The organism is Actinoplanes sp. NPDC089786, from assembly GCF_040684855.1.
Taxonomy (GTDB): domain Bacteria; phylum Actinomycetota; class Actinomycetes; order Mycobacteriales; family Micromonosporaceae; genus Actinoplanes.
The window spans coordinates 1,206,615-1,263,022 of sequence record NZ_JBFBGU010000001.1; the positions used below are offsets into that span (position 1 = coordinate 1,206,615).

Genomic DNA, 56,408 nt, shown 5'->3' on the forward strand with positions numbered 1-56,408 from the left:
AACTGCGGTTTTCGCCTTACCCTGAGCCTGTGACCGGATCAACGGTACGGCCGCCGGCGTACCAGCTCCTGGCCGACGAGCTCCGCAACGAGATCACCTCGGGCCGGCTGCAGCCCGGCGAACGGCTCCCGCCCGAGCCGGAGTTGTGCGTGCGCACCGGGGTGAGCCGCAGCACCGTCCGTGAGGCTCTGCGCCTCCTGGCCAGCCAGCACCTGATCGTGACGACCCGCGGGGTGACCGGCGGCAGCTTCGTCGCCCACCCGGACACCACACAGATCGCCGAGGCGCTGACCACCGGGTTGACGCTGCTCAACAACTCGGCCGAGATCGGCCTGGCCGACCTGCTGGAGCTGCGCCGGGCGCTCGAGGTGCCGGCCGCCGGACTGGCCGCGGCCCGCCGCACCGACCAGCACCTGTGCGAGATCCGCGCGGCGCTGTTCGACCCGGACCTGGACGAGCCGGGCGTGATGCTCCGGGCGCACGGCGACTTCCACGGCGCCGTCGCCAAGGCCACCGCGAACCCGCTCTTCGAACTGGTCACACGGCCGCTCTACCAGGTGTCCTTCGGGACCGAGCTGATCGAGACGGCGCCGCTGGGCTATTGGCAGCGGATCGACGCCGACCACCGGGAACTGCTGGCGATGATCGAGGCGCGCGACCCGGCCGGGGCCACCGAAGCGGCCCGGCGCCACCTTGACTTCCTCGCGTCGCTCTAGGCCTAGTTCTCGGTGCGTCGGGTCAGCAGCCGGATTGTCGCGGTCTGACCGTTGGTCTCGGCCTCGGCCGAGGTGGTGAGCGCGGTCAGCACCTTCCAGGCGAAAGACGACTCGGACGGCAGCCGCGCCCCGCGCACCGTGCTCACCGCCACCTCGACGGTCAGCGCGTCGTCGGTCACCGCGAACCGGCATTCCAGCTCGGCGCCGCGGGTGGCGATCGCCAGCAGCATGGCACAGGCCTCGTCGACCGCGATGCGCAGGTCTTCGATCTCGTCGAGCGCGAAATGGAGCCGCGCGGCCAGACCGGCCGTCGCCGTGCGGAGCACGCCGAGGTAGCCCCCGTCGGCGGGCACCGTGAGCAGCACAACATCGTCGCCGATGGTCGGCTCCTGATGGGCCTGAGTCGCTTGAGTCACCGTTGCCATCCTCCCGATGGACGAGACTCTAGCCGCTGATCGTCCGATGCGGGGAGGCCCACAAAGGTGGGCGCGCCCCCACACGGAGGCGCGCCCACCTTCAGGACCTATGTCCGTCTTGTGACTCAGGCCTGCTTGGTCTCCCAGAAGATCTTGGAGATCTCCTCGATCTTGCCCAGCAGCTGGTCGGCCACGGCCGGGTCGAGCGAGCCCTTCACGCCGGAGGCGCCGGCCAGCTTGGTGGCCTCGTTGAAGAGCTGGTTGAGGTTCGGGTACTTCTCGAAGTGCGGCGCCTTGAAGTAGTCGGTCCAGAGCACCCACAGGTGGTGCTTGACCAGCTCGGCCCGCTGCTCCTTGATGAAGATCGCCCGGGTCCGGAACTCCGGGTCGGTGTTGGCCTGGTACTTCTCGGCGATCGCCTTGACCGACTCGGCCTCGATCCGGGCCTGGGCCGGGTCGTAGACCCCGCACGGCAGGTCACAGTGGGCGCTGACCACGGTGCTAGGCATGAGGAAACGCGGAAGTCGCATCAGGACCCCTCCATTGGAATTTGCGATGATCCGTGGACGACAGTACCCCTTACCGAACGCGCGTAACGCAACGGAAGACTGATGCCGTGAGGTTGCAACTGCCACTGTTCGCGGCACTGGTCCGCGGCCCGTCCATGACGCCGGCGCTGCGCGACGGAGACGCGATTCTGGTCCGTCGCGGCGGACGCATAAACGCAGGTGATGTGGTCGTGGCCCGATTCCGTTCCGGTCCCGGCCTGCTCGTCGTCAAACGGGCCGCGCACGAGCAGGACGGTGGCTGGTGGGTAAGGGGCGACAACGAGTTCGTGACCGACGACTCCCGCGCGTTCGGAGTGGCGGATGTCATCGGGAGGGTTTTGTGGCGTTACTGGCCGCGACCGGGACGGCTCCAGTAAGGTCCTTTGAATCCGGGTGACCCCCGCATCGCATGCCGCCGCCGCGCAGACTCGCGCCGCCGACCGGCTGCCTTCTTCCACAGATGCCTTTCCGGGAGTCACCGTGTCCTACTTCAGTTTTGAACTCGATCCTGCCCTGGCCGCCGATCCCGTCTTCGACCTGCACCAACGCGGCAAGATGGCGATCACGGCGACCGTCCCGCTGGAGAGCCGCGACGATCTGTCGCTGGCCTACACGCCGGGCGTGGCCCGGGTCTGCGAGGCGATCGCCGCCGACCCCGGCCTGGCCGCCGACTACACCTGGACCAGCAACGCCGTCGCGGTCGTCACCGACGGCTCGGCCGTGCTGGGCCTCGGCAACATCGGCCCGCGGGCCGCGATGCCCGTGATGGAGGGCAAGGCGGTGCTGTTCAAGCAGTTCGGCGGCGTCGACGCGGTGCCGATCTGCCTGGACACCCAGGACACCGACGAGCTGATCGCCATCGTCAAGGCGCTGGCCCCGTCGTTCGGCGGCATCAACCTCGAGGACATCAGCGCGCCCCGCTGCTTCGAGATCGAGCGCCGGCTCGACGCGGCGCTGGACATCCCGGTCTTCCACGACGACCAGCACGGCACCGCGGTCGTGGTGCTGGCCGCGCTGCGCAACGCCACCAAGCTGCTCGGGCGGCGGTTCGCCGACCTGCGGGTGGTCATCAGCGGCGCGGGCGCGGCCGGGGTGGCCATCGCCAAGGTGCTGGTGGCGGCCGGGGTGGCGGGGGCGAACATGATCGTCTGTGACTCGCGCGGCATCGTGCACGCGGAGCGTGCCGACCTGAACCCGGCCAAGGCCGAGCTCGCCGCCTTGACCAACTTCTCCGGGCGCACCGGCGGCGTTACCGAGGCCCTGATCGGCGCCGATGTGCTGGTCGGCGTCTCCGGCGGCACGATCGGCGAGGACGCGCTGGCCGGCATGGCCCCGGGCGGGATCATCTTCGGCCTGGCCAACCCGACGCCCGAGGTGATGCCGCACGTCGCCCACCGGTACGCCGCGATCGTCGCCACCGGGCGCAGCGACTTCCCCAACCAGATCAACAACGTGCTCGCCTTCCCGGGCATCTTCCGGGGCGCGCTCGACGCCCGGGCGACCACGGTCACCGAGGGCATGAAGGTGGCCGCGGCCGAGGCGATCGCCGAGGTGGTCGCCGACGACCTGCGGCCCGAGGCGATCGTGCCGTCGCCGCTCGACCCGCGGGTGGCGCCGGCCGTGGCCGCCGCGGTGGCCGCGGCCGCCGAGCGCGAGGGGGTGGCCCGGCGGTTGTCCACAGGCTCCACAGCCGTCGCCGCCCAACCGGTCTAAGTTCGAAGGCATGCGAGCTGCGTACGCCACGAAGGCGAACCCTGAGGACCCGCTGTCCGCGCTGACCGTCGGCGACCTGCCGGAGGCCACGCCACCAGAGGGCTGGGTGACCGTCGACGTGCGAGCCAGCTCGCTCAACCACCACGACCTCTGGTCGCTGCGCGGGGTCGGCCTGCCCGCCGACCGGCTGCCGATGGTGCTGGGCTGCGACGCCGTGGGTGTCGACCCGGCGGGCGACGAGGTGGTCGTCTACGCCGTCGTTCCCGACCGGGCCGACCCCCGGGGCATCTCGCTGCTCTCCGAACACTTCCCGGGCACGCTGGCCGAGCGGGTGTCGGTGCCGGCCGAGAACCTGATCCGCAAACCGGCGGGCATGTCGGCGCTCGAGGCGGCCTGCCTGCCGACCGCCTGGCTCACCGCGTGGAACATGCTGACCACGCGGGGCCGGGCCGCCGAGGCCGAGGCGGTGCTGGTGCAGGGCGCCGGCGGCGGGGTGGCGACGGCCGCGGTGGTGCTCGCGGTGGCGATGGGCAAGCGGGTCTACGCGACCAGCCGCGAGGAATGGAAGCGCGAGCGGGTGACGGCGCTCGGGGCCACGGCCGTCGAGCCTGGGGCGCGGCTGCCCGAGCGGGTCGACCTGGTGATCGAGTCGGTCGGCGCGCCGACGTTCGACCACTCGATGAAGAGCTCCAAGCCCGGGGCGCGCATCGTGGTGTGCGGGGCGACCGGCGGCCACCAGGCCACGATCGACCTGCGCCGGGTCTTCGCCATGCGGCTCGAGATCCTGGGCGCGACGATGGGCTCGGCCGACGAGATGCGGTCGCTGCTGGCGTTCCTCGACGAGCAGGGGGTGCGCCCGGTGATCGACGCGACCTACGGCTTCTCCGAGGCGGCGGCGGCCTTCGAACACCTGCACTCGGGCAAGATCTTCGGCAAGGTGGTGCTCGACCACTCCCGCTAGCTAGAGCTTGTCGGTCAGCGTGGCCAGGCCGCCCTTGGTGGCGTCCCGCTTGAGGCGGCCACGGGCGGTCGCGTCGCCGTAGAGGGTATAGCGCAGGAAGTCGGTCGTCGTGGCGATCACCGGGGCGAAGTCCTTGGTGAGGGCCACGTGGCCGCCCTCGGTGACGGTGAGCAGCGCTTTCGGCCAGCGCACGGCGTCGTAGGCGGCCTTGCCGTCGGCGTAGGGCACGGTCTTGTCGAGCTTGCCGTGCACGAAGAGCATCGGGGCGGCCCTGCCCTGGAACGGCACCGGCAACACCTGGCGGCCGGAGAGCACGACGCCCGCGACCAGCCGGGCGTCGCGGGTGCCGCTGAACAGGCCGACGGTCGTGATGCCGCCGGCCGAGTGGCCCGCGGCGGCGATCCGGGCCGGGTCGATCAGGTCGCCGTGCTCCTTGCCGTAGGCCAGCATCCGGGTGATCACCTCGGAGACGTCGGCCGGCTGGTTGATCACGTCCAGCGGGTCGTAGTCGCGGGCCCGGTACCTGGTGTGCGGGAAGGCCGGCGCGGCCACCACGAAGCCGGCCTTGGCCCAGGCTCTGAGGATGGTGGCGTAGGCCTCCGGCTCGGAGGTGAGGCCGTGGCTGAAGACGATCAGAGGGAACGGCTTCTCGCCCGAGGTCGGATACCAGACCGTGGTGGGGAGCGGGCGGTCCTTACCGCGCTGGAGGTCGAGTTCCCTCGTGGTGATCGGCAGCGTCTCGGCCGGCGCCCGGCGCGGTGATTCTGATTTGTCGGGTAGGGCGGGCGCCGAGGATGGCGCGACGGGGGCTGACGTGGCCCGAGTTGGTGGGTCGGTGGGCCCGTCGGTGGGCTGGTCGCCCGGTGAACAAGCCGCGGTCAGCGCGAGCAGGACGATCAAGATCAGGTGGGTACGCCTCGGCACGCGGCAATTGTGCCTGGTCGCCGGAGGTGGATGCCGTAGTCGGGCGCGCCCGGGGAACAAGGGCGGCCGGCGGTCAGGCGGGGCGTGTCAGGCGGCGGGGCGGGAGCGGATGACGGCCAAGCGGCGTTCGACGCGGTCGACGGCGGCGCGGAGCAGTGGGGCCCGGCGGGTGTGGGCCTCGGCGTTGGGTGAGTCGGGACCGTGCCGGTCGAGCATGTCGGCCAGGCGCTGGTCGAAGCTCATGGTGCGGCCGTTGGGGCCGACGGTCTGGTCGGCGTAGGTCAGGGCGTCGCTCACCACCGACGTCTCGCGCGGGAACCGGCCCAGCTCCTCGGCGAGGCCCCGCACCTCGGCGACGCAGAACGCGCCGGAGTGGTGCCCGACCAGCCCGGCGATCCGGTCCGACCAGCCGGTGGAGCGGAGGTGGCGGGCGCCGTCGAGCGGGTGGAAGCCGGAATCGAGCAGCTCAGGGGCGTACCCGATGTCGTGCAACCAGGCCGCGGCCTCGAGCACCTCGCTCTCGGCGGGGCCGACCGTGGCGCCGATCTGCTCGGCCCGGCGGGCCACGCCGATCGTGTGCCGCCAGCGCTCCGGGAGGCCGGTGAGCAGGATCTGGGCGACATCGCGCGCCTTAAGGACCAGCCGGGCCGGCCCGGGGATGGTGCTCATGGCATGGATCATCTCCCGGTGAGTGTCAATGGGGAAGGACTGTTCAGGGTCCTGCGAAGGAACGCCGTCACGGTCCGGTCCATCGCGGCGTACCCGGGTTTGTCCGGGCGCATGAAGGCGGCGTGGGTGGCGCCGGGCAGCACGACGAAGCGTTTCGGCCACGGCGCCTCGGCGTACGCGGCCCGGCCGTCCGCGATCGGGATGACCTTGTCGTTGTCGGCGTGCAGGAAGAGCAGCCGCGCGGGCGGGCCGCCGAACCGGCCGGGCGCCATCCAGCCCGCGATCACCACGCCGGCCACCAGGCGCCGGTCGTGGCCCGGGCGGAACAGCCCGGTCGTGGTGAAGCCGCCCGCCGAGTGGCCGACCGCGGCGATCCGGGACGTGTTGATGTGCCCGTACAGCGGGTCGCTCCGGGTGCCGGCCAGCGCGATCACCTTCCGGAGCAGGTAGGCCGCGTCCGCGGGCTGGTTGACCATGTCGGTGCGGACGTACGGGTCGGCCTTCCGGTTCGTGTACGGGTACGCCGGCGCCGCCACCACGAAGCCCGCCGCGGCCCAGCTGGCCACCGCGGGGGTGTTGCCCTCCGGCGACCCGTGCAGCCCGTGGCTGAACAGCACCAGCGGGAAACGGCCCGGCCGTGGGCGGGCGTCGCGACGAACGGTGATCCAGGCGGGCGCCGGGGCCGGGTCGGGGTTGTCGGCGGTGGTCACGGCCGGGAAGAACAGCACTGTTCGCAGCGGCCGATCCCGACTGCGGGCCCAGGTCACCTCCCGGGTGCCGACCGGGTAGCGGGCCGGCGCGAGCGAGGCCGTGGCCGCCGGCGGAGGCGAGGGGGTGGCCGAGGGCGCCGGCGGCGTGCCGGTGGGGGGCGGTGAGTCGCACGACGCCAGCCCCAGAACTGCGCAGAGTGCCACGGCGATCACAGCCCGTCCCATGAGTAAACGGTAGGCCGACACGCCCACGAACGAGGGAAAATGTCCATCTGACCGGTATCACCTGGGACTTCGTGACGCGGGATGCGCAGCTTCGCTAGGGTGTCGCGCATGTCTGACGAGACCGTTGATCCCAGTGGTAACACCGAGGCGTTCCGCGCCTTCTCCAACACCCCGCCCGAGCCGGAGCCGGCCGCGAGCAAACTCCCGCTGATCATCGGCGGCATCGTGGCCGCCGTCATCGTGGTCGGCCTGGTCGTCTGGCTCGCCCTCTAGGGCGTGGTCGGGCTCGCCCTCGCCTCTGTGGCAGCGCTCCACAGAGGATCTTTTCCCGAGTTGTTTCTTGATCTGTAACGTGACCGGTGCCACATTGATGCGGCACCTCTGCGGTTCGGCGGGGGTCGATCCAACGTTCCCGCCCTGCCGCAGAGAAGGACCGGTCGTCAGATGCTCGTGCGTAACCTGTTATCCCAGGTCAAGGGCGTGATCGGGGTCGTCGACGCCACCGCCGGGGCCGAGGACCTGCGCCGGCACCTGATGGTCCCCGACGACCTGCCGTTCTCGGCCGACGTCGCCGATGCCACCCCGGACAGCCTGCTGGTCTGCATGCTCGGCCCGCAGGGCGGCACGCACACCGCGCCCGAGGACCTGGCCCGGACGCTGCGGGCGGTTCCGGCCGGTGTCACGGTGCTGATCCTCGCCGGGTGGCCGCCCGACGCGTTCCCCGACAACGTGGCGCTGGCGACGTTGGCCGACGGCCACTGCCAGCTCACCGACGCCGTGACGCTGACCTCGACCGGCCGCTACGGCATGCACGTCGCCCTGCTCGCCGAGCGGGTCGAGACCGTGCGGCCGCGCCGGGCGCAGCTGTCCGCGGTCCCCGACGCCGAGCCGCCGACCCTGCCGGACGGGTCGCTGGCGACCCGGCTGTGGCTGGTCAACCAGCCGGTGCTGGCCGAGCGGACCACCGGCCCGCTGCGCCGGCAGGTCCGTGCGCTCACCGACCGGGTCACCCAGCTGTCGGCCGAGCTGACCGACGCGCAGAAGGACACCGGCGAGGCGCGGGCCGAGCTGAAGGCACGGGGCAAGGAGCTGGCCCGGGCCGAGAAGCGCATCACCGCGCTGGAGCGCTCGGCGTCGTTCCGGCTGGGCAAGACGCTGGTGGACGGCGCCCGGCACCCGGGCAAGGGCGTGCTGGCCGTGCCGATGACCGTGGCGAGCATCTGGCGGGACCGCCGGGCCCGGGTCAGCGTCGTCGCCGCGCCACGACCGGAGCCGGCCACGCCGCCGGTCGAGGCCACCCACCGGGCGGTGCCCATCCCGGTGCCCGGTTCGCCGGGACGGGTCGTCACGATGACCGCGCCGAGCGCGTTGATGGTGCCGCGCTACCTCGACCAGGACGGGCTGGCCGGGTACGAGCCGACGTCGATCCCGTGCTTCCTGGCGGCGATCGAGACCGCCGGGCCGGGCGCGGTGCTCGACATCGGCGCGAACGTCGGGCTCTACGCCGCCCTGGCCGCGGCCGTCTCCGACCGGGACGTGGTGGCCTTCGAGCCGTTCCCGACGCTGGCCGAGGTGGCCGAGCGGCTCACCGCCGACAACGACCTGAAGATCCAGGTCGAGCGGATCGCCCTGAGCGACCACATCGGCACGGCCGCCTTCTACCTGTCGGACTCGTCGGACAGCTCCAACTCGCTGGCGGCCGGCTTCCGCGACTCGACCCGGCAGATCGACGTCGCGGTCGAGACGCTGGACGCGTACGTGCGGCGGACCGGCATCGTCCCGGCCGTACTCAAGATCGACACCGAGAGCACGGAACCGGACGTGCTGCTCGGCGCGGCCGAGACGCTGCGCGAGCACCGGCCCTGGGTGCTCTGCGAGGTGCTGCACCGCCGCGGCGAGGACCGGCTGATGGAGGCGATGGCCCCGCACGGCTACCGCTGGTACCACATCACCGATCGGCTGCCGTACGCCGAAGCGCAGGTCATCGCCGGCGACCGCACCTATCAGGACCTGATGTGGCTGTTCGCGCCGGAGGAGCCGGACGACTCGTTCTGGGCCCGCGTCGCGGCCCAGCGCACCGCGGTCGAGAAGACCCGGGGTTAGCCGAGCGCCGTCCGGGTCTGGGTGGCGATCTCGCGTTCCTCGTCGGTGGGCACCACGCAGATCGCGGTCGGCGACGCGTCGGTCGAGATGATCGGGTCGCCGACCGCGTTGCGGGTCTCGTCCAGGGTCAGGCCCAGGGCGGTCAGGCCGGCGACGGCGGCGGCGCGCACGGCGGGGCTGTTCTCGCCGACGCCGCCGGTGAAGGTGACCGCGTCCACCCGGCCGAGCACGGCCGCGTAGGCGCCGACGTATTCGCGGATGCGCCGGGCGTAGACGTCGAAGGCCAGGGTCGCCTGCTCGTCACCGTCGGCGCGGCGGCGCAGGATCGTCCGGACGTCGTTGTCGCCGGTCAGGCCGAGCAGACCGGCGCCGCGGGTCAGCGAGCGTTCGATCTCGTCCAGCGGCATCCCGGCCACCCGGTGCAGGTGGAAGACCACCGTGGGGTCGAGGTCCCCGCTGCGCGTACCCATCACCAGGCCGCCCTGCGGCGACATGCCCATCGACGTGGCGACGCTGCGGCCGGCCTCGACCGCACAGGCGGAGGCGCCGTTACCGAGGTGGAGCGTGATCACGTTGACCTGGTCGGGGCGCTTGCTCAGCAGGGCGGCGGTCTGCCGGGACACGTAGGCGTGCGACGTGCCGTGGAACCCGTACCGCCGGATCTGCCACCGCGAGGCCAGCTCGGCGTCGATCGCCCAGGTCACGCCCTCGGGCGGGATCGTCGCGTGGAAGGCGGTGTCGAAGACCGCGACCTGCGGTACGCCGGGCAGCAGCTTGCGGGCCACCGCGATCCCGGCCAGCGCCGGCGGGTTGTGCAGCGGCGCCAGCGGCACCAACCGCTCGATGGCCGCGACCACCTCGTCGTCCAGCCGCGTTGCCGCGGAGAAGTCGGGCCCGCCGTGCACGACCCGGTGCCCGACCGCGTCGAGACCGTCCAGGTCGAGGTCGGACATGATCGACCGCAGCGCCGACTCGTGGTCGGGCGCGTCACCGTCGGCCTCGCCGATCCGTTCGACCAGCCCCTTGGCGACCGTGCCGAGGTCGTGGGAGAACAGCCGATATTTCACCGACGACGAGCCGGTGTTCAGCACGAGAATCATGAGGCCGCCTGGATCGCGGTGATCGCCACCGTGTTGATGATGTCCTTGACGGTCGCGCCGCGGGAGAGGTCGTTCACCGGGCGGCGCAGGCCCTGCATGACCGGGCCGACCGCGACCGCGTTGGCCGACCGCTGCACGGCCTTGTAGGTGTTGTTGCCGGTGTTCAGGTCGGGGAAGACGAACACCGTCGCCTGGCCGGCGACCGTGCTGCCGGGCAGCTTGGTCGCCGCCACCGCCGGGTCGATCGCCGCGTCGTACTGGATCGGGCCCTCCACCGGCAGGTCGGGCCGGCGTTCCCGGACCAGCTTGGTGGCCGCCGCCACCTTCTCGACGTCGGCGCCCGCGCCCGAGCTGCCGGTCGAGTAGGACAGCATCGCGACCCGGGGCTCGATGCCGAACGCGGCCGCGGTCTGCGCCGACGACAACGCGATGTCGGCGAGCTGGGCGGCATCCGGGTCGGGGTTGACCGCGCAGTCGCCGTAGACCAGCACCCGGTCGGCCAGCAGCATGAAGAACACACTGGAGGCCACCGTCACGTCGGGCACGGTCTTGATGATCTCGAAGGCGGGCCGGATCGTCGCCGCGGTCGTGTGGTTGGCCCCGGACACCATCCCGTCGGCCAGCCCGGCGGCGACCATCATCGTGCCGAAGTAGTTGACGTCGCGGACCACGTCATAGGCCAGGTCGAGGGTCACGGCCCGGTGTTTGCGCAGCTCGGCGTAGCGCGAGGCGAAGTCGTCGCGCCACTGCGAGGTCTCCGGGTCGACCAGCCGGGCCGCGCCGATCTCCACGCCCAGCTCGCGGGCCCGCCGGGTGATCTCGTCCGGGTGGCCGAGCAGGGTCAGGTCGGCCACCCCTCGGCGCAGCAGGCTCTCGGTGGCGCGCAGGATCCGTTCCTCGGCGCCCTCCGGCAGCACCAGGTGGCGCCGGTCGGCGCGGGCGCGGTCGATCAGGTCGTTCTCGAACATCAGCGGCGTCACCCGGGACGACCGTGCCACCTCGAGCACCTCGGCCAGCGCGGTCGTGTCCACATGCTGCTCGAAGGCGCCCAGCGCGGCGTCGATCTTGCGCGGGGTGGTCGCGGTCAGCCGCGCCTCGATCCGGGCGGCGGCGGCAATGGTGTGGTAGCTGTCGGTCGGCACGACCAGCATGGCCAGCCCGGTGTTCAGCCGCTCGATCACCCGGACCGCGCGCGGGTCGGGGTGTTCGCCGATGGTCAGCACCAGGCCGGCCAGGGTGACGTTGCCGGCCGCGTGCGCCGCGCTGACCGCCACCAGCACATCGGCCCGGTCGCCCGGGGTGATCACCAGCGCGCCGTCGACCAGGTGGTCGAGCACGGCCGGCACGTGCGCGCCACCGACCACGTAGTCGAGCACGTCCCGGTCGAGCGCCGCGTCGCCGCCGCTGACCACGGTCGCGTCGAGGGCGGCGGCCACCTCGGCCACGGTCGGGGCGGCCACGGCCGGCACCTCGGGGATGGCCCAGGCCGGCACGTCGAGTCCGGCCGGCGCTTCGACGCCGACGGGCACACGGTTGGCGATCAGCGCGATCACCGTCGCGTTCAGATCGGTGATCGAGTGGTACGCGCTCCGCGCGGCCGCCGCCAGCGCCTCGGTGCTCCGGTGCTCGCCGCTGATCACCGGGATCACCACGCTGCCGAACTCGGTGGCCAGCCGCGCGTTGAAGGCCAGCTCGCGGGGGAGTTCGTCGCGCCCGTCGTCGTGGTGCCCGTCGGCGAAGTCGCTGCCGATCACCACCACCGAGGCGCAGCGCCGCTCGACCTCGCGGTAACGCTCGACGATCCGGCTGATCAGCTCTTCCCGCTTGCCGTCGGCGACCAGCGCGGCCGCCTCGGCGTAGGTCACGCCGTAGGCCTCCGCGTAGGGCGCGACCAGGGGGTAGCGCGTGGTCAGCAGGGTGAGGAGCGGATCCTCGCGATCCGGCACGAGGGGCCGGAACACCCCGATCCGGGCCACCTGCCGGGACAACAGCTCGACGAGTCCGAGCGCGACCGTGCCCTTGCCGACCCCGGGCCCCAGCCCGGCCACGTACACGCTGCTCGCCACGCCCCCAACCTAGTCGGTGTCCCGGAGGTAGGCGTGGTGAGCAGCGCCGTTGCACCCGGCGCCGGTCTTCTCCCGCCAGCCGTAGTGCAGCTCGCCGGCGAGACGGGTCGGCGTCTCACCGCACAGCGGGTCACGGGAGGCGACGCCGAGCTTGCCGCGGAGCGGGTCGAGCAGCGTTCCCGGCCGGAGCAGCAGCAGGTCGCCGACCAGCCGGGGGGCGCCGGGATAGGGCAGGGTGGTCCGGGCCGAGCCGTCGGGGCGTTGCAGGAACCAGCCGGCCGGGTCGTGACCGAGGCAGTACGCCGCCACGCAGTCCAGCTTGTCCGCGCCGGCCGGCCGGATCACCTGCCGTTCCTCGCCGGTGACGAGGTTGCGGAACCGGGTCCGATCGGCGCTGTGGGCCCACACCGTCCCGTCGATCTGCATCCGGTCGTACACCCGCAGGATCGTCGAGGAGGAGGAGGTCGCGCCGGTGAACCGGATGACGAAGTCCTGGTCCGACATGTATACGGCGTCCGCGGTGGCGTACACGCCGGTGATTCCCGGTGGGCCGGTGGTGTCGCCGGCGAGCTGTTGGAACAGTCCACCGGCCACCGGCGAGGTCATCAGCTCGGCGTTGTCCTTCTCCCGCTGGACCCAGGCGATCGTGGTCGAGGAGATGGAGGCCGCGGTGACGGAGGCGCGGCCGCGGAGCGAGTCGACCAGCAACCGGTACGTCCTGTCGGCCACCGCATAGCTCCAGAACGCCGTCGAGGCGTCGTCGGTCCCGGGCAACGGCCGGCCGAACACCAGCAGGTGCCCCTGGTCGATCCGGCCGACGACGGTGGCCGCACGACCCGGCGCCGGATCCGGCGGGTTGCCGGTCACGGTCGCGCCCGGCCAGGTCTCGGTGATCAGCGGCGGCCTCGCGGGCAGTGCCGGGAGGAGGAAATCGGTGGTCGGCAGCGCCCGCTCGACCGGTGGCCGCAGTACCACCCACCCGCCGACGGCCAGCACCAGCACGGCCGCGAAGGCCGCGGTGATCGTCTGCGTGCGCCGCTGCCGCCGGTGTCCGGCTTCGACCCGCTCCAGCAGATCGGCCGGGGGTACGGGTGCCCGCTGGGCGATGTCGCGCATCGCCTCGTGCAGATCGGTGTTCGTCATGAGGTCACCTCTTCCAGGGCCGCGATGCCGGTCTCGCGAAGCTTGGCCAGGGCCCGGGAGGCCTGGCTGCGCACGGTCCCGTGGCTGATGCCGAGCACCGCCCCGATCTCCAGGTCGGTGAGGTGCTCGTAGTAGCGCAGGACGAGGACCGCGCGCTGCCGTGACGGCAGGGTGGCGAGCGCGGCCCAGATCTGCCGGGCCTGGCCCGACGCCTCGGCCCGATCGAGCCCGCCGTCGCTGAACGGGAGGTCGGGCAGGACCGCGCTAGGCGTCTCCCGCCGCCTGCGCCAGCGGGCTATCTGCAACCGAGCCATGGTCGTGCGCACGTACCCCGTGGGGTCGTCCTTGCGCACCACCCGCGACCACTTCGCCCGCAGTTTGATCAGCGCTTCCTGCACCAGATCGTCCGCGTCGTGGTGGTTGCCGCTCAGCAGGTAGCCGTACCGGTACAGCGCCGGCCCCCGATTGCGGACGAAGTCCGCGAAGAGCCTCTCGTCCCCCATGGGCCCGCCCTCCCTCCGATCCAGGACGCCGAATCGGCCGGAGGTGTTGCACGGTCAGTCGGCGAGAAGCGCCCGGAGGTAACCATCGGGCCGGGCCAGGAATGATCGCCAGTGCGTGACCAGCTCCAGTTCCTCCCACGCCACACGCCGGATCCCATGCGCGCCGAGCTCCAGAATGGTCGCTCCCGGCAGCGCCGTCAGCACCGGCGAGTGCGTGGCCACCACCACCTGCGCGCCGCTCATCCGCAACACGTCGAGATGCGCCACCAGCCGCAGCGTCGAGGTGAACGACAGCGGCGCCTCGGGCTCGTCCATCAGATAGAAGCCGTACCCCCGGAACTTCCGTTCCAACAGCTCCAGAAACCCTTCGCCATGACTTCGGTCATGCAGATCGGCGTCGACCGGCGAAGGCAGATTCTCCAGGTACGTGTACAGCCCGTGCATGGTTTCGGCCCGAAGAAAGTACGAGTTCACGCGGCGCCCAGGCGTCCGGATCACGCGTAGTGAGGCGCCCAGTGGGGACTCGGAGCTTCGGGTGCTGTGCATGGCCCCTTTGGAGCCGCCCTCAACGTTCAGCCCATGCGCCTGAGCCAGCGCCTCGACCAGCGTCGACTTCCCCGACCCGTTCTCACCGACCAGAAACGTCACGCCGGCCGGAATGTTCAGCCCGCTCTCCAGGATCGCCGCGACAGCCGGGATCTTGGCCCACCAGGCGTCACGATCAACCTCGGCCCCGGCCTCCAGCTCAACCCGCCGAACAGGCCGATCAGTCCTCATCATCCTCTTCGCCGCGAGCCAGGAACGTGGCGAACCGCTCGATGGCCGTCTCGAACTCCGGATTGATGTCGACGAAGCTCTGCAGCTGAGAGGCGACCCACTCGAGGGTGACGCTCTCCTCGCCGCGCCTCTCGACCAGCTCTTCGATCCCGCGATCGGTGAAGTACATGGCCCGAATCCTAGGCACCGAGAAAAAGCACAACGGGCTCTGGGGCGGGGATGGCCCACGGAGGGACCAAGCCTGACCGCCCGGAGTGGGTCATCCCCGCCCCAGAGCCCTACAGTGCAACCAACTACGGCCTGGGCAGAGCCGCTTCGACCAGAGCCGACTGCTCAGCCTCGTGCATCCTGGCCGACCCGACGGCCGGAGCCGCCGCAGCCGGACGGGAGATGCGGCGGAGCCGGACCCCTTCGAGGTGCTCCAGCAGGTTCAGGGCCACGAACGACCAGGCCCCCTGATTGGCCGGCTCCTCCTGCACCCACGCGAAGTCCTCCGCGTTCGGGTACTGGCTGAGCACCGCCTTCAGCTCCTCCACCGGCAACGGATAGATCTGCTCCATCCGGATCACCGCCGTGTCGGTGATGCCACGCTCGGCCCGCGCCTGGAACAGGTCGTAGTAGACCTTGCCCGAGCACAGCAGCACCCGCTTGACGTCGGCCGGGTTCAGCGGCGTGCCGTTGACCCCCGCGTCACCCATCACCGGCTGGAACGTGCCCTCGGTGAAGTCGGCGACCGACGACACCGCCAGCTTGTGCCGGAGCAGCGACTTCGGCGAGAACACCACCAGCGGCTTGCGCTTCGGCGACAGGGCCTGGCGGCGCAGCAGGTGGAAGTAGTTGGCCGGGGTCGTCGGGTTGGCCACCCGCATGTTGTCCTGCGCGCACATCTGCAGGAACCGCTCGGGCCGGCCGGAGGAGTGGTCGGGTCCCTGGCCCTCCTGGCCGTGCGGGAGCAGCAGCACCAGCGACGACTGCTGGCCCCACTTGACCTCGCCCGAGCTGATGAACTCGTCCACGATCGACTGGGCGCCGTTGACGAAGTCGCCGAACTGCGCCTCCCAGAGGACTAGCGCGTCCGGGTTCTCCACCGAGTAGCCGTACTCGAAGCCCATCGCGGCGTACTCGCTGAGCAGCGAGTCGTGCACGAAGAACCGGGCGTTGCCGCTGGTCAGCGAGCTCAGCGGGAGGAAGTCCTTGCCGGTCTTGTTGTCGACCAGGGACGCGTGCCGGGAGACGAAGGTGCCGCGCCGCGAGTCCTGGCCGGCCAGCCGTACGGTCACGCCCTGGGCCAGCAGCGAGCCGAACGCGACCAGCTCGCCGAAGGCCCAGTCGATGCCGCCCTCGGCCGCCATCTTGGCCCGCCGCTCGAGCAGTTGCTGGACGCGCTTGTGCGGGGTGAAGCCCTCGGGCAGGTCGATGTGGGCCTGGCCGACCGACTGCACGGTGGCCGCGTCGACCGCGGTCTGCACCTCGGGTTCGGGCTCGTCGGCGGCCGGGCGGGACCGGTTGGTCGAGCCGGCCGCGTCGCGGGTCGCCTTGAACACCTGCTCGAGCTGCTGCTGGTAGTCGCGCAGCTGTTCCTGGGCGTCGTCCACGGTGATGTCGCCGCGGCCGATCAGCTCCTCGGTGTACAGCTTCCGGACGCTGCGCTTGGTGTCGATGATCTCGTACATCCGCGGGTTGGTCATCGACGGGTCGTCGCCCTCGTTGTGGCCGCGGCGGCGATAGCAGACCAGGTCGATGACCACGTCCTTGTTGAACGCCTGGCGGTACTCGAAGGCCAGCCGGGCGACCCGGACGACGGCCTCGGGGTCGTCGCCGTTCACGTGGAAGATCGGCGCCTGGATCATCCGGGCCACGTCGGTGGAGTAGAGCGACGAGCGGCTGTACTCCGGCGCGGTGGTGAAGCCGACCTGGTTGTTGACGACCACGTGCACGGTGCCGCCGGTGCGGTAGCCGCGCAGCTGGGACAGGTTGAGCGTCTCGGCGACCACACCCTGGCCGGCGAACGCGGCGTCGCCGTGCACCAGCACCGGCAGCACGGTGTAGCCGTGCAGGCCCAGGTCGAGGCGGTCCTGCTTGGCCCGGACGATGCCCTCGAGCACCGGGTCGACGGCCTCCAGGTGGGACGGGTTGGCGACGACGCTGACCGTGGTCGAGTGTTCGCCGTCGGGCGTCGTGTACTTCCCGGTCTGACCCAGGTGGTACTTGACGTCGCCGGAACCATGCGACGACCGCGGGTCCATCTGACCCTCGAACTCGTTGAAGACCTTCTCGTACGGCTTGCCGACGATGTTGACCAGCACGTTGAGCCGGCCGCGGTGGGCCATGCCGATGACCATCTCGTCGAGCCCGCCCTCGGCCGACGCCTTGAGCACCTCGTCCAGCAGCGGGATCAGCGACTCGCCGCCCTCCAGCGAGAACCGCTTCTGCCCGACGTACTTGGTCTGCAGGAAGGTCTCGAACGCCTCGGCCGCGTTCAGCCGGTTGAGCACGTGCTTCTGCTCGTCGGTGTCGGGTTTGGCGTACTTGATCTCGATGCGGTCCTGGATCCAGCGCCGTTCCTCGGGGCCCTGGATGTGCATGTACTCGATGCCGATCCGGCGGCAGTAGGTGTCACGCAGCACGCCGAGCACGTCGCGCAGCTTCATCCGCTGCTTGCCGGCGAAACCGCCGACCGGGAACACCCGGTCGAGATCCCACAGGGTCAGCCCGTGTTGCAGCACGTCGAGGTCGGGGTGCCGGCGGATCTCGAACTCGAGCGGGTCGGTGTCGGCCATCAGGTGACCGCGCACCCGGTAGGCGTGGATCAGCTCGACCACCCGGGCGGCCTTGTCGATCTGGCCCTCGGAGGTGCGGGCGACGTCGCGCACCCAGCGCACCGGCTCGTACGGGATCCGCAGTGAGGTGAAGATGTCGTCGTAGAAGCTGTGGTCGCCGAGCAGCAGCTCGTGCATCACCTTGAGGAACTCGCCGGACTGGGCGCCCTGGATGACCCGGTGGTCGTAGGTGCTGGTCAGCGTGGTGACCTTGCTGACGCCATGCTCGGCCAGCGTCTCGTCGGACATGCCGGAGTACGGCGCCGGGAACTCCATCGCGCCGACGCCGACGATGGCGCTCTGGCCGGTCATCAGCCGCGGGATCGAGTGCACGGTGCCGATGCCGCCGGGGTTGGTCAGCGAGATCGTCGTGCCGGCGTAGTCGTCCATGGTCAGCTCGTTGCGCCGGGCCCGCCGCACGACGTCCTCGTACGCCTGCCAGAACTTGCGGAAGTCGAGCTTCTCGCAGTTCTTGATCGACGGCACGACCAGGGTCCGGGTGCCGTCCTTCTTCTGCAGGTCGATCGCGATGCCCAGGTTGATGTGCTCGGGCTGGACCAGGGCCGGCTTGCCGTCGATCTGGGCGAACGAGTTGTTCATCTCGGGGTGTTCGCGCACCGCCCGGACCAGCGCCCAGCCGATCAGGTGGGTGAAGCTGACCTTGCCACCGCGGCCACGGGCGAGGTGGTTGTTGATCACGATGCGGTTGTCGACCATGAGCTTGGCGGGGATCGCGCGCACCGAGGTGGCGGTGGGCACCTCGAGCGAGGCGTCCATGTTCTGCACGATCCGGGCGGCGACACCACGGAGCGTGGTGACCGCGGCCCCCTCGGGCGCCTTGCCGTTCGAGGCGGCCTTCGGGGTGGGCGCGGCCTTCTCGACCGGCGCCGCCTTGGCCTGGGGTGCGGGTGCGGGCTTCGCGGGCACGGTCGGCTTCGCCGCCGCCATCGTCTTCGCGGCCGGCGCGTCCGTGCCCGCCTTGGCCGCCGAGGCGGTGGCGTTGGCCGCGGTCGCCTCGTCCGGCGAGACGATCGACCCGGTGGCGGACGCCGGCTTGTAGTCGGCGAAGAAATCGTGCCAGGCGGGGTCGACGCTGGAGGGATCGGCGAGGTAGCGCTGGTACATCTCGTCGACGATCCACTCATTGGGGCCGAAGTCGGCGAGCGGGTTGTCCTGCGAAGTCTGCTGGGTCGACACTTGCGTGTTCGCCTCTTTCACCGTTTGTCAGCACGCGCGTCCGTCATCGCGCGGACGGGAATGAACGGTGTCAAGGTTACGCTGCGCGTGAACCTTGGGGGGCTCGGCCTAGCTGACGTCCCGGCGGCGCATGATCAATGTCCCGATCAGGCCGGTCACCAGGGCATAGCCGATCAGCACGACGGCGCCTACCCAGCGTGGTGGGTTACCGGGGAGGTCGGTCCCCGAGATCATCAGTTGTGACGCGGTGGTCGGCTCGATCACCCGCAGCTTCTCGAACACCTGGGCGACGTACTCGGTCAGCAGGAAGAACACCGCCTGCGCGCCGAGCGGGCCGATCAGATAGCCGATCGAGAGGGTCAGGGTGGCGGCGATCTGGCTGCGGATCAGCACGCCGGCGCCGACGCCGAGCACCGCCCACAGCACGAAGGCCAGCGCGTTCAGCCCGATCGCCCGCCACACGCCGGCCTCGCCCAGCTGCACCGGCAGGTCGAGCTGGCCCAGGAAGAACGGCACCACGGCCAGGTTGAGCAGTGTGGTGATCAGCCAGAACCCCAGGGCCAGGAGCATCGCGGCGGCCAGCTTGGCCAGGATCACCCGTTCGCGGTGGGGAGTGACCAGGAACGTGGTGGTCGCGGTCAGGTGGAAGAACTCGTTGGTCACCAGGATCGCGCTGAGCAGCACGACCAGGAGCACGCCGAAGAACTGCCCACTGGTGTAGAGGCTGGTGGCGACATTGATCGCCTGATTGGTGGCGTCCAGCAGCGCGGCCGACTCGGGGTCGACGTTCGCGTCGGCGGGCAGATTGCTGGTGACGTTGGTGGTCCCCCAGTTGAAGAGGACCGACATCGCCCACAGCGGTACGAGGATGACGGTGAAGATCCACCACAGCGAGGTGGTGAAGATCTTGGTGAGCTCGGCCTGGATGAGCCTCATCGAATTCCCGCCTGTCCGGCCGTGAGCTGCAGGAACACCTGTTCCAGGTCGGCGCGTTCGCTGGTCAGCTCATGCAGCTCGACCTGCGCGGTGAACGCGGCGTGCCCGATCTGGGCCGCGTCCAGCCCGGTCACCATCAGCGCGCCGTCCGGCAGCGGGGTGATCGCGGGATGGAGTGCGGCCAGCGCGGTGGTCAGTTTCGCCGGTTCGGGGGTCCGCACCCGCACCTGCACGGCGGCGCCCATCGAGCCGAGCACGTCCTCGACCGGGCCCTGCCGGATCAGCTTGCCGGCCGCCACGATCACCACGTCGTCGGCGAGCTGTTGCATCTCGCTCAGCAGGTGGCTGGAGACCAGCACCGTGCGGCCCTCGCCGGCGAGCGTCTTGAGCAGGTCGCGCATCCACCGGATGCCCTCCGGGTCGAGACCGTTGGCCGGTTCGTCGAGGATCAGCACCCGGGGGTCGCCCAGCATGGCCGCGGCGATGCCCAGCCGCTGCCGCATGCCCAGCGAGTAGCCCTTGAACTTGCGCTTGGCGGCCGGGGTGAGCCCGACCAGGGCCAGCGCCTCGTCGGCCCGGGAGGCCGGCAGGCCCGCCGCCCGGCAGATGACCCGGAGGTGGTTGCGGCCGGTGCGCCCGCGGTGGGCGCTGGACGCCTCCAGCACCGCGCCGACATGGCGGATCGGGTCGGTCAGGTCGGCGTAGCGCCGCCCGCCGATGGTGGCCGTGCCGGCCGTCGGCGCGACCAGGCCGAGCAGCATCCGCAACGTGGTGGTCTTGCCCGCGCCGTTGGGACCGAGGAACCCGGTCACCCGGCCCGAGCGCACCGTGAACGACAGGTCGTCGACGGCTCTCAGCCGCTTGTACTGCTTCGACAACCCTTGGACTGCGATCTCCACGCCCCCGGTCACCGCGCCAACATACTGGTTCGCCGCCCGCCGTGGTGCCCACGCTCCGGCGCCACCTTCCACGTGTTCACTTCGTGGACACATCAGACCACCGGATCGGTCATTCCATCGGAAGTTGTGGCCCTTACACAGAGGGGTATGACAGTACTTCTGACCGCCGACGCATCCACCGGGACCAGTGGGTACACCCTGCTGATCGCGGACAGCGCGGATCAGGTGGAGGCGGCACAGCGCCTCCGGCACGACGTCTTCGCCGGTGAGCTCGGCGCCACGCTGCACGGAGCGGTGGACGGGCGGGACATCGACGATTTCGACGACTACTGCGACCACCTGATCGTCCGCGAGGACGGGACGGGCACGGTGGTCGGCACCTACCGGATGCTGCCCCCGGCCGCCGCCGACCGGGCCGGGCGGCGCTACGCCGACGGCGAGTTCGACATGAGCCGCCTGCACCCGCTGCGCGACCAGCTGGTCGAGACCGGCCGGTCCTGCGTGCACCCCGACCACCGCGGCGGCGCCGTGGTCAACCTGATGTGGGCCGGCATCGCCCGCTACCTGCATCTGAAGAACCTGCGCTGGCTGGGCGGCTGCGCCTCGATCCCGCTGGACGACGGCGGCGACCTCGCGGCCGGGGTCTGGGCCCGGGTCTCCGGCAAGCACATGTCACCGCCGGCGCTGCGGGTCACGCCGCGCACCCCATGGCTGAACCCGGAGCGGCCGGCCGGCGACAAGTCGATCGCGGTGCCCCCGCTGCTGCGCGGCTACCTGCGCCTCGGCAGCTGGGTGTGCGGCGAGCCGGCCTACGACGCCGACTTCCACTGCGCCGACCTGTACGTGCTGTTCTCGCTCGACCGGATGGACCCGCGGTACCGCCGGCACTTCTTGGGCGGGGCGCGATGACCTTCTGGCAGCCGACCTCCACCTGCGGCGACGAGTGCCGGCTGGGCGGCGACCACCGGGTCGCCGGGATCCGCGTGGTGCTCCGGATGACCGCCCTGTTCGGGGTGCTCCTGGCCGCGCTGGTGGTGGTGCCGATCCGCCGCGGCGGCTCGGTCCAGCTGATCGCCCGCGGCATGCTCGGCGCCCTCGGCGTACGCATGAGGTGGCGCGGCCCGGCCCACCGCCCCGGCAGCCTGCTGGTCGCCAACCACGTCTCCTGGCTGGACATCCTGGTGCTGCTCGCGCTCGAGCCGGTGCGCCTGGTGGCCAAGCACGACGTCGAGGCGTGGCCCGGCATCGGCGGCCTGGCCTCGATGCTCGGCGCGATCTTCGTGGACCGGACCAGGCCCAAGCGGCTGCCCGGGACGGTGGACGAGGTCACCGGCGCGCTGCGGGCCGGGCGGTCGGTCGCGGTGTTCCCGGAGGGTACGACGTTCTGCGGCCCGGAACGCGGCCGGTTCCGCCCGGCGATGTTCCAGGCGGCGGTGGACGCGGGCGCTCCGGTCGTACCCATCACGATCCACTACGGGACGACGGCCGCCGCCTTCATCGGGGACGAGACGCTGTTCTCCTCGGTCCGCCGGGTGGCGGCGCTGCGCGGGCTGACCGTGACCGTGGTCGGCGCGCCCGCCCTGCGGCCCGACATCGGCGCCGACCGTCGTACCCTGGCCCGGGCCGCCCAGGCCTCGGTCGGCACCAACCCGATGGCCTTGGGGCTGGCGGCCTGAGCTCAGCCTTTAGTCCGTTTTAGGGTGGCGGGTGGGGCGGCGGACGTCAATCACGCGGCTCACAGAAAACTTTCAGCGTCCATGCAGGCAGAGTGCAGTCGCTGGGAGAAAGATGTGGGGCATGGCCACTCAGACCCAGCCCAAGCAGAGCGAGGCGAAGCTGCTCGTCGTCGAGGACGATGCGAACATTCTCGAGCTGCTCTCCGCCAGCCTGCGGTTCGCCGGGTTCGATGTGAGCACGGCGACCAGCGGCAGCGCCGCGGTGACCGCCGCCAAGAGCGCGAACCCCGACCTGGTCGTCCTCGACGTGATGCTGCCCGACCTCGACGGCTTCGAGGTGATCCGGCTGATGCGCGAGGGCGGCGCGCGTACCCCCGTGGTGTTCCTCACCGCGCGGGACGGCACCGACGACAAGATCCGCGGCCTCACCCTGGGCGGCGACGACTACGTCACCAAGCCGTTCAGCCTGGAAGAGCTCACCGCCCGGATCCGCGCGGTGCTGCGCCGTACGACGGCCGGCGACGAGGCCCCGTCCCGGCTCACCTTCGCCGACCTCGAGCTCGACGAGGAGACCCACGAGGTCTACCGGGCCGGCCAGCGGGTGCAGCTGTCGCCGACCGAGTTCAAGCTCCTGCGCTACCTGATGCTGAACGCCAACCGGGTGCTCTCCAAGGCGCAGATCCTCGACCACGTGTGGAAGTACGACTTCCGCGGTGACGACAACATCGTCGAGTCGTACATCTCCTACCTGCGGCGCAAGGTCGACAACGTCCAGCCCCGCCTGATCCACACCCTCCGGGGGGTGGGTTACGTCCTCCGTAAGCCCGCGGCCTGACGATTCCCCGGTGTCCGTCACCGTTGTTCCCCAGTCACCGGCGCCCGAGACGCCACCGCCCTCGCCGCGGAGCGCGAGCCGGCTCCGCACCACGCCGCTCCGGATCAAGCTGATCGCCTCGGTGCTGGCACTGGTGTTCGCCGCGCTCACCCTGATCAGCGTGTCCAGCACGTTCGCGCTGAAGTCCTACCTCGTCGGCCGGATGGACGACGAGCTCGCGGCGTACACCGAGCAGACCCGGATGGACTTCCGCGACATCACCTTCGCCCAGATCGGCACGCTGCAGACGGACACCAGCTTCCCCAGCGACTACATGCTGTCCATCCGCTCGACCTCGGGCATCGGGCGGACGTTCTACAACAACGACAAGCTGTCCGACGACGACATGCCGCCGTTCCTCACCAACGCCGAGGACATCGAGGGCCGGTTCGAGGAGCAGCCGTACACGGTGACCTCGCTGAACAAGCGGGAACACTGGCGGATGCGGATCACCTTCACCGACTCCGGCCAGGTGATCTACGTCGGGCGGAACATGGGCGAGATCGACTTCGCGATGACCCGGCTGGTCTGGATCGACTCGCTGGTCGGCTTCGGGGTGCTGATCGCGCTGGCCGCGGTGGGCGCGGCGATCGTACGCACCAGCCTGCGCCCGCTGGTCGAGATCGAGCAGACGGCCGGGGCGATCGCCGCCGGTGACCTGAGCCGGCGGGTGCCCGACCCCGAGCCGGACAGCCCCGAGCCGATGACCGAGCTGGGCCGGCTGTCCCGCGCGCTGAACGCGATGCTCACCCAGATCGAGGCGGCCTTCACCGCCCGCGCCCAGTCCGAGACGGCGGCCCGTGCGGCCGAGTCGGCGGCCCGGGACGCGGCCGACTCGGCCCAGGCCTCCGAGTCACGGGCGTTGCGGTCCGAGGGCAAGATGCGGCAGTTCGTCGCGGACGCCTCACACGAGCTGCGTACGCCGCTGACCACCATCCGCGGGTTCGCCGAGCTGTACCGGCAGGGCGCGGTGGCCGAGGGCGAGGACGTCGTCCGGCTGATGCGCCGGATCGAGGACGAGGCCTCCCGGATGGGCCTGCTGGTCGAAGACCTGCTGCTGCTGGCCCGGCTCGACCGGGAACGCCCGCTCACGCTGGCCCCGGTCGAGCTGCCGGTGCTGGCCATGGACGCGGTGCAGGCGGCGCAGGCGATCGCGCCCGAGCGCCGGATCGACCTCGACGTCCGCGACGAGCCGGACAAGCTGGTGGCGTACGGCGACGACGCCCGGCTGCGGCAGGTGATCGGCAACCTGATGACCAACGCGCTGGTGCACACTCCGGCCGATGCACAGGTGACGCTCAGGCTCTACGCCGAATCGGGCAACCGCGCTGTGATAGAGGTGGCGGACACCGGGCCGGGGCTGAACGCGGAACAGCGCGAGCACGTGTTCGAGCGGTTCTTCGTGGTCGACGAGGCGCGCACCCGGCGGGCCGACCGGGCGGCCACCGGCACCGGCCTGGGGCTGGCCATCGTGGCGGCCATCGTGCGGGCCCACCACGGCACCGTCGACGTGCTCGGTGAGCCGGGCCAGGGCGCCACCTTCCGGGTCGCTTTGCCCGCAGTCGATGGGGAAAGTCACCCCACGGCATAGGTGTCACCATTCACAGAAAACATCCAGCCGTAACACAGTCTCGTCGGAGACCGAGTGGGCAAGGTTGGACCCATGAACGAGCACGAGACCAACCCGCAGCGGCACGAGACTCCGGCTACTCCGGAGCCGTCGCACCTGCCCGCGGCTTCCTCACCCGCGGATGCTCCCGTCACCGGCGCTCCGGTGTCCGGTGCCGCTCCGGAGCGGGGAGAGTCCGAGCCGACGGCCGCGCAGCCCACCGTCCAGCAACCGGCCGCCCAGCCCACGGCCCAGCAGCCGGTCGTGCACCCGGCGGCCGGGCCGCTGCCGCCCGCGTCGCCGTGGTCCTCGCCAGGTCAGCCAGGTCAGCCGGGTCAGCCGGGCCACCCCGGTCAGGCCGGCCAGCCCTACGGCCAGCCTCAGCAGCCGCATCAGCCCGTGTGGGCCGGCGCGCCGCAGCACCCCGGTCAGCAGCACCCCGGTCAGCAGCACCCCGGTCAGCAGCACGCCGGCCAGCCCCATCCTGGTCAGCCGCACGCCGGCTATCCCGGTCCGGCTCCCTACCCAGGCGCCTACCAGCCCGGCGGGCAGCAGGCGCCCTGGGCGGCGCCGGTGGCCACCGAGACGGCGACCCGGCCGGCCTCCTCGGGCCGGGGCCGGAGGGTCTTCGTGGCGGGCGCCGCGGCCGTGCTGATCGCGCTGGCCGGCGGTGGCATCGGCGCCGCGACCGTGCTGGCCATGGACGACAACGACGGCTCGTCGACCGTGCAGACCGGCAGCTCGTCGGTGACCCGGGTGGTCGACCGCTCCTCGCTGGCCCAGATCGCCTCCGCCGTGCAGGACAGCGTCGTCTCGATCACCACGGGCAGCGGCGAGGGGTCCGGCGTCGTGCTCAACTCCAACGGCGACATCGTCACCAACAACCACGTGGTGTCGACCGCGCAGGGCGGCAAGGTCAACGTGATCTTCGCCGACGGCAAGAAGGCGACGGCCACGATCGTCGGCACCGACGAGCGGACCGACCTCGCGGTGATCCGGGCCACCGGGGTCTCCGACCTCAAGCCCGCCACCCTCGGCGACAGCGCCCAGATGCAGGTCGGCGACACCGTGCTCGCCCTGGGCAGCCCGCTCGGCCTGGAGGGCTCGGTCACGGCCGGCATCATCAGCGCCAAGGACCGCACCATCAAGTCGGAGGGCAGCGAGCCGAGCCCGCAGGATCAGCAGCCGAACCCGTTCGGCGGCCAGGAGCAGCAGCAACAGCAGCCGTCGGGCGGCGCCCAGTCGATGTCCGGCCTGCTGCAGACCGACGCCCCGATCAACCCCGGCAACTCGGGCGGCGCGCTGGTCAACACCAACGGCCAGGTGATCGGCATCAACTCCGCGATCTACACCTCGGGCGGCAGCCAGGGCAACATCGGGCTGGGCTTCGCCATCCCGTCCAACAAGGTCAAGCAGGTCGTCGACGCGCTCATCGCGGGCAAGAAGGTCAGCCACCCGGCGCTCGGCGTCAGCGTCGCCGAGGCCGAGAACGGCGGGGCGCTGGTGCGCTCGGTCACCGCGGGCAGTGCCGCGGCCGGCGCCGGCATCCAGCAGGGCGACGTGATCATCTCGGTCAACGGCAAAGCGGTCAACGACTCCGACGACCTGATCGGCGTGATCCAGGGCGCCTCGGTCGGCTCCAAGGTGTCGATCGTCTTCAGCCGGGACGGTGCACAGAAGACGGTCACCGCCACCCTGAAAGAGGCGAGCTGATCTAAGCGCGGCTCCGCCCGGGGCCATTCGGGCGGCGCCACCTCCCCATGCGGTGGGTGATCTCGGTCAAGGGGGTTGACCGGGATCACCCACCGCTCCTCTTTGCGCTGTTTGTGTTCGTATCGGTACCCGTTCTCGCTCAGGGGCTCGCTTTGCCAGGTCCCGACCGCTTACCCTCGCCTCCGGCGTGGGCGCGCGGCGCGCGGAGCGAGAGGCAGCACAGTGACGTACGTCGAGACCCGGATGAACGTCTGGGAGGCGTTGGCGGGTCGGCCGCCGGGCGAGCCGATCGGACCGGCCGACCCTGGATTGTGGGCGGCCATCGTCGACCGGCTCAACCCGGCCCGGGCCCGCCCGGTGCTGCGGGCCGGTGTCGAGGCGGTCGCACTGGCCAGCGTGCGCGGCCCGGCGTACATCATGGTTCGCTCTCCCGACGACGGCTCCCGCGCCTGTTATCTGCGGCTCACGCCGGAGGAGTGGGAGCTCGCCCAGATCATGGACGGGACGCTCACCGTGGCCCGGCTGGTCGCCGAGTTCGCCCGGATCGCCGGCCGGCTCGCGCCCGACCAGGTCAAACGGGTGGTCGCCGACCTGGCCGGCAACCGGATGCTCGAGGAGCTGCCGCTCGACGCCTTCCGCCCGCTCGAGTCGGTCGTCCGCAAGCCGCTGCCCGCCCGCGTGGGCCGTGGCCTGCTCAACGCCGCCCGCGGCCGGCGCATGCTGGTCACCGACATCGACGGCCTGGTCACCGCGCTCTACCGCGGCGGCGCCCGCTTCCTCTTCACCAAGCCCGCCGCGATCGTGCTCGCGCTGATCGCCGTCGCCGGGCTGGGCGTCTTCGGCTGGACCTGGATCAGCGGCTCCGAGGCGCTGTTCCTGACCAACGGCTCCTACCTGCTCGGCGCGGTCATCCTGCTGCTGCTCAACGTGGTGGCGCTGGCCTGTCACGAGCTGGGGCACGCGCTCGCCACCAAACACGCCGGGCGGGAGGTGCCGGCGGCCGGTCTGCTGGTCTACTTCGGCATCCCGTCGGTGTTCGTCGACACGACCGACGTGTGGATGGCCGGTCGGAAGGCCCGCCTGCTGGTCACCGCGGTCGGCCCGCTCACCGGCCTGGTGCTGGCCGGCGGCATGCAGGTGGTCGGCCTGTTCGTGCCCGCGGTCGCCGGGCTGGCCTTCAAGCTGGCCTTCGCCTGGTACATCAACGTGCTGTTCAACCTCAACCCGTTCATCGCGCTGGACGGCTACTACCTGCTGATGGACTGGCTGGAGATCCCCAACCTGCGGGCCCGCGGCCTGTCCTGGGTGGCGAGCCGGCTGCGCGGCCGGCCGCCGCGCTGGGCGTCGCTCGACCGCGAGGGGCGGATCATCGCGCTGTACGGGGTGCTCGCCCTGCTCTGGCTGGCGGTGGCCGCGAACCTGGCCTACCGGATGTGGTCGGACCGGGTCAGCGGGGTGGCCACCGGCCTGTGGCACAGCGGACCGGCGGCCAAGCTGCTGCTGGTCGCGATCGTGCTCGGCCTGTGCGCCCCGCTCATCCACCTCGGGCTGCGCCGGTTGGGCCGCTGGTGGCGCAAGTCCCGGGCCCGCAACGCCGAGAAGCACCGCGAGGCCGACCTGCCGCGCCGGCTCGACGCGCTGCGCAACTCCGACCTGGGCGGGCTGCCCGAGCACGCGCTGCACGGGCTGGCCGTCCGGGCCCGCTGGGAGCGCCCGTCGCAGGGTAAACAGGTCGTGATGGCCGGCGGCCCGCAGACCGCGGTCTTCGTCGTGGTCGACGGCGCGCTGCAGGGACGACGGCCCGGCGACCCCGGCGGCACGATCCGCCACCACGTCGGCCCCGGCGGCGTGGTCGGTCTGGGCAACGCGCTGACCGGCCGGGCCACCTCGCTCGACTGGCACACCGCCGGCACCACGCTGCTGAGCGTCCCGACCGCGACCGTGGCGACCGTGATCGGCCCGCTGCCCGGCCCGCCCCCGGTGGACCGGGCCGAGGCCGAGGCGCTGTTCGCGGACACCCCGGCGCTGGCCGCGCTGGCCGGTGACGAGCAGCTGGCCCTGATCGCCTCGGCCCACCCGGTCGACCTGGAGCCGGGCGCGCCGGTGATGCTGGTCAGCCCGACCCAGGCGGTCGTCGTCGAGTCGGGCGTGATCGCCATGGCCGACGGGACCGAGCTGCGCCGGGGGACCCTGGTCGGCCCGGTCGGCGACGGCAGTCCCGGGATGGTCGCTCAGTCGCGTACCCCCGTGCGGTTGTGGGTCATGCCGGACGCCTCGAGCCTGCCGCCCCTGGTCGGCGGCAACCCGCTCGCCGGGGCGACGGTCGTCCAGGGGCACGGCGCGCCGAAGTTCGGCAAGAACCCGGACGACTACCCGCCGCTGATCGTCCCGCCCGGCCCGCCGGACGGCACCGAGGACCCGGAGGTCGACAAGCGCTTCCTGCGCCGGATGTGGTGGCTCGTCCTGCTCGTGCTGCTGCTCGCCCTGCTGCTCACCACGGCCAACCTCGCGCCCGGGCCGGCCTGGGCCGAGATGCCGACCAGCCGCGCGCTGCTCACGTCGGAGCGGGGCCGGCTGACCCTCACGGTCGGCGACCAGGTGACCGTGCTGAACCCGGGGGAGCGGCGGTTCGTGGCGGCCGGCGCCAAGATCGAGGTGAACGACAACGCGACCGGGCTGGTCACCTTCACCGGCGGCGCGGCCGCGCTGCTCTGCGGCGGGTCGACCACCGAGGTCGGCGCGCTGACCACCGGCCTGGGCCGGGACCGGCGGCCGAGCGGGGTGCTCACCCTGGACGGCGGTCGCCTGCTGGCCGACACGACCAGCACCAGCGGCGCGTACCGGCCGCTCGACCTGACGGTGAACCGGCCGCTGGGCGGGGTGACGAACACGGGCCAGGCGTGGTTCTCGGTCGACCCCGCCGCGGTCACCGTGTCCACCGGCAAGGTGACCGTGGACGGGCAGCCGTCCTCGCCGACGAACGGCAGTCTGTCGTGCGGTGACGGCGTGACCGTCGAGCCGCCGGCGGCCGGGCCGAGCGAGGAGCCGCCGTCCGAGCTCCCGTCGGAGCCGGCGACCACGCCGTCCGAGCTCCCGTCGAGCACGCCCCCGGTCGAGGAGCCCGACCCGGATCCGCTCCCGCGGCCGAACGGGAACAACAACCCGGGCAACAACGACGACGATGACGACGACAATCCGCCGGCGAACAACCCGAATCCGGGCAATCCCCGGCCGGGCAACCCGAACCCCGGCAACCCGAACCCGGGCACGTCGTCCAACCCGCCGGACCCGGAACCATCCGACTCGGAGGAGCCGGAGCCGAACCCGTCGCAGTCGTCCGGCAATCCGAGTCCGTCGCAGAGCAGCCAGCAGCCTCCGGTCATCTCGATCCGGCCGGAGAACCTGCCGAGCGGGCCGATTATCGTGATCCCCGGCTGATGATGATCACGATGGAGGAGTGCTGACGTGCTCTGCTGGTTCTGCGCGAAGGCGGCGCGGGCGACCTGCCGGTTCTGTGGCCGAGGCGTGTGCGAGGACCACGCGCGCTTCGGTCCCTACCTGCTGCAGGTGAGCCGCTCGGAAATCCGGCAACGGGCGGAGGCGCTGGTGGTCGAGGACGCCGTCCAGTGCGGCACCTGCCGCCCCAGACCCCAACCGGTGGCCATGCCGGAAATGGACTGATGGGGCGATATTTTCGCTGGACCGGCTCGTCTATGTTGACCACATGAGCGACTTCGACGACGTGCTCGAGCGGCTGCTCACCGACCAGTCGTTCGCCGCCGCGCTGGCTGAGGACCCGGACAAGACGCTGTCCGGGTACCGGCTCGACGAGGACGAGATCGAACTGCTGCGCAGCCAGGTCTGCGCGGACACCGGCGGCGCGGCCGCGGTGGTCGAGGGGCGTACGACGAAGTCGAGCACCTTCGGGCTGTTCTCGTCGCTCGGTGATTGGTCCGAGTTCGGCTCGGCGGCCGGTGTCGCCGCGCGCGCCACCGGGGACGCCGTCGGGCCGGGCGGCAGCGGCGGCATGGTCCAGGCCCATTCCGCCCTGGGCGACGCGCCGCCTGCGCACGACCTCGACGACGTGCCCGCCACGGCCAAGATGGGCGACGCCGCCTCGGTCGCGCACGCCGAGGTGGTCAAGGCCACCCAGGTCGAGCACGAGCCGCTGGCCCAGCCGGCGAAGGCGCCCGAGCCCAAGGTCGAGGCCGTCGGCGACTACCGCAACAAGGTCGACGCGAACGGCGACGGCCACTGGGACAAGGCCACCTACTCGGCCCGCGAGGACGGCGGGGTGGACATCATGGTCGACGTGAACCACGACGGGAAGGTCGACTTCGTCGGGCGCGACTTCGACCGCGACTGGAAGGTGGACGAGGCCACCATCGACCGCGACAAGGACGGCGTGTTCGAGAAGACCATGTACGACGACAACAACGACGGCTGGCTCGACCGCACCGTGTGGCAGAACGACTGATCAAGCCGCACCATGTGGTGATGGTCGCCGTTAGTGTCGACGCGCTCACCAAGATCTTCGATCCCGGGGTCGTGGCCGTCCAGGATGTCACCCTGGAGGTCGCCTCGGGCGAGTTCCTGGTGCTGCTCGGCGCGCCCGGCAGCGGCAAGACCACGCTGCTGCGGCTGATCGCCGGGCTGGAGACGCCGACCACCGGCGAGATCCTGATCGGCGGCGTGCCGCTGGCCGAGCGGCCCGACCGGGAGGCGGCGGTCGCGGTGGTCTTCCAGAGCTACTCGGTCTACCAGCACCTGACCGTGGCTCAGAACATCGGCTTCCCGCTGCGCGGCGGCCGGCCGGACGTCGGTGAGCGGGTGACCGAGGCGGCCCGGCACCTCGGCATCGACGACCTGCTCGGGCGGCTGCCCGCTCACCTGTCCCGCGGCCAGCGCCAGCGGGTGGCGATGGCCCGGGCGATCGTCCGCCGCCCGGAACTGCTGCTGCTGGACGAGCCGCTGTCCAACGTCGACCCGCGGATCTGGGCCGAGTTGCGCGGTGACATCGTCGCGCTGACCAAACGCCTGGGAATCACCACTATCTATGTCACGCACGACCGGGCCGAGGCCGTCTCGATGGCCGACCGGATCGCGGTGCTCGATCACGGCAAGGTCGTGTGGGAAGGATTTTCGCCGTTCACAGGGCTGGACATGATTGGTTAACAGTCCTAATAATTAGCCATGCGTCGATCCCTTGTGATGGCTACGGCCGCCTTGCTGGCGGCGGCCGGGTCAGTGGTCTCTATGGCGTCCAGCGCCGGCGCCGCGGTCGCCTGTGCGGCGCCGTGGAGCGCGACCCAGGTCTACGTGGGCGGCAACAACGCCTCCCAGTCCGGGCACAACTACCGGGCCAAGTGGTGGACCCAGAACGAGAGCCCCTCCTCGCACAGCGGGCAGTGGGACGTCTGGGCCGACGAGGGTGTGTGCGACGGCGGCACCACCCCGCCGACCGATCCGCCGACCGATCCGCCGACCGATCCGCCCACGGATCCCCCCACCGACCCGCCTCCCTCGAGCACCCTGCCCAAGCACGCGCTGATCGGCTACCTGCACGCCAGCTTCGCCAACGGCTCCGGCTACCTGCGGATGTCCGACGTGCCCGCCGACTGGGACATCATCAACCTGGCCTTCGGTGAGCCGACCACCCCGACCTCGGGTGACATCCGGTTCACCCTGTGCCCGGCCGCCGAGTGTCCCGGCGTCGAGACCGAGGCGCAGTTCATCGCGGCGATCCGCGCCAAGCGCACGGCCGGCAAGAAGGTGCTGCTGTCCATCGGCGGCCAGAACGGCCAGGTGCAGCTGACCACCACGGCGGCCCGGGACAAGTTCGTCCAGACGGTCGGCGGCATCATCGACAAGTACGGCCTGGACGGGGTCGACGTCGACTTCGAGGGCCACTCGCTGTCGCTGAACACCGGCGACACCGACTTCAAGAACCCGACCAGCCCGGTGATCGTCAACCTGATCTCGGCGCTGCGCTCGCTGAAGACCCGCTACGGCGCCGGGTTCGTGCTGACCATGGCCCCCGAGACGTTCTTCGTGCAGCTCGGCTACCAGTACTACGGCTCCGGGCCGTGGGGCGGGCAGGACCCGCGGGCGGGCTCCTACCTGCCGGTCATCTACGCGATGCGCAACGACCTCACGGTGCTGCACGTCCAGGACTACAACTCCGGGCCGATCATGGGGCTGGACAACCAGTACCACAACATGGGCGGCGCCGACTTCCACATCGCGATGACCGACATGCTGCTGGCCGGCTTCCCGGTGGCCGGCAACGCGGCCAACCAGTTCCCGGCGCTGCGTGAAGATCAGATCGCGTTCGGCGCGCCGTCGTCGGTCAGCGCCGGCAACGGCTACGTCGGCCCGGCCGGGGTCCAGCAGGCGGTCACCTGTCTGGTCCGGGGTCAGAACTGCGGCGGGTACGCGCCCCGCAGCGGCACGAACCCCAGCTTCCGCGGCCTGATGACCTGGTCGATCAACTGGGACAAGTACTACAGCTGGGAGTTCCGGACCAACCACGAACCGTTCCTGAACGCCCTGCCCTAGCCGCTCTTCGCGATGGCGTTGGCGACCGCGACCCGGTGCACGTCCGGGTCGGACCAGCTCCAGTTCGGATGCGCGCGGTTGGTCAGCAGCACCACGACCAGCCCGCGCTCCGGCGCGATCAGCAGCGACGTGCCGGTGAACCCGGTGTGCCCGAAGCTGCTCGGCGAGGCCAGCTCGCCCATGAACCAGGGCTGGTTGATCTCGACGCCCAGCCCGTGGTCGGCCGACCGGTCCGGCCGCTCCTGGTCGATCGCCGGTTTGCCCCGGTTCACGTTGGTCAGGGCGCGTTTCACGATCTCGGCGGAGAGGATCCGCTTCCCCTGGTACGCCCCACCGTCCAGCAGCATCCGGCCGATGACGGCGACGTCCCGGGCCGTACCGAAGATCCCGGCGTGCCCGGCCACCCCGCCGAGCCGCGCGCAGACGTCGTCGTGCACCACGCCGCGCAACAACCCGCGTGAGGTGCGGGCGTCGGTCGCCACCAGCCGGCCCTTCGCCGCCCAGCCGAGCGGCTCGAACCCGGTGTCCCGCAGCCCGAGCGGCCCGGTGATCTGCTCCCGCAGCGCCTTGTCCAGGGTCCGGCCGGTGAGCTTCTCGACCAGCTGGCCGAGCACCATCAGCCCGACGCTGGAGTAGCGGAAGGTCCGGCCCGGCACCGCGCCGTCGACCAGCGGGATCCGCGGCACCTGGGCCCAGCTCGCCCTACCCGCCCCGACCGGCAGCCCGCCGGTGTGCGCGAGCAGCATCGCCACGGTCACGTCGTCCTTGCCGAACTCGGGCAGATAGCGGCTGACCGGCGCGTCGAGGTCGAGCTTTTTCTGGTCGACGAGCCGCAGCGCCATCAAAGCCGTGTAGACCTTGGTGATCGAGGCAAGATCGAAGATCGCGTCGGTCCGCATGGGCACGCGCTTGTTCTTCGGCAGCTCCACCGGCCCCGCGGCGTACCGGACCGCGTCACCGGCCGCGACCTCGACCCGGGTCGCGCCGTCGGCCACGACCAGGGCGACGGCGCCGGCATAGCCCGGGTGGGCCGGGTTGTCCTTGGTCGGGCGCAGGTACTTGTGCAGCACCGCCTCGACGTCGGCGGCGTAGGGCGCCTTCTTCGCCGGCGCTGTCGTCACCTTCGGTGGCGCTGACGGCGCGGCCGACGGGCTGTCCACCCATGACGAGGCGGGGCGGGCGGACGGGCCGCAGCCGCTCAGCGTGGCGGCCACTCCGGCGCCGAGGAGGACGCGTCGGGCTAGAGGCACGGCGACGATGGTTGCACCGGGGTGGGTTGCAGGACAACCCGGCGCGGGGGCAGCGGGGGTGACCACCTACGGCCTGGCGTGTGTGCCACGCCCGGGTTGCGTCGCGCGTACCTCAGCCTGGTGTTGATCTTGATCGGCGGCGAGTTCGCTGGTTATGCCGAGAGCGGACTTCGCCCAGAGGTGAATCGCTGGGCTGGGTGGCCTGGGGCGGGGGAAGGTGGAGGGGATCCGAATAGGTGAGAGGGTTGGTCCATGAACGTTGACGAGATTTCCATGCGGGCGGGCGGCGCCTCCTTCGATGACCAGGTCTTCGAGCGGCTGCTCCGGGAGCGGATCATCTTCCTCGGCTCCGAGGTGAACGACGAGGTGACCAACCGCATCTGTGCCCAGCTCCTGCTGCTGGCGTCGGCCGACAGTGAGAAGGACATCGCGCTGTACATCAACTCGCCGGGCGGGTCGATCAGCGCGGGCATGGCCGTCTACGACACCATGCAGTACATCAAGAACGACGTCGCCACGATCGCGATGGGCATGGCCGCCTCGATGGGGCAGTTCCTGCTCTGCGCGGGCACGGCCGGCAAGCGGTACGCGCTGCCGCACGCCCGGGTGATGATGCACCAGCTCTCCGGCGGCATCGGCGGCACCGCGGCCGACATCGCCATCCAGGCCGAGAGCATGCTCCACATCAAGACCGTGATGAACGAGCGGATCGCCTTCCACAGCGGTCACACGCCCGAGGAGATCGAGCGCGACTCCGACCGCGACCGCTGGTTCACGGCTCAGGAGGCCAAGGAGTACGGCCTGATCGACCACGTGATCCGCAGCGCCAGCGACGTCGGCTCGACCCCGGCGCCGATGCCGGCCTGACCGATACGCACCACCGCGAGACGGGCACCGCACCTGGTGCCCGTTTTGCGTTTGGTGGTTCGGGGTAGGTGGTGGGGCAACCCCGACTCGCTGAGGAGGTGTGCTGACGATGAGGCTCCCTACGTTCTCCCGCCAGTCCGCTACCGATACACCGACCGAAGAGCGGCCCGCCGCCGGCACGAGCACGGTGGCCAAGCCCGACGAGACCACCACCCGCCACTTCCGGACGCCGGGCGGGGCGGCGACACGTGAGCAGGACGGTGGCCGGGCCAAGGTCGCGCCCCGCGACACGACGACCACCACCGACAGCGACACCACGGCCACCACGCTCGAACAAGATCGCGTACGCGAGGACCGGGTCGCTCCGGCCGGACCTAAGCCCCGCGCCAGCCTGCTGGCCACGCTCGGCCTGGTCCTGGGCGTCGTCGGCGCGCTCCTGGTGCTCTCCGGCCCGCTGCTGGGCTACGGCCTCGGCGTCGCCGTGCTCGCCCTGATCCTCTCGCTGAGCGGCATCCACGCCACCGGCCGCCGGCACGTCGCCGGCAAGTCCGACGCCCTGCTCGGCATGGTGCTGTCGCTGGCCGCGATCGTCGTCGGCATCCTCGCCCTGACCGGCTCGCTCAGCTGGCTCGGCACCGACATGCAGCCTGTCAATACCGCTCGCGAGTGGCTTGACGCACAGTTTGTTAACCGTTTCTAGGGGTATAGCACCATTACGGAACCGGGACGGCCTTGGCCGGACCCGCCCCGAAATGTTCCGGCGATGCGCTGGAAAGACTGGACAGGGCCGACACCCGATGCGGGGTGTCGGCCCTTCCGCGCAATGAATCGCTGGTCGCATGGGCGGCAACGCAACGAACTGATCGTGGCGAGCAAGGTTGATCTGCGGCGCCGGCCGGGGTTTCCCGCATACCGTTGCGGTCATGGCCACCCGCCGTCTCCGGAGCGCGCGGTTCGAGGCGCCGCACTCTTGGAGGTTCGGATGACGACAGTGGATCTGCGTACGCCGGGGGAGCTCGCCGACGCCGAGCGCTGGACCGCCCACAACTACCACCCACTGCCCGTGGTGATCGCCGAGGCCGAGGGCGCCTGGGTCACCGACGTCGACGGCCGCCGCTACCTCGACTTCCTGGCCGGCTACTCGGCCCTGAACTTCGGCCACCGCCACCCGGGGCTGATCGCCGCCGCGCACGCCCAGCTCGACCGGGTCACGCTGACCAGCCGCGCCTTCGTGCACGACCAGTTCGCCGGCTTCTGCCACGGGCTGGCCGAGCTGTGCGGCAAAGACCTGGTGCTGCCGATGAACACCGGGGCCGAGGCGGTGGAGACCGCGATCAAGGTCGCCCGCAAGTGGGGTTACCAGGTCAAGGGCGTGCCCGACGGCCGGGCGAACATCATCGTGGCCGAGAATAACTTCCACGGGCGGACGACGACGATCGTCAGCTTCTCGACCGACGCCGACGCGCGGGACGACTTCGGGCCGTACACGCCGGGCTTCACGATCGTGCCCTACGGCGACCTGGACGCGCTGACCGCGGCGATCGACGACCACACCGTGGCCGTGCTGCTGGAGCCGATCCAGGGCGAGGCCGGCGTGCTCGTGCCGCCGGCCGGCTACCTGGCCGGCGTACGCGCGGCCTGCACCGACCGCAACGTGCTGATGATCGCCGACGAGATCCAGTCCGGGCTGGGCCGCACCGGCCGCACCTTCGCGATCGAGCACGAGGACGTCGTGCCCGACATGTACGTGCTGGGCAAGGCGCTGGGCGGCGGCATCGTGCCGGTGTCGGCGGTGGCCGCGAACCGGGACGTGCTGGGCGTGCTGAAGCCGGGCGAACACGGCTCCACGTTCGGCGGCAACCCGCTGGCCTGCGCGGTCGGCGCCGAGGTGGTCAAGCTGCTGGGGACCGGCGAGTTCCAGGAGCGGTCGGAGCGGCTCGGCCGCCGCCTGCACGAGGGCCTGGCCGCGCTGACCGGGGTCGTCGCCGTGCGCGGCCGCGGGCTCTGGGCCGGCGTCGACATCGACCCGTCCCTGATGACCGGGCGCGAGGCGTGCGAGCGGCTCGCGGCCAAGGGTGTCCTGGTGAAGGACACCCACGGCTCGACCATCCGCCTCGCGCCGCCGCTGGTGATCACCGAGGCGGAGATCGACCTCGCGCTGGCGAAGATGCGCGAGATTCTCTAGCGCTCGAACTTGCGGATGGCCATGGTCGGCGCGTCGGACATGACCGAGGTCGGCTGGCTCACGCCGCCGTTCGCCCACAGCTTGGCCCGGCCCACGTTGACACCGGCGTAGAGCTCGACGACATCATCGGGCGCCAGCACCCGCACCTCATCGCGGGCCAGGGTGACCCGGTCGTCGTCGTCCCCCGACCCGCCGGGCCGCACGCCGGTGCCGTTGGTGGAGACGTCCTGGACGGTCAGGTCCTCGCCGTTCAGGGAGAACTTGGCGTGGCCGCGGCTGATCCACTTGCGGGCGTCCTCGGTCAGCCACTGGCCGAGCATCACGCCGTCGTTGCCGTCGGGGGCGCGGCCGACCACGACCGGCTGGCCGTCGGCGACCACGAACCGGCGCCGGTTGACGTCGTCGATGCGGACCGAGAGCACCTCGACCCGCGGGCGCGGGCCGGCGTCGGTGAGCCGGGTGCCGTGCCGCGGGCAGGACGGGGCGCCCGCCTTGATCGCCGGCGGCGGCTGGGCCACCGGGTTGGCCGTCTTGCGCATGTCGGCGAACGGGCTGTCCGAGTCGCCGCCGCCGAAGTTGGAACAGTTCGGCTCGGCGCAGCGCCACACCCGGGCCAGCAGCTTCGCGCCCATCGGGGACGGCTCGCCGACGGCCGGGATCTCGCCGCGGCCGACCCGGGCCACCAGCACCGGGCCACCGGCGCCGGGCACCGCGGCCAGCAGCCGGCCCGGCTCGTCGACCCACGGGCGACGGTCGCGGAACTGCTCGGCGCGGTTGCGGGTGAGCACCGGCAGGCCGATCAGCTCGGCCACCTCGAGCACCCGGTCGCCCATCTCGGGCACCACCTCGATGACGCCGTCGTCGGCCCAGCGGCGGATCACCATGCGCTCGTTCGACGTGAGGTCGGCGTCGGAGAGCAGGCCGCGCGGCGCCACCGCGTACACCGGGACGCTCTCCTCGGCCACGTGCCGGCCGAGCGCGTCGATGACCAGGCCGAGTCGCAGCATGCTGGCGGGACGGCCGCCGTCGAGATCGGCGTACCGGACCACCTCGGACAGATCGACCACGGCGCGGGCCAGCGCCGGGTCGGTGGTGAGCCGGGCCTCGATGGCGTCGAGGACCTTGCTGACCTCGAATCTCACTGATGACTCCCTGGGCGCGCGCGATTACCTCGGGCCATCATGCCGCCTGCCTGCGAGCAGGCGAAATCGGGGCTCGTTTGTTCCGCCGCCGTTTTGGGCACATCGGTGCCGCGCCGGTGTCAAACGGACGCCGGCATTCCTGGGGAGGACCGATATGCGGACCCGATCCGTGCTGGCTCTTTTGGCCGCCACCGCACTCGTGGCGGGATGTGATCCGGCGAGCCCCACGGACCCCGGCACACCTTCTTCGTCGACGCCGACCGAGAGCGCGTCCACCGCCGCCGACCCGGCCGCCGCCCAGGCCCTCGGCCAGGCCACGGCCGCTCTCGGCAACACCAGCTTCAAGGTCACCATGACCTCGGGGCCGGGCTTCAAGCTGACCGGCCAGATGGACGCACCCGGCGGCAAGGCCTCGGCCGAGATGAAGGCAACCGGCAGCAACACCGAGATCACGGTGCAGACCCGGCTGATCGGGCAGGATCTGTACGTGCAGGTCCCCGGCGTGACCAAGGCCGGCACCTGGACCCGGATCGACATGTCCCGGCTGCCCGAGGGCGCCAACCTGGGCCTCAAGCCGGGCCAGATCGACCCGGCCAACACCGCCCAGCTGCTGTCCTCGACCACCGACGTGACGCAGTCCTCGCCGCGTGAGTTCAAGGGCACCCTCGACCTGACCAAGGCGAGCGGGCTGGCCGGCGTCGACCAGCTGACCATCCAGAAGTACGGCTCGACGGCGCAGAAGGTGCCGTTCACGGCCGGGCTTGACGAGCAGGGCCGGCTGTCCGCGCTGACCATCCAGCTGCCGGCGGTCAACGGCCAGCAGGTGGAGCCGCTCGAGGTGCTCTACACCGACTACGGCGTGACCGTGCCCGAGCTGAAGCCGGCCGCCGCCGAGGTCGTCGAGGCCCCGGCCGACCTCTACTCGACCTTGGGCGGCAAGTAGCGGTAGGCGAGGGGCGACGGCTGGTTCGCGCTGATCCACTCGTCGATCCTCGCCCACCAGTCGTACAGCCAGGTGATGCGCTCCTGCTCGGTCGCCGGGATCTCCTCCGGCGGCACGCTCCAGAAGCGCATCACCAGCTTCTTGTCCATGGGCAGCTCACGCCAGATGTCGGCGACGGTGACCATCCGGTCGAGTCCGGTGTGCGCGACGAAGACAACACCGGAGTCGGGGGCGGCGTCGATCGCGGCGAGCAGCCCGCCCGGCTTCGGCGGCAGCAGGTGTCGCAGGTCCTCGGCCCGCTCGGCCAGGTCGGGCAGGCCACGGGCGCGCAGCCGCTCGATCGCCCGGACCCGCCGCCGCGGCGTGAAGTTGCCGCCCTCCGGGAAGATCACGAACGCGTCGTTGTCGTCCAGCCCGTCGGCCAGCGCGCCGACCTCCTGCTCCAGCGTGTCCGAGGCGACCTTGCCGGGCAGGATGAAGCGGTTGGGCAGCCGGTTCAGCAGCACGTCGACGGCTGGGTCCCACTGCAGGGTCGCCTTCAGCACGATCCGTGGCTCGCGGGCGAACCAGTTGACCAGGGCGTGGATCAGGATGAACGAGTCGCCCGGCCCCGCGTGCCGGCTGGCCACGATCTCCGGCCGCCCCGGCAGCGCGGTGTCCGGGTCGGTGCCGACCACGTCCACCTTCAGGTGCAGCGACCAGCGCGCGATCCAGAACAGGAACCGCAGGAAGGCGCCGGTCACCGCGTAGTGGGCGCGCTGGAAGCCCGGTGAGCGGATGGCCGCGCCGAAGCCGGACGCCACCCAGAGCACGAACAGGGTCACCAGGGCGGCCGCGTCCCACACCACGTAGACGACGGCCAGCCAGACCAGCCGCGGCACCCGCAGATGCCCCGGCATGAACGGTGACAGGGCCAGCGCCACGATCAGCCAGATCGGCAGCGTGGCCAGCAGCGCGACGGCGACCACGACCAGGACCGGCGCGAAGACCACGCGGCGAACCCAGATCGGCGGCATCAGTCGCCGCCCGCGGTCAGGTGCTCGTCCAGGTAGCGGCGCGACGCCGTGTAGGCCCGGCTGATCCGGCGCCCGACGGCGGCCATGTCACGGTAGGCCCAGGGCGAGTCGTCCCGGCTCTCCCCGCCGCCGGTCGGCAGCACATGCACGGCCACATCGTCGGGCAGCGCCGCAACCTCACGCGCGAACCGGTGTCGCCGCGCGATCTCGAACGCCACCTGAGCCACCTCCCACGGCCGTTTCGGCACGGCCAGCGGGCGCTCGATCCGCCCCACCTGAAGGACGAAGATCAGCTTGGCCCCGACCCGCACGGCCTCACCGATCGGGACCGAGTTGACGATGCCGCCGTCCACGAAGTGTTCGCCGTTCAACTCCATCGGCGGCAGCAGCCCCGGCACGGCCGACGAGGCCAGCACGGCGTCGACCAGCGGCCCACTGTCGAACCAGTGTTCGGCGGCCCGCTCGATGCTGGCGGCGCAGCACCGGAACGGGATCTTCAGGTCGGCGAACACCGAGTTCTCGCCGAGCTCACTCTCCAGCAGCTTGCGCAGCGGCAGCGGCGAGTGCAGATGGGTCCGGGCCGCGAACCGCCGCATCTGCCGCCCGATCGAATCCCCATAGACGGCCGCGGCCTCCGGCGACGTCCACAGCCGCACCAGCCGATCCGTCGACCCTTCACTGGGTTCGGCCGCGACCAGCGCCCCGTTCACCGCCCCGATCGACGTCCCGACCACCACATCAGGCCGAAACCCACCCCGGAACAGCGCCCGCAACATCCCCACCTCAACGGCGCCGAGCACACCCCCGCCCCCAAGCACAAACGCCACCGACCCACCCATGGCCCCATCCTGCCCCACCCCCCAGCCCCAAGGTCAAAACCTCACCCCGCGCCGCTTCCTCAGCCCTCGGTTCTTCAGATAGCCCTCGGTTCTTCAGATCCAAAGCCCTTTTCCGGTACGCCGGGCCCAACCCCGCCGTGGCCCACCCGCCGGCCAGTCGATGGTCACCCTCCCTGCCCACCCGCCGGGTTGTCCCGGGTGGTCAACGTCCCTGCCCTCGACTCTCACCACCTGATCGACGTGTTCGACCAAGCTCCACACCCGCTCGTGTTTCACGCTCGTGTTTCACGCTCGCGCTTAACGCTCGCGCCTCACGCCCCGCGCCGACGTTTACGGCCAGTCGCTGGAGCTCGAGATCCGCGCGATCCTGATCGAGCCGGCCGTTCGTGGTGGGCGGTACGGGCCGGCCGGCGGGTCCACGTCGGCACCGTCACGGTCGTCGAGATCCGTTCTGGCCGGCTCAGGGCTGGCGGTGGTCGGCCAAGACACCTCTGATCGCGCCGTGGGGCGTCATCGGGCCGGCGCTGCCGTATCCCCGCGACACCCGCGCGATCGCACTCGCACCCGGTCGACCAGGGGCCTGTTATCCACAGCAACACTCCCCTGTGGACGACGGGCCGAAATCGTCGTACCGCCGCGCTACGTTCCACCCACCCATGACAGGGGTGGGGGGAGGTGGCGGCGCCGCGGCCGATTTTCGACCGCGGCCTGAGAAGCGACAGCCCGGGGCGGTGGCCGCAGGTTCGCCGGTTGCTGATCGTCGGGCCTGGCGCTGCCGAGACGTTCTTGCTGACCGCCGGCTACCTGACCGATCGGCTGCCCGCCTTGGTGCTGACCGGCGTCGGCTTCGGTCTGTGCGGATCCGGCCACCCGGATCGGCGCCCCTGGCCGACGTTTCTCGCGCGCAGGCCGGCCCGGCTTCGGGCCCCGCGAGACGATGCGCGAGATCGGCGGCGCGGCCGCGGCCCGGTGCCGCCTGCCGATGGTCGAGGTGGACGCCACGCTCACGCTGACCGGTCCGGATGGGTGGGCCGCCACCGGGCTGATGGCCTTACTACTCCATGTGGGACCCCGGCCTCGGAGCGGTGCGAGGGTTGCGCCTGGTGCGACACGCATGTGGCGGAACTGTCCTATCGGCAGGGCTTCCGCCTGGAGGACGGCTTCATCCTGCGATCGACAGTGGTCGCGGGTGACCACCCGGGACAACCTGGAACGGGGGCAAAGGGGGTGACCGCCGACTGCCTTGCGCGTGGGCCACGGTCGATTTAAGTCGTGCGTAACCATTAAATGGGTTTGAAGGGTAGTGCTCTGACCGGGGAAGATCACGCTCGGTGAGTTGATGATCACCGATGCGGTATGGCGGCTGGCCAGGGGGCACGGTAGTCATTACGGATGCTGCCGACGCCATCCCCCCAAATGGCGGCTACCCACCTGCCCAGACACTCGCTCGATGGCGAGCCCGGCGGGCGGCACCGGCGGCCCGAGACGCTGGCCGACACCATGCCGCGCCGGCCCACGACGCGTGCGGCCACCGAGACGACCTCGGGGCCGAAGCGCCGGCGACGCGGCCGCCATGTGCGCCCGGGCGACCCGTTCTCGATCACCGTGCGGTCGCTGACCACCCGCGACGCCGACGGTGAGCGGCCGGTCATGGGCTCCCACCGCGCGCCGGGCACGCTGCCGCTCGAGGCGTGGGTGCTGGCCGGTCGGCCGAAGCAGCAGGCGCTGCTGGCCGGCCTGGTCGCGGTCGGCCTGACGCTGGTGATGATCCCGGTCGCGCGAACCGCGAGCCCGAACGATCCGGTGACCGTCGCCGGCCGGTCGACGGTGGCCGAGCAGGCGGCCCGCACGCCACAGACCGGCGGCGCGGCCCCCGACGCGGGCGGCGCCAAGCCGGGCCGGCCCGAACAGCACGACCAGCCGGCCAAGGCCAAGCCGCCCGGCGGTGCCCCCGGGGCCAAGCAGCCGGTCACCCCGCCACAGAGCGCGCCCCCGTCCTCGGAGGCGCCGCTCGTCGAGGTGCCGCCCGGCGACGGCCCGAACCGGTCGCTGCGCACCACCGGGTCCCGCACGGTGGCGCTGACCTTCGACGACGGTCCCGACCCGGTGCAGACGCCGCTGATCCTGTCGATGCTGGCCGAGTACGACGTAAAGGCCACTTTCTGCCTGGTCGGCGAGCAGGTCGAGAAGCACCCCGAGATCGTCCGCCAGATCGTCGCGGCGGGACATACGCTGTGCAACCACACGTGGGACCACGACCTGAAGATCGGCAAGAAGAAGCCCGGCCAGATCCGCGCCGACCTCGAGCGCACCAACGCCGCGATCCAGGCCGCCGCGCCCGGCTCCGAGGTGCCGTTCTTCCGGGCGCCCGGCGGCAACTTCTCCGACCGCCTGGTGCAGGTGGCCTACCAGGAGCGGATGCGCTCGCTCTACTGGGAGGTCGACCCGCGCGACTGGGAACACGGCAAGGGCGAGAACGACGAGGCGCACGTCAAGCGGGTGGTGACCGAGGTTCAGAAGTCGGTCAAGCCCGGCGCGATCGTGCTGTCACACGACTTCAACCAGCCCGACACGATCATGGCGTACGCCCAGCTGTTGCCGTGGCTCAGCGCGAACTTCGAGCTGGGCGTGCCGCCCGTCGGGGCCTCGCTGCCGCCGGTGGCCGCTGACAGCTAGGACACCAGTAGAGGTTGCGCGCCGCCAGCTCGCTGCGCGCGATCGGCGTCCCGCACACCAGGCACGGCTGCCCCGTCCGGCGGTAGACGTAGACCTCACCACCATGCCGATCGACCCTCGGCGCCCGCCGCATCACCTCCGGCGTGTGCGCGGTGTGCACGGTGTCGATCCGCCCCTTGACCACGCCCTCGCCCATCAGCGCGCGCAGATCCGTCCACATCGCCTCCCACAACTCGGGCGCCACTTCCCGCCCCTTGGTCGTGGGCTCGACCCCGGCCCGGAACAGCACCTCATTGGCATAGATCAGCCCACACCCCGCCACAATCGACTGATCCATCAACAGCGCGAACACCGGCCGCCCACTGCCGAGCACCACCTTGCCCGGATTCTCGGACCCCTCCCGCAGCGGGTCTTCCCCCAGCCGCGCGATCAGCCCGCCGACCTGCCCTTCGTCGAACACCTCACACGCCGTGGGCCCCCGCAGATCCAGCCAGTGGCGATCACTGCCCATCCGCATCCGCACCTGCCCCACCGGCGCCGGCGCGGGCAGTTCCCCGTCGCTGACCTTCCCGTACAGCCCCAGATGCACATGCACCCACAGCCCGCCGTCATACCGATGCAACAAGTGCTTGCCGTAGGCCTCGGCCGCCTCCAACACCCGCCCGTCGACCAGCGCGGCCCCCGCGGTGAAGCGCCCCTGCGGACTGGAGACGGCAACGGTCGCCCCGGCGAAAAGCTCCCGATGGCGCGCGGCGAGCCGATGAATCGTGTGACCTTCAGGCACGCCCTCACGGTACCCATTCGATGGGTACGCTCACCGCACGGTCGCCGTGGCCCACACGCGGGCTGGTCGCAGGTCACCCTCCCTGCCCCCGTTCCGGGTTGTCCTGCGTGGTCACCCCGGCCACCACCTCGCCGACACCGGCACTCCCTTGTTCGCAGAGCCCCTCCAGACCACCCCGACGGCGTGCGGGTCGAACTCGGCCAGAACGAGCCCGCCGAACCGATGAACGACCGGCTCCTCGGCACTATCGGCGCCGTCCTGCACCGCTACGCCGACATGACCACCGCCGACCTGCGTTCCCTGGTGTGGATCTCCGGCGCCTGGCCGCTCGCCCGACAGCCTCGCGCCGAGACCGGGCACATCGCCTGGTCGTGGCTGTCCGACTGGTTCGGCCGGCCGGACGAACGCGAGGGCTGCCCTTCGAGGGAGTATCTCGAGGGGCAGGCCGCCGCGTACATCGCGAGGCGGAAAACGACCGCCGCGGGGTGACATCCCCTTCGAGGGAGCGCGTATGCCCGCCTGGCCCGGCAAGCCGGCAGGTGACGTGCACGCACCAGATCCGCGAGAACGATTGTTTGTGACTTCATCGGCGATCTGTGAGCGACTCGGTAACCCTTGACCGTCCGATTCCGTTTGCGCGAGTCAGGAGCACACCGCGTTCCAGCGGTTTGGCGCAGGTCGGTGAGGTCAACGAACACGGCGAGCGAGTCGCGGACGGTCGGCGCGCGGCGTCCGAAGGCCGCCGGTTGACCGGTCGTCTCACCACGGGGACGGGTCGGTGCGGAGGCGGCTGTAGAGGTGGCCGTCGCGCCAATCGCCGGCTCGGAACTCGCAGGAACGGACGACGCCCTCGAGGTGGAAGCCGGCCTTCGTCAAGGACTTCTGCTCGGCGATGTTCTCCGCGTGGGTCCCGGCCTGGATGCGTTGCACCGGCGTGTGGGTGAACAGGTAGTCGCACAGCATGGCCTGCGCTCGCCAGCCGAAACCCCGGCCCCGCCACTCGGGGAGCAGGGCGATGCCGATCTCCCAGTGGCGGGTCAGCCCGTCGAAGGTCCCGGCCGTCCAGGTCACGTAGCCGGCCGCCACGGTCTCGCCGGGTTCGACGATCAGGCGGCCGCCGTCGGGGCCGAGGAAGCCGTCCTCGGCGAAGCGGCGGGCCACGGCCCGGGGGTCACGGAAACCTTTCCAGTCCAGGCCGATCAGCCCGGGCTCGACCGCGAAGCGTTGCAGCATCGGCAGGTCACGTTCATCGACGGGACGCAGGCGGACCGTGGCCTCATTCATGACAGCCGATGTTAGGCGCTGCTGAGGGTGGCGGCGATGAAGTCGAAGGCGGCGGGGATGGCCGTGCTCCAGTAGGCGAAGTTGTGGTTGCCGTCGCCGTAGCTGCCCGCGGCGCGCCTCACCGGCAGGGCCCGGACGTTGTCGTAGAGGTTGTCGTCTCGGCCGCACCACAGGCCGATGGGGGTCGGCCGGAGATTGGGAGCGGCCCGGAAGACGGCGTCGCCGGGTGCGACGGCGGGGGAGAAGGCGGCGACCGCGCGTACGAACGACGGGAACGTCGCCGCCAGCAGCAGGGCCCCGGAGCCGCCCATGGACCATCCCCAGGCGGCCAGCCGGGTGGTGTCGAAGTCGCGGGCCGCACACCAGGCGGGGATCTCCTCGTGCGCCATGCGTTGCGGGTCGTCGTCGCCGTGCGGCTTCCAGGCGAGCTGGTCGCCGGTGGCCCCGGCCAGCACGAACGGCGCCGCGCCGCGCTGGACCGCCTCGGTGAGGAAGCGGCCCAGCCCGAGCCCGGCGAAGTCGGCCGGGCGTTTCGAGCCGCCGTGCAGGATCAGGCACACCGGCAGGCCGCGGCCGTCGCCGTAGCCGTCGGGGACCGCGGTGTAGAAGTCGACCGTCCGGCCGCGGGCCTCGGAGTGTTCCTGGGTGAGGCGTTCGTCGCCGGCCGGCGCGGTCGGCATCACCTGGGCCGGGCCGCGGTTCTCGCGGAGGTAGAGGCCGGCCGCGGCCGCGGTGACCGCGACCGATCCGGCGGTGAGCAGGGTCCGTCGGCTGATACGTCGCACGACGGGTACAACGGGTGTCAGGAGATCCAGGTCGTGGCCGGCCCGGCGGCCGCGACGGCGGCGATCAGCAGAAGAGCTAGAGGGCGTCGGCGGCCTTGCGCGCGGCGATCAGCACCGGGTCCCAGACCGGCGCGAACGGCGGCGCGTAGCCGAGGTCGAGGGCGGTCATCTCCTCGACGGTCATCCGGTTCCAGACCGCGATGGCCAGGGCGTCGATGCGTTTCGCGGCCTCGGAACGCCCGACGATCTGGGCGCCGAGCAGCAGGCCGGTGCGCTTCTCGGCGATCAGCTTGATCGTCATCGGCGCCGCGCCGGGGTAGTAGCCGGCCCGGCTGGTCGACTCGACCGACGCCGTTACGAAGGCGTACCCGGCGGAGGAAGCCTCGGCCGACGACAAGCCGGTGCGGGCCACCTCGAGCTCGCACACCTTGGTCACCGCCGTGCCGATCACGCCGGGGAAGGTGGCGTACCCGCCGCCGATGTTGATGCCGGCCACGCGGCCCTGCTTGTTGGCGTGGGTGCCGAGCGGCACGTGCACGGGACGTTTGCTGACCCGGTGGATGGTCTGCACGCAGTCGCCGGCCGCCCAGATCCCGTCGAGCGGGCCGTCCTCGCCACGCACCCGCATCCGCAGGTCGGTCATCAGCCCGCCGGTCACGCCGAGGGGGAGGCCGGCGCGGGCGGCGAGATCGGTGTTCGGGCGTACGCCGAGACCGAGCACCACGATGTCGGCCGGCAGGGTGCCTTCGGGCGTGACGACGCCACGCACCCGCCCGTCCCGCAGGGCGAGGCCGCTCACGTGGGCGTCCGTGCGTACGTCGATGCCCTGCTTCTCGATCGCGTCGTGCACCAGCGCGCCCATGTCGGGGTCCACGGTGGCCTTCATCGGCTGTGGCGACTTCTCCAGCAGCGTCACCTCGAGCCCGCGCTGCACCATCGCCTCGGCCATCTCGACGCCGATGTAGCCGCCGCCGATGACGACCGCGTGGTGGGCCTCGTGCGTGGACAGCCAGCGATGGATCGCGTCGCCGTCGTCCAGCGTCTGCACGCCGAAGACGCCGGGAGCCAGCGCCCACGGCGGTGTCTTCGGGACCGCGCCGGTCGCGTACATCAGATGGTCGAAGCCCTCCCGGACCTCGCCGCCGCCTTCGAGGTCGTGGGCGACGACCTCGCGCCGGTCGAGGTCGAGGCCGACGACCTCGTGCCGGAGCCGGACGTCGAGGCCGTTGGCCCGATGTTGCTCCGGCGTCCGGGCCACCAGCGAGTCACGCTCCGCGACCGCGCCGCCGATCCAGTACGGAATGCCACACGCCGAATACGACGTGAAGTGACCGCGCTCGAACACCACCGCGTCGAGGTCGTCCTCGAGCAGTTTGCGCGCCTGCGACGCCGCGGACATGCCGGCCGCGTCACCCCCGATGACGACGAGCTTGGTCGTCATGGAGACGTGCGTCCGCGCGTTGTCGCCGCCAGCCAGTTCACCACGTCGTCGACGCTACCCCGGGCGGCGAACACCGCGCGTTGTCTTGCCGCGCCCGTGCCGTGCTCGCGCAGCCGCGCCACCAACTCGTCGACCGTGTCCAGGTCGCCGTGCCGGTCCAGTTCGGGCTTGGCCAGCTCGTACAGCTCGTCCATCAGCGCCCAGGCGGGCCGGACGCGCTGGGTGACCGGGTCGATGTTGTCGCCCTCGAGCCCGTCGTGCGCGGCCCGCCAGTGTGCGGCGGCGAGCAGCGGCTGGGGCACGTCCGGGGCGCGGAGGCCGTCGCCGACCTTGCGCACGAACGACGAGACCAGGCCGCGGGTGAGCGCGGCGAGCAGCATCGCGTCGTCGAGGGTGGGGCAGACGTCGCCCATCCGGATCTCCACGGTCGGGTAGCTCGCGGAGAGCCGGGCGTACCAGTAGAGCATCCCCTCGTCGAGCATCGCGCCGGTCGCCTCGAGCGCCTCGACCAGCTCGAGGTACTGCTGGTGGGAGTGCAGGTAGGGGGTGGGGCCGACGGTGGGCCAGCGCTCCCACATCATCGAGCGCCAGCTGGCGTAGCCGGTGTCCTGGCCGTCGGAGAGCGGCGAGTTCGCGGTGGCCGCCTGGAGCACCGGCAGCCACGGCCGCAGGAAGTTGAGCACCTGCACGCCGGTCTCCGGGTCGGGCACCGAGACGTGCACGTGCATGCCGTTCATGCCCTGGCCGGGGGAGAGGTTGCCGAAGCGCTCACGCATCCGGTCGTAGCGGGGCTTGTCGGTGGTCCGGGCCGGTTCGCCGGGCGCCGGCGCGGATCCGATCGCGATCAGGCGTACGCCGGCCCGCTCGGCCGCCTCGGCCACGCCGCCGCGGAGGCCGCGCATCGCCTCGTGCAGGGCCGGCAGGGCGAGCTGGGGCGGGCTGGCCACCTCGATCTGGCTGCGCTGGAACTCGTGCTGCACCGACTCCCGGATCGCGTCCGGGATCTGGTCGAAGACGTCCTCGACGGCCTCCACGGCGTGCGGCTCGGTCGCGTGGACGAGCAGGTATTCCTCCTCGACCCCCAGGGTCAGCAGGTCCTGCGACTCGGCCCGGTCGGCCAGCTCGTCGGAGATCGTCGTGGCGTCGCTCATGCGGGCTCGGTTACCCGAACGCCTGGGCATAGACACATATGCATATTGACAACGGCTCGTAACGCGGCTGAAACTCCCGTGAGAGCGCTCTCACATCCCCGAAGGAATCCCCATGAGTAGAAGAAGACGGCTACTCGCCGTAGCCGCGACCACCCTCGCCCTCGGTGCCGGTTCCCTCGTCGCCGCCGCGACCGCCGACGCCGCCCTGCCACCGCCACCGTCCGGCTGGTCGCAGGTCTGGGCCGACGACTTCACCGGCTCGGCGAACACCCTGCCGAACTCCTCCGACTGGATCATCGACACCGGTACGGCGTATCCCGGCGGTCCCGCGCAGTGGGGCACCGGCGAGATACAGACGTACACCAACTCGACCGCCAACCTGGCCCACGACGGCTCCGGCAACCTGCGGATCACGCCGATCAAGGGCAGTAACGGTCAGTGGACCTCGGGCCGCATCGAGACCACGCGCAGCAACTTCAAGCCCCCGTCCGGCGGGGTGCTGCGCATCGAGAGCCGGCTCCAGATGCCGAACGTGACCGGCGCCGAGGCGGCCGGCTACTGGCCGGCGTTCTGGGCCCTCGGCGCGCCCTACCGCGGCAACTACCAGAACTGGCCGGGCATCGGCGAGCTCGACGTGATGGAGAACGTCAACGGGATCAACGCGGTCTGGAACGCCCTGCACTGCGGCGTCAACCCGGGCGGCCCGTGCAACGAGACGCTCGGCCTGGGCACCAACCGGCCCTGCCCGAACAGCACCTGCCAGGGCAACTTCCACACCTACTCGATCGAGTGGGACACCAGCGTCTCGCCCAACCAGCTGCGCTGGTACGTCGACGGAGTGCAGTCCCACACCGTGACGCAGAGTCAGGTCGGCGAGCCGTACTGGTCGAACATGACCTCGCACGCCGGCTACTTCATCCTCTTCAACGTGGCCATGGGCGGCGCTTTCCCGAACGGCGTCGCGGGGTCCTCCACACCGACCGCGGCGACCGTCTCCGGCCGCTCGATGCTGGTCGACTACGTCGCGGTCTACAGCCGCGGCGGTGGCTCGACGCCGCCCACCGACCCGCCGCCGGGTGGTTCGCGCGACGCGTTCGCGCGGATCGAGGCCGAGTCGGCCAACGCCTCGGCCGGCACCCAGACCGAGACCTGCTCCGAGGGCGGTCAGGACGTCGGCTGGATCGGCAACGGCGACTGGCTCCAGTTCAACAACGTCAACTTCGGCTCGGGCGGGGTACGCGACTTCGTCGCCCGGGTGGCCTCCGGCGCCGCAAGCGGGGTCAGTGGCCTGATCGAGGTCAGGGTCGACAGCCGGAGCAACGCGCCGATCGGCAGCTTCGCCCTCGGCAACACCGGCGGCTGGCAGAACTGGACCTCGATTCCGGGCAACGTCGGCAACGTCTCGGGCGCACACACCGTGTACCTGACCTTCGCCAGCGGTCAGCCGGCCGACTTCGTGAACGTCAACTGGATCCAATTCCGTAGGTAGATATCGAAGGGTGCCTCTTGCCAGGATCAGTTAACAGTCCTAATAATTACGGGACCTCTGATCCTGGAAGGGGCACCCCCCATGCGCCGTTCCCTCGCTCTAGGTCTGGCCGCCGCGCTCCTCGCCGGCGGCTCGGCCGTCTATCTGGCCTCGGCCGCGAACGCCGCGGTCGCTTGTGAACCCGCGTGGAGCGCCACGCAGGTGTACGTCGGCGGCAACCTCGCCTCGCAGAACGGTCACAACTACCGCGCCAAGTGGTGGACCCAGAACGAGAGCCCGTCCAGCCACAGCGGACAGTGGGACGTCTGGGCCGACCAGGGCGCCTGTGGCGGCGGAACGACCCCGCCGACCGACCCCCCGACCGATCCGCCCACCGATCCGCCGCCCGGCAACCCCGGCGACCCGCTGCCCAAGCACTTCCTGACGGGTTACTGGCACAACTTCGACAACCCGGCCAACGAGTACCGGCTGAGCGCCGTGCCGGCCGGCTACGACCTGATCGCGGTGGCCTTCGCGGACGCCACCGGCACGCCGGGCGCGGTGTCGTTCAACGTCGACGCCGGCCTGAGCGCGGCCCTCGGCGGCTACACCAACGCCAACGTCAAGGCCGACATCGCCACGCTGCACTCGCGCGGCAAGAAGGTGATCATCTCGGTCGGCGGCGAGCGTGGCACGGTCAGCGTGGGCGACGCGGGCGCGGCCACCACCTTCGCCAACTCGATCGTCAACCTGATCAACGAGTACGGCTTCGACGGCGTCGACATCGACCTGGAGAACGGGCTCAACCCGACCTACATGGCCCAGGCGCTGCGCAGCGTCCGCAGCCGGGTCGGCGCGAACCTGATCATCACGATGGCGCCGCAGACCATCGACATGCAGAACCCGGCCGGGTCGTACTTCAAGCTGGCGCTGGACATCAAGGACATCCTCACCGTCGTCCACACCCAGTTCTACAACTCCGGCGCGATGCTCGGCTGCGACAACAACGCCGCCTACGGCCAGGGCACGGTGAACTTCATCGTGGCGCTCGCCTGCATCCAGACCGAGAAGGGGCTGCGGCCCGACCAGGTCTCGGTCGGCCTCCCGGCCAGCCCGGGCGCGGCCGGTGGCGGCTACGTCTCGCCCGGCGTCGTCAACCAGGCGCTGGACTGCCTCGCCAGGGCCACCAACTGCGGCTCCTTCAAGCCCCCGCGGACCTACCCGGGCATCCGCGGCGCCATGACCTGGTCGATCAACTGGGACATGACGACGGGCAACACCTTCGCCAACACCGTTCGCCCCCACCTCAACACCCTGCCCTAGGACTCGTTCCACATTCGCCTTCGAGGCAGTTCCGCCGGCGGCGAATGTGGAACGGGTCCTGCCCACCACCCCCCGTACGAAGGGCCCATCCCCATGAAACTCCGCAGCAAACTGCTCACGGTCGCGGCCGTGGCAGTGACGGGCTCGGCGCTGGCCGTGCTCCCGATGGCGGCGTCCAACGCGGCCGAGGCGTGCGCCCCGGCCTGGACCGCCTCCCAGGTCTACGTCGGCGGCAACACCGCCTCCCAGTCGGGCCACAACTACCGCGCCAAGTGGTGGAGCCAGAACGACAGCCCCGCCACCCACAGTGGACAGTGGGACGTCTGGGCCGACCAGGGTGTCTGCGGCGGAACCACGCCGCCGACCGACCCGCCGACCACGCCGCCGCCGGACAACCCGCCCGGCGGGACCAAGATGGCGTCCGCGCCCTACCTCTACCCGGGCTGGGGCAGCCCGCCGACCGACATCTCGGGCTTCATGCGTGAGACCAACATCCGCGCCTTCACCATCGCCTTCGTGCTGGCCAACGGCTGCAACCCGGTGTGGGACGGCGGCGGCAGCCTGACCAGCGCGCCGCACTTCACCACGGTCAGCGCGATCAAGGCGGCCGGCGGCAGCGTGGTCCCGTCGATCGGCGGCTGGCAGGGCAACAAGCTCGGCCCGAACTGCTCGACCCCGCAGGCCCTGGCCGGCGCGTACCAGAAGGTGATCGACACACTCGGCCTGAACGCGATCGACATCGACATCGAGAACACCGACGAGTTCGAGAACTACACGGTGGCCGACCGGATCGTCGACGCGCTGGCCATCATCAAGCGCAACAACCCGAACGTGAAGACGATCCTCACCTTCGGCACCACGCCGACCGGGCCGAACGCGCACGGCATCCGGCTGATCCAGCAGGCCAAGGCCAAGAACGCGAACATCGACATCTTCACCCAGATGCCGTTCGACTTCGGCGTCGGTGGCGGCGACATGTACAACGCCACCGTGGGGGCCACCGAGGGCCTGAAGAACCAGCTCCGGTCCACGTTCGGCTGGAGCGACCAGCAGGCGTACGCGCACATGGGCATCTCCGGCATGAACGGTGTGTCCGACCAGAGCGAGATCACCACGCCGCAGACCTGGACGCGGATCCGCGACTACGCCAAGGGCAAGGGCCTGGCCCGCTTCACCTTCTGGGCGGTCAACCGGGACCGGAAGTGCACCGACGGCAGCACCGGCGCCGTCTCGCACTGCTCCAGCATCAACCAGGAGCCGTGGGAGTTCACCAAGATCAGCGCCGGCTTCTGAGGCGCCTCCGGCCGCGGCCGTCAGTCCACCGGACTGGCGGCCGCTCGCCGTTGCCGCACCTTCTTGGTCACCCACCAGACGATCGCGACACCCAGGAAGGCGTAGACCGCGTAGTCGATCCAGTGGCTGTACTGCTCGACCCGCTGCCAGCGGGAGCCCAGCAGGTAGCCGCCCCCGACGAAGAGCAGGTTCCACACGCCGCTGCCGATCGCGGTCAGCATCGTGAAGATCCCCAGCGGCATCTTGTTGGCGCCGGCCGGGATGGAGACCAGGCTGCGCACGACCGGCGCGCAGCGGCCGAACAGCACCGAACTCCTCGCGTGCCGCTCGAACCACCGGTCCGCCTTGTTCAGGTCGCTCAGGTCGACCAGGGGCACGTGGTCCAGCCAGCGTTTCAGGCGGTCCTCGCCGAGCGCGTACCCGAGCCAGTAGAGCGCGAGCGCGCCGATCACCGACCCGGCCGTGGCCGCGATCCAGACCAGCACCACGTTGACGCTGCCCTCGCCGGCCAGATAACCCGCCATGGAGAGCACGATCTCGCTGGGGATGGGCGGGATCAGATTTTCCAGGGCGACGAGCAGGCCGACGCCGGCCTCGCCCAGTGACTCGATCACGGACGCCACCCACCCGGTGAGCCCGCCCGCCTGACTGAGGTCTGTTTCCGCCATAGATCTCGAACGTACCCACGAAACCTGGAAGGATTCTGATCGTCGATATGCCGATCATCGGTATATGCTCATCGGCATGACCGACACGCCGATGCGGGAGCCCACGTTCCTGGTCCTGACCGCGCTCGCCGCCGGCCCCCAGCATGGTTACGCGGTGATCGAAGACGTGGCGACGATGACCGGTGGCCGGGTCAAGCTGCGCGCCGGCACCCTCTACGCCGCCCTCGACCGGCTGCGCGGCGACGGTCTGATCGAGGTCGACCGGGAAGAGATCGTGCAGTCCCGGCTGCGCCGCTACTACCGGCTCAGCGCGCGTGGCGCGCAGGCGCTGGCCACCGAGTCGGTCCGGCTCCGCGAGCAGGCGGCGATCGCCGAGAAGCGGTTGCGCGCCCGCGGCGTTTCAGGGGCGGCCGCTCCGGTCACTTAAGGGCGGCATGAGCGACCGGTGGTACGAGAAGGCCGTCATCTATTGCCTCGATGTGGACACGTTCGCCGATTCGAACGGCGACGGCTGCGGTGACTTCCGCGGGTTGATGGGCCGGCTCGATTATCTGGCCCGGCTCGGCGTCACGTGCATCTGGCTCAACCCGATCCACCCGACCCCCAACCGCGACGACGGGTACGACGTCTCCGACTTCTACAACGTCGACCCGCGCTTCGGGAACCTGGGCGACTTCGCCGAACTGCTGCACCAGGCCGGCAACCGCGGCATCAAGGTGATCATCGACCTGGTCGTGAACCACACCTCCGACCAGCACCCGTGGTTCCAGTCGGCCCGCGAGTCGCCCGATTCGCCGTACCGCGACTGGTTCGTCTGGTCCGAGACCGCGCCGTCCGACCGCCACCAGGGCATGGTCTTCCCCGGTGAGCAGGCGACCACCTGGACCAAGGACCGCAAGGCCGGCCTCTGGTACTACCACCGCTTCTACAAGTTCCAGCCCGACCTCAACATCAACAATCCCGAGGTACGCGAGGAGATCAAGAAGATCTGCTCGTTCTGGCTCCAGCTCGGGGTGGCCGGGTTCCGGATGGACGCGGTGCCGTTCATCATCGAGCAGACCGAGCCGGGCAACCCCGACTCGCCCAAGGACCTCGACTTCCTCAGCGATCTGCGCCAGCACGTGCAGTGGCGCAAGGGCGACACGGTGCTGCTGGCCGAGGCCAACGTCGAGCCGGCCGAGCTGACCAAGTTCTTCAGCGACGCCGGCGGCTCGTCCAGCCGCATCCACATGCTCTTCGACTTCATGCTGAACACCCGCCTGATGCTGGCGCTGGCCCGGGAGAACCCGGAGGGCATCGTCGACGCGCTCCAGGACACCCCGAAGCTGCCGGACGGCGGCCAGTGGGCCACCTTCCTGCGCAACCACGACGAGGTCGACCTGTCCCGGCTCACCGCCGACCAGCGGGCCGAGGTGTTCGCCAAGTTCGGGCCGGACGAGAACATGCAGCTGTACGGCCGGGGCATCCGGCGGCGGCTGGCCCCGATGCTCGGCGGCGACCGGCGGCATCTGGAACTGGCGTACTCGTTGCAGTTCAGCCTCCGCGGCACCCCGGTGCTGCGTTACGGCGACGAGATCGGGATGGGCGACGACCTGGCCCAGGACGGGCGCAATGCGATCCGTACGCCGATGCAGTGGAACCTGCTCGCCAACGGCGGGTTCTCGACCGCCCAGCCCAAGGATCTCGTCCGTCCGGTGATCTCCGGCGGCGACTACGGGTTCGAGACGGTCAACGTGACCCTCCAGCGGCACGACCCGCAGTCGCTGCTGTCGTGGTTCGAGCGGATGATCCGCACCCTGCGCGAGTGTCCCGAGGTCGGCAGCGGCAGCTGCAAGCACGTCGACGTGCCGGTGCCGGAGGGCGTGCTGGTGCATCGCGCCGACGACGCGACCGGCACCATGGTGTTTGTGCACAACCTGTGCAACAATCCTGGCGTCGTCGATCTGAGTAGCCTCGCCGAGGACGCGGAGTCCCCCAACGACGTGCTGGCCGATCAGGAGTACTCGGATCCCGGCGCGCTGGATAAGTTGGACATCGCGGGATACGGCTACCGCTGGATCCGGCTCCGTCGTCACTTGTGAGTCTGGGAGGACATCCATGTCGCGTGTAGCGATCGTCACCGGTGGTGGGCGGGGCATCGGCGCCGCCACGGCCCGGAAGCTGGCCGCCGACGGGCTGACCGTGGCCGTCGTCGACCTCGACGAGGCCACCGCCGGTGAGACCGCGGACGCGATCAAGCAGGCCGGTGGCACGGCCGTCGCGGTCGGCGCCGACGTCTCCGACGCCGCACAGGTGACCGCGGCAGTGGAGCGGGTCGCCGCCGAGCTCGGCGGCCCGACCGTGCTGGTCAACAACGCCGGGGTGCTGCGCGACAACCTGCTCTTCAAGATGAGCGACGACGACTGGGAAACCGTGATGGGCGTCCACCTGCGCGGCGC

General features: G+C 71.0%; 52 protein-coding genes (1 of these 52 only partly in view). 28 read left to right on the plus strand and 24 right to left on the minus strand.

From position 1 onward, the window contains the following. The first annotated feature begins 29 nt into the window (after positions 1-29). Positions 30-716 (plus strand): FadR/GntR family transcriptional regulator, encoded by a 687-nt coding sequence (locus tag AB0O15_RS05875; RefSeq protein WP_364314554.1) that lies wholly within the window; start codon positions 30-32, stop codon positions 714-716. Positions 717-718: 2 nt separating this feature from the next. On the opposite strand, the gene AB0O15_RS05880 is transcribed toward AB0O15_RS05875, so the two are convergent. After that, on the minus strand, positions 719-1,132 hold the full coding sequence (locus AB0O15_RS05880) for an ATP-binding protein (protein WP_364314556.1): 414 nt from the start codon (positions 1,130-1,132) through the stop codon (positions 719-721). A 125-nt stretch (positions 1,133-1,257) separates the two neighbouring features. After that, positions 1,258-1,662: a superoxide dismutase, Ni gene (gene sodN / locus AB0O15_RS05885; RefSeq protein ID WP_364314559.1), complete on the minus strand. Its 405-nt coding sequence runs from the start codon at positions 1,660-1,662 to the stop codon at positions 1,258-1,260. Between the two features lie 86 nt (positions 1,663-1,748). Between sodN and AB0O15_RS05890 the strand changes: the two genes are divergently transcribed. The 3 genes from AB0O15_RS05890 to AB0O15_RS05900 all read left to right on the plus strand — a co-directional run bounded on the left by AB0O15_RS05890 (position 1,749) and on the right by AB0O15_RS05900 (position 4,354). Then, positions 1,749-2,057: a S26 family signal peptidase gene (locus AB0O15_RS05890; protein ID WP_364314562.1), complete on the plus strand. Its 309-nt coding sequence runs from the start codon at positions 1,749-1,751 to the stop codon at positions 2,055-2,057. Positions 2,058-2,235: 178 nt separating this feature from the next. Next, positions 2,236-3,393 carry an NADP-dependent malic enzyme gene (locus tag AB0O15_RS05895; protein ID WP_364317091.1) on the plus strand — a complete coding sequence of 386 codons (1,158 nt, stop codon included), beginning with the start codon at positions 2,236-2,238 and terminating at the stop codon, positions 3,391-3,393. Between the two features lie 10 nt (positions 3,394-3,403). Continuing rightward, entirely contained in the window at positions 3,404-4,354 is a 951-nt protein-coding gene (locus AB0O15_RS05900) for a zinc-binding dehydrogenase (RefSeq protein WP_364314565.1), read from the plus strand. Here the strand turns inward: AB0O15_RS05900 and AB0O15_RS05905 are convergent, their stop codons facing one another. The 3 genes from AB0O15_RS05905 to AB0O15_RS05915 form a co-directional block, all read right to left on the minus strand. After that, positions 4,355-5,278, minus strand: a complete 924-nt coding sequence (locus AB0O15_RS05905) for a chlorophyllase (RefSeq protein ID WP_364314568.1) — start codon at positions 5,276-5,278, stop codon at positions 4,355-4,357. 87 nt (positions 5,279-5,365) lie between these two features. Beyond that, positions 5,366-5,947, minus strand: coding sequence for an HD domain-containing protein (locus tag AB0O15_RS05910; protein WP_364314571.1), 582 nt, complete (start codon positions 5,945-5,947; stop codon positions 5,366-5,368). Between the two features lie 8 nt (positions 5,948-5,955). Further along, positions 5,956-6,882 carry a hypothetical protein gene (locus tag AB0O15_RS05915; protein ID WP_364314574.1) on the minus strand — a complete coding sequence of 309 codons (927 nt, stop codon included), beginning with the start codon at positions 6,880-6,882 and terminating at the stop codon, positions 5,956-5,958. Between the two features lie 108 nt (positions 6,883-6,990). Here AB0O15_RS05915 and AB0O15_RS05920 point away from each other — a divergent pair, with 108 nt between their 5' ends. Further along, positions 6,991-7,155 (plus strand): hypothetical protein, encoded by a 165-nt coding sequence (locus AB0O15_RS05920; protein ID WP_364314577.1) that lies wholly within the window; start codon positions 6,991-6,993, stop codon positions 7,153-7,155. Between the two features lie 171 nt (positions 7,156-7,326). Continuing rightward, complete coding sequence (locus AB0O15_RS05925; protein ID WP_364314580.1) at positions 7,327-8,985, plus strand: FkbM family methyltransferase; 1,659 nt, start codon at positions 7,327-7,329, stop codon at positions 8,983-8,985. On the opposite strand, the gene AB0O15_RS05930 is transcribed toward AB0O15_RS05925, so the two are convergent. The 9 genes from AB0O15_RS05930 to AB0O15_RS05970 form a co-directional block, all read right to left on the minus strand. Then, positions 8,982-10,085, minus strand: coding sequence for an acetate kinase (locus AB0O15_RS05930; RefSeq protein ID WP_364314584.1), 1,104 nt, complete (start codon positions 10,083-10,085; stop codon positions 8,982-8,984). The genes AB0O15_RS05925 and AB0O15_RS05930 overlap by 4 nt on opposite strands. Next, entirely contained in the window at positions 10,082-12,151 is a 2,070-nt protein-coding gene (gene pta, locus AB0O15_RS05935; protein ID WP_364314587.1) for a phosphate acetyltransferase, read from the minus strand. Before pta ends, AB0O15_RS05930 begins: the two co-directional genes overlap by 4 nt. 9 nt (positions 12,152-12,160) lie before the next feature. Continuing rightward, on the minus strand, positions 12,161-13,294 hold the full coding sequence (locus AB0O15_RS05940) for a hypothetical protein (protein WP_364314590.1): 1,134 nt from the start codon (positions 13,292-13,294) through the stop codon (positions 12,161-12,163). Continuing rightward, positions 13,291-13,797, minus strand: coding sequence for a SigE family RNA polymerase sigma factor (locus AB0O15_RS05945; RefSeq protein WP_364314593.1), 507 nt, complete (start codon positions 13,795-13,797; stop codon positions 13,291-13,293). The genes AB0O15_RS05940 and AB0O15_RS05945 overlap by 4 nt, the downstream gene beginning before the upstream one ends. Positions 13,798-13,851: 54 nt before the next feature. Beyond that, the gene (locus AB0O15_RS05950; RefSeq protein ID WP_364314595.1) at positions 13,852-14,445 is read right to left on the minus strand and encodes an AAA family ATPase; all 594 of its coding nucleotides are present in this window, start codon (positions 14,443-14,445) and stop codon (positions 13,852-13,854) included. Between the two features lie 118 nt (positions 14,446-14,563). Beyond that, a complete protein-coding gene (locus tag AB0O15_RS05955; RefSeq protein ID WP_364314598.1) occupies positions 14,564-14,743 on the minus strand; it encodes a DUF6104 family protein in 180 nt (59 codons plus the stop codon). A 124-nt stretch (positions 14,744-14,867) separates the two neighbouring features. Next, entirely contained in the window at positions 14,868-18,590 is a 3,723-nt protein-coding gene (locus AB0O15_RS05960; RefSeq protein ID WP_364314600.1) for a multifunctional oxoglutarate decarboxylase/oxoglutarate dehydrogenase thiamine pyrophosphate-binding subunit/dihydrolipoyllysine-residue succinyltransferase subunit, read from the minus strand. A 108-nt stretch (positions 18,591-18,698) separates the two neighbouring features. Continuing rightward, positions 18,699-19,526 (minus strand): ABC transporter permease, encoded by an 828-nt coding sequence (locus AB0O15_RS05965; RefSeq protein WP_364314603.1) that lies wholly within the window; start codon positions 19,524-19,526, stop codon positions 18,699-18,701. After that, the gene (locus tag AB0O15_RS05970; RefSeq protein ID WP_364314606.1) at positions 19,523-20,437 is read right to left on the minus strand and encodes an ABC transporter ATP-binding protein; all 915 of its coding nucleotides are present in this window, start codon (positions 20,435-20,437) and stop codon (positions 19,523-19,525) included. Before AB0O15_RS05970 ends, AB0O15_RS05965 begins: the two co-directional genes overlap by 4 nt. A gap of 135 nt (positions 20,438-20,572) precedes the next feature. Here AB0O15_RS05970 and AB0O15_RS05975 point away from each other — a divergent pair, with 135 nt between their 5' ends. The 10 genes from AB0O15_RS05975 to AB0O15_RS06020 all read left to right on the plus strand — a co-directional run bounded on the left by AB0O15_RS05975 (position 20,573) and on the right by AB0O15_RS06020 (position 32,855). Further along, entirely contained in the window at positions 20,573-21,334 is a 762-nt protein-coding gene (locus AB0O15_RS05975) for a GNAT family N-acyltransferase (protein WP_364314609.1), read from the plus strand. After that, positions 21,331-22,101, plus strand: a complete 771-nt coding sequence (locus AB0O15_RS05980) for a lysophospholipid acyltransferase family protein (protein WP_364314612.1) — start codon at positions 21,331-21,333, stop codon at positions 22,099-22,101. Before AB0O15_RS05975 ends, AB0O15_RS05980 begins: the two co-directional genes overlap by 4 nt. A gap of 121 nt (positions 22,102-22,222) precedes the next feature. Continuing rightward, complete coding sequence (locus tag AB0O15_RS05985) at positions 22,223-22,936, plus strand: response regulator transcription factor (protein ID WP_364314615.1); 714 nt, start codon at positions 22,223-22,225, stop codon at positions 22,934-22,936. A gap of 10 nt (positions 22,937-22,946) precedes the next feature. Continuing rightward, complete coding sequence (locus AB0O15_RS05990) at positions 22,947-24,566, plus strand: HAMP domain-containing sensor histidine kinase (RefSeq protein ID WP_364314617.1); 1,620 nt, start codon at positions 22,947-22,949, stop codon at positions 24,564-24,566. Between the two features lie 72 nt (positions 24,567-24,638). Further along, complete coding sequence (locus AB0O15_RS05995; protein ID WP_364314620.1) at positions 24,639-26,297, plus strand: trypsin-like peptidase domain-containing protein; 1,659 nt, start codon at positions 24,639-24,641, stop codon at positions 26,295-26,297. Positions 26,298-26,519: 222 nt separating this feature from the next. Further along, the gene (locus tag AB0O15_RS06000) at positions 26,520-29,735 is read left to right on the plus strand and encodes a M50 family metallopeptidase (RefSeq protein ID WP_364314622.1); all 3,216 of its coding nucleotides are present in this window, start codon (positions 26,520-26,522) and stop codon (positions 29,733-29,735) included. A gap of 27 nt (positions 29,736-29,762) precedes the next feature. Then, a complete protein-coding gene (locus tag AB0O15_RS06005) occupies positions 29,763-29,978 on the plus strand; it encodes a hypothetical protein (protein WP_364314624.1) in 216 nt (71 codons plus the stop codon). Positions 29,979-30,021: 43 nt separating this feature from the next. Next, a complete protein-coding gene (locus tag AB0O15_RS06010; RefSeq protein WP_364314626.1) occupies positions 30,022-30,774 on the plus strand; it encodes a hypothetical protein in 753 nt (250 codons plus the stop codon). 20 nt (positions 30,775-30,794) lie between these two features. Next, entirely contained in the window at positions 30,795-31,472 is a 678-nt protein-coding gene (locus AB0O15_RS06015) for an ABC transporter ATP-binding protein (RefSeq protein WP_364314629.1), read from the plus strand. Positions 31,473-31,490: 18 nt separating this feature from the next. Continuing rightward, entirely contained in the window at positions 31,491-32,855 is a 1,365-nt protein-coding gene (locus tag AB0O15_RS06020; protein WP_364314631.1) for a glycosyl hydrolase family 18 protein, read from the plus strand. Here the strand turns inward: AB0O15_RS06020 and AB0O15_RS06025 are convergent. Then, complete coding sequence (locus AB0O15_RS06025) at positions 32,852-34,105, minus strand: serine hydrolase domain-containing protein (protein WP_364314634.1); 1,254 nt, start codon at positions 34,103-34,105, stop codon at positions 32,852-32,854. The two genes, AB0O15_RS06020 and AB0O15_RS06025, sit on opposite strands and share 4 nt — an antisense overlap. A 252-nt stretch (positions 34,106-34,357) precedes the next feature. Here AB0O15_RS06025 and AB0O15_RS06030 point away from each other — a divergent pair, with 252 nt between their 5' ends. The 3 genes from AB0O15_RS06030 (at position 34,358) to rocD (ending at position 37,157) form a co-directional block, all read left to right on the plus strand. Beyond that, positions 34,358-34,972 carry an ATP-dependent Clp protease proteolytic subunit gene (locus AB0O15_RS06030; RefSeq protein ID WP_364314636.1) on the plus strand — a complete coding sequence of 205 codons (615 nt, stop codon included), beginning with the start codon at positions 34,358-34,360 and terminating at the stop codon, positions 34,970-34,972. A gap of 109 nt (positions 34,973-35,081) precedes the next feature. Then, on the plus strand, positions 35,082-35,672 hold the full coding sequence (locus tag AB0O15_RS06035; RefSeq protein ID WP_364314638.1) for a hypothetical protein: 591 nt from the start codon (positions 35,082-35,084) through the stop codon (positions 35,670-35,672). Positions 35,673-35,954: 282 nt separating this feature from the next. Next, positions 35,955-37,157, plus strand: coding sequence for an ornithine--oxo-acid transaminase (gene rocD / locus AB0O15_RS06040; RefSeq protein ID WP_364314640.1), 1,203 nt, complete (start codon positions 35,955-35,957; stop codon positions 37,155-37,157). On the opposite strand, the gene AB0O15_RS06045 is transcribed toward rocD, so the two are convergent. Continuing rightward, the gene (locus tag AB0O15_RS06045; RefSeq protein WP_364314643.1) at positions 37,154-38,299 is read right to left on the minus strand and encodes an FHA domain-containing protein; all 1,146 of its coding nucleotides are present in this window, start codon (positions 38,297-38,299) and stop codon (positions 37,154-37,156) included. The genes rocD and AB0O15_RS06045 overlap by 4 nt on opposite strands. A gap of 154 nt (positions 38,300-38,453) precedes the next feature. Between AB0O15_RS06045 and AB0O15_RS06050 the strand changes: the two genes are divergently transcribed. After that, the gene (locus AB0O15_RS06050) at positions 38,454-39,242 is read left to right on the plus strand and encodes a hypothetical protein (RefSeq protein ID WP_364314646.1); all 789 of its coding nucleotides are present in this window, start codon (positions 38,454-38,456) and stop codon (positions 39,240-39,242) included. Here the strand turns inward: AB0O15_RS06050 and AB0O15_RS06055 are convergent. Then, a complete protein-coding gene (locus AB0O15_RS06055) occupies positions 39,218-40,258 on the minus strand; it encodes a 1-acyl-sn-glycerol-3-phosphate acyltransferase (RefSeq protein WP_364314647.1) in 1,041 nt (346 codons plus the stop codon). The two genes, AB0O15_RS06050 and AB0O15_RS06055, sit on opposite strands and share 25 nt — an antisense overlap. Next, positions 40,258-41,097: a patatin-like phospholipase family protein gene (locus AB0O15_RS06060; RefSeq protein WP_364314649.1), complete on the minus strand. Its 840-nt coding sequence runs from the start codon at positions 41,095-41,097 to the stop codon at positions 40,258-40,260. The genes AB0O15_RS06055 and AB0O15_RS06060 overlap by 1 nt, the downstream gene beginning before the upstream one ends. A 1,416-nt stretch (positions 41,098-42,513) precedes the next feature. Between AB0O15_RS06060 and AB0O15_RS06065 the strand changes: the two genes are divergently transcribed. Further along, positions 42,514-43,773, plus strand: coding sequence for a polysaccharide deacetylase family protein (locus AB0O15_RS06065; protein WP_364314652.1), 1,260 nt, complete (start codon positions 42,514-42,516; stop codon positions 43,771-43,773). Here AB0O15_RS06065 and AB0O15_RS06070 read toward each other — a convergent pair. Further along, complete coding sequence (locus tag AB0O15_RS06070) at positions 43,703-44,557, minus strand: DNA-formamidopyrimidine glycosylase family protein (protein WP_364314654.1); 855 nt, start codon at positions 44,555-44,557, stop codon at positions 43,703-43,705. The genes AB0O15_RS06065 and AB0O15_RS06070 overlap by 71 nt on opposite strands. A gap of 183 nt (positions 44,558-44,740) precedes the next feature. On the opposite strand from AB0O15_RS06070, the gene AB0O15_RS06075 reads away from it, so the two are divergent. Continuing rightward, positions 44,741-45,046, plus strand: coding sequence for a hypothetical protein (locus AB0O15_RS06075; RefSeq protein WP_364314656.1), 306 nt, complete (start codon positions 44,741-44,743; stop codon positions 45,044-45,046). Between the two features lie 270 nt (positions 45,047-45,316). Here AB0O15_RS06075 and AB0O15_RS06080 read toward each other — a convergent pair whose 3' ends face one another. The 4 genes from AB0O15_RS06080 to AB0O15_RS06095 form a co-directional block, all read right to left on the minus strand. Continuing rightward, positions 45,317-45,841: a GNAT family protein gene (locus AB0O15_RS06080; RefSeq protein ID WP_364314659.1), complete on the minus strand. Its 525-nt coding sequence runs from the start codon at positions 45,839-45,841 to the stop codon at positions 45,317-45,319. 11 nt (positions 45,842-45,852) lie between these two features. Then, positions 45,853-46,626 carry an alpha/beta hydrolase-fold protein gene (locus AB0O15_RS06085; RefSeq protein ID WP_364314662.1) on the minus strand — a complete coding sequence of 258 codons (774 nt, stop codon included), beginning with the start codon at positions 46,624-46,626 and terminating at the stop codon, positions 45,853-45,855. A gap of 76 nt (positions 46,627-46,702) precedes the next feature. Then, positions 46,703-48,067: an FAD-dependent oxidoreductase gene (locus AB0O15_RS06090; RefSeq protein ID WP_364314664.1), complete on the minus strand. Its 1,365-nt coding sequence runs from the start codon at positions 48,065-48,067 to the stop codon at positions 46,703-46,705. Continuing rightward, complete coding sequence (locus AB0O15_RS06095) at positions 48,064-49,218, minus strand: glutamate--cysteine ligase (protein ID WP_364314667.1); 1,155 nt, start codon at positions 49,216-49,218, stop codon at positions 48,064-48,066. The genes AB0O15_RS06090 and AB0O15_RS06095 overlap by 4 nt, the downstream gene beginning before the upstream one ends. 112 nt (positions 49,219-49,330) lie before the next feature. On the opposite strand from AB0O15_RS06095, the gene AB0O15_RS06100 reads away from it, so the two are divergent. From AB0O15_RS06100 to AB0O15_RS06110, 3 genes are all read left to right on the plus strand, one after another. Then, positions 49,331-50,707: a carbohydrate-binding protein gene (locus AB0O15_RS06100; protein ID WP_364314669.1), complete on the plus strand. Its 1,377-nt coding sequence runs from the start codon at positions 49,331-49,333 to the stop codon at positions 50,705-50,707. A gap of 81 nt (positions 50,708-50,788) precedes the next feature. Next, a complete protein-coding gene (locus tag AB0O15_RS06105) occupies positions 50,789-52,009 on the plus strand; it encodes a glycosyl hydrolase family 18 protein (protein WP_364314672.1) in 1,221 nt (406 codons plus the stop codon). 93 nt (positions 52,010-52,102) lie between these two features. Further along, the gene (locus tag AB0O15_RS06110) at positions 52,103-53,302 is read left to right on the plus strand and encodes a chitinase (protein WP_364314675.1); all 1,200 of its coding nucleotides are present in this window, start codon (positions 52,103-52,105) and stop codon (positions 53,300-53,302) included. A 20-nt stretch (positions 53,303-53,322) separates the two neighbouring features. On the opposite strand, the gene AB0O15_RS06115 is transcribed toward AB0O15_RS06110, so the two are convergent. Then, positions 53,323-53,970 carry a DedA family protein gene (locus tag AB0O15_RS06115; protein WP_364314677.1) on the minus strand — a complete coding sequence of 216 codons (648 nt, stop codon included), beginning with the start codon at positions 53,968-53,970 and terminating at the stop codon, positions 53,323-53,325. A gap of 76 nt (positions 53,971-54,046) precedes the next feature. On the opposite strand from AB0O15_RS06115, the gene AB0O15_RS06120 reads away from it, so the two are divergent. The 3 genes in view from AB0O15_RS06120 to fabG are tightly spaced (at most 16 nt apart) and all read left to right on the plus strand, a layout consistent with a single transcriptional unit that may run on beyond the window. Continuing rightward, positions 54,047-54,397 carry a PadR family transcriptional regulator gene (locus AB0O15_RS06120; protein WP_364314680.1) on the plus strand — a complete coding sequence of 117 codons (351 nt, stop codon included), beginning with the start codon at positions 54,047-54,049 and terminating at the stop codon, positions 54,395-54,397. Positions 54,398-54,404: 7 nt separating this feature from the next. Continuing rightward, positions 54,405-56,051, plus strand: coding sequence for an alpha-amylase family protein (locus AB0O15_RS06125; RefSeq protein ID WP_364314683.1), 1,647 nt, complete (start codon positions 54,405-54,407; stop codon positions 56,049-56,051). Between the two features lie 16 nt (positions 56,052-56,067). Further along, a protein-coding gene (gene fabG / locus AB0O15_RS06130) for a 3-oxoacyl-ACP reductase FabG (RefSeq protein ID WP_364314686.1) crosses the window boundary here: on the plus strand, positions 56,068-56,408 show its 5' portion. It continues 409 nt past the right edge of the window; 341 of the gene's 750 nt are visible here — the first part of the coding sequence; it begins with the start codon at positions 56,068-56,070; the stop codon falls past the right edge of the window.

What these genes read in the sequence shown, in the direction of transcription:
- AB0O15_RS06080 (WP_364314659.1), bottom strand. Translation starts at nt 45,841, where the DNA reads ATGAATGAGGCCACGGTCCGCCTGCGTCCCGTCGATGAACGTGACCTG.
- AB0O15_RS06010 (WP_364314626.1), top strand. Translation starts at nt 30,022, where the DNA reads ATGAGCGACTTCGACGACGTGCTCGAGCGGCTGCTCACCGACCAGTCG.
- AB0O15_RS05900 (WP_364314565.1), top strand. Translation starts at nt 3,404, where the DNA reads ATGCGAGCTGCGTACGCCACGAAGGCGAACCCTGAGGACCCGCTGTCC.
- AB0O15_RS06125 (WP_364314683.1), top strand. Translation starts at nt 54,405, where the DNA reads ATGAGCGACCGGTGGTACGAGAAGGCCGTCATCTATTGCCTCGATGTG.
- sodN (WP_364314559.1), bottom strand. Translation starts at nt 1,662, where the DNA reads ATGCGACTTCCGCGTTTCCTCATGCCTAGCACCGTGGTCAGCGCCCAC.
- AB0O15_RS06105 (WP_364314672.1), top strand. Translation starts at nt 50,789, where the DNA reads ATGCGCCGTTCCCTCGCTCTAGGTCTGGCCGCCGCGCTCCTCGCCGGC.
- AB0O15_RS06015 (WP_364314629.1), top strand. Translation starts at nt 30,795, where the DNA reads ATGGTCGCCGTTAGTGTCGACGCGCTCACCAAGATCTTCGATCCCGGG.
- AB0O15_RS06050 (WP_364314646.1), top strand. Translation starts at nt 38,454, where the DNA reads ATGCGGACCCGATCCGTGCTGGCTCTTTTGGCCGCCACCGCACTCGTG.
- AB0O15_RS06100 (WP_364314669.1), top strand. Translation starts at nt 49,331, where the DNA reads ATGAGTAGAAGAAGACGGCTACTCGCCGTAGCCGCGACCACCCTCGCC.
- AB0O15_RS06055 (WP_364314647.1), bottom strand. Translation starts at nt 40,258, where the DNA reads ATGCCGCCGATCTGGGTTCGCCGCGTGGTCTTCGCGCCGGTCCTGGTC.
- AB0O15_RS06020 (WP_364314631.1), top strand. Translation starts at nt 31,491, where the DNA reads ATGCGTCGATCCCTTGTGATGGCTACGGCCGCCTTGCTGGCGGCGGCC.
- AB0O15_RS06030 (WP_364314636.1), top strand. Translation starts at nt 34,358, where the DNA reads ATGAACGTTGACGAGATTTCCATGCGGGCGGGCGGCGCCTCCTTCGAT.
- AB0O15_RS06120 (WP_364314680.1), top strand. Translation starts at nt 54,047, where the DNA reads ATGACCGACACGCCGATGCGGGAGCCCACGTTCCTGGTCCTGACCGCG.
- AB0O15_RS06110 (WP_364314675.1), top strand. Translation starts at nt 52,103, where the DNA reads ATGAAACTCCGCAGCAAACTGCTCACGGTCGCGGCCGTGGCAGTGACG.
- AB0O15_RS06095 (WP_364314667.1), bottom strand. Translation starts at nt 49,218, where the DNA reads ATGAGCGACGCCACGACGATCTCCGACGAGCTGGCCGACCGGGCCGAG.
- AB0O15_RS06115 (WP_364314677.1), bottom strand. Translation starts at nt 53,970, where the DNA reads ATGGCGGAAACAGACCTCAGTCAGGCGGGCGGGCTCACCGGGTGGGTG.
- AB0O15_RS05895 (WP_364317091.1), top strand. Translation starts at nt 2,236, where the DNA reads ATGGCGATCACGGCGACCGTCCCGCTGGAGAGCCGCGACGATCTGTCG.
- rocD (WP_364314640.1), top strand. Translation starts at nt 35,955, where the DNA reads ATGACGACAGTGGATCTGCGTACGCCGGGGGAGCTCGCCGACGCCGAG.
- AB0O15_RS05925 (WP_364314580.1), top strand. Translation starts at nt 7,327, where the DNA reads ATGCTCGTGCGTAACCTGTTATCCCAGGTCAAGGGCGTGATCGGGGTC.
- AB0O15_RS05915 (WP_364314574.1), bottom strand. Translation starts at nt 6,882, where the DNA reads ATGGGACGGGCTGTGATCGCCGTGGCACTCTGCGCAGTTCTGGGGCTG.
- AB0O15_RS06060 (WP_364314649.1), bottom strand. Translation starts at nt 41,097, where the DNA reads ATGGGTGGGTCGGTGGCGTTTGTGCTTGGGGGCGGGGGTGTGCTCGGC.
- AB0O15_RS06090 (WP_364314664.1), bottom strand. Translation starts at nt 48,067, where the DNA reads ATGACGACCAAGCTCGTCGTCATCGGGGGTGACGCGGCCGGCATGTCC.
- AB0O15_RS05930 (WP_364314584.1), bottom strand. Translation starts at nt 10,085, where the DNA reads ATGATTCTCGTGCTGAACACCGGCTCGTCGTCGGTGAAATATCGGCTG.
- AB0O15_RS05940 (WP_364314590.1), bottom strand. Translation starts at nt 13,294, where the DNA reads ATGACGAACACCGATCTGCACGAGGCGATGCGCGACATCGCCCAGCGG.
- AB0O15_RS05980 (WP_364314612.1), top strand. Translation starts at nt 21,331, where the DNA reads ATGACCTTCTGGCAGCCGACCTCCACCTGCGGCGACGAGTGCCGGCTG.
- AB0O15_RS05945 (WP_364314593.1), bottom strand. Translation starts at nt 13,797, where the DNA reads ATGGGGGACGAGAGGCTCTTCGCGGACTTCGTCCGCAATCGGGGGCCG.
- AB0O15_RS05995 (WP_364314620.1), top strand. Translation starts at nt 24,639, where the DNA reads ATGAACGAGCACGAGACCAACCCGCAGCGGCACGAGACTCCGGCTACT.
- AB0O15_RS05910 (WP_364314571.1), bottom strand. Translation starts at nt 5,947, where the DNA reads ATGAGCACCATCCCCGGGCCGGCCCGGCTGGTCCTTAAGGCGCGCGAT.
- AB0O15_RS06065 (WP_364314652.1), top strand. Translation starts at nt 42,514, where the DNA reads ATGGCGGCTACCCACCTGCCCAGACACTCGCTCGATGGCGAGCCCGGC.
- AB0O15_RS05955 (WP_364314598.1), bottom strand. Translation starts at nt 14,743, where the DNA reads ATGTACTTCACCGATCGCGGGATCGAAGAGCTGGTCGAGAGGCGCGGC.
- AB0O15_RS05920 (WP_364314577.1), top strand. Translation starts at nt 6,991, where the DNA reads ATGTCTGACGAGACCGTTGATCCCAGTGGTAACACCGAGGCGTTCCGC.
- AB0O15_RS06035 (WP_364314638.1), top strand. Translation starts at nt 35,082, where the DNA reads ATGAGGCTCCCTACGTTCTCCCGCCAGTCCGCTACCGATACACCGACC.
- AB0O15_RS05975 (WP_364314609.1), top strand. Translation starts at nt 20,573, where the DNA reads ATGACAGTACTTCTGACCGCCGACGCATCCACCGGGACCAGTGGGTAC.
- AB0O15_RS05965 (WP_364314603.1), bottom strand. Translation starts at nt 19,526, where the DNA reads ATGAGGCTCATCCAGGCCGAGCTCACCAAGATCTTCACCACCTCGCTG.
- AB0O15_RS05985 (WP_364314615.1), top strand. Translation starts at nt 22,223, where the DNA reads ATGGCCACTCAGACCCAGCCCAAGCAGAGCGAGGCGAAGCTGCTCGTC.